Source organism: Prosthecobacter fusiformis (assembly GCF_004364345.1).
GTDB lineage: Bacteria > Verrucomicrobiota > Verrucomicrobiia > Verrucomicrobiales > Verrucomicrobiaceae > Prosthecobacter > Prosthecobacter fusiformis.
On sequence record NZ_SOCA01000003.1, the window covers coordinates 749731 to 790875 of the forward strand.

General features: G+C 53.8%; 39 protein-coding genes and 1 pseudogene (1 of these 40 only partly in view). 37 read left to right on the plus strand and 3 right to left on the minus strand.

What is annotated here, in order from left to right:
* The 17 genes from EI77_RS12360 to EI77_RS12440 form a co-directional block, all read left to right on the plus strand.
* Nucleotides 1-172, plus strand: the final stretch of a protein-coding gene (locus tag EI77_RS12360; protein WP_133795565.1) for an FkbM family methyltransferase. The gene continues 557 nt to the left of window position 1, outside the view; the window shows 172 of its 729 coding nt (coding positions 558-729); its start codon lies beyond the left edge, outside the window; the stop codon is at nt 170-172.
* Entirely contained in the window at nt 172-990 is an 819-nt protein-coding gene (locus EI77_RS12365) for a hypothetical protein (RefSeq protein WP_133795566.1), read from the plus strand. The genes EI77_RS12360 and EI77_RS12365 overlap by 1 nt, the downstream gene beginning before the upstream one ends.
* Nucleotides 991-1071: 81 nt before the next feature.
* Entirely contained in the window at nt 1072-1812 is a 741-nt protein-coding gene (locus tag EI77_RS12370) for a TylF/MycF/NovP-related O-methyltransferase (RefSeq protein ID WP_133795567.1), read from the plus strand.
* A gap of 265 nt (nt 1813-2077) precedes the next feature.
* Nucleotides 2078-3280 (plus strand): hypothetical protein, encoded by a 1203-nt coding sequence (locus EI77_RS12375; protein WP_133795568.1) that lies wholly within the window; start codon nt 2078-2080, stop codon nt 3278-3280.
* An 86-nt stretch (nt 3281-3366) separates the two neighbouring features.
* Entirely contained in the window at nt 3367-4152 is a 786-nt protein-coding gene (locus tag EI77_RS12380; protein WP_133795569.1) for a glycosyltransferase family 2 protein, read from the plus strand.
* A gap of 399 nt (nt 4153-4551) precedes the next feature.
* Nucleotides 4552-5121, plus strand: a complete 570-nt coding sequence (locus EI77_RS12385) for a D-sedoheptulose-7-phosphate isomerase (protein ID WP_133795570.1) — start codon at nt 4552-4554, stop codon at nt 5119-5121.
* A gap of 21 nt (nt 5122-5142) precedes the next feature.
* Complete coding sequence (locus EI77_RS12390; RefSeq protein WP_133795571.1) at nt 5143-6327, plus strand: glycosyltransferase family 4 protein; 1185 nt, start codon at nt 5143-5145, stop codon at nt 6325-6327.
* On the plus strand, nt 6314-7345 hold the full coding sequence (locus EI77_RS12395; protein WP_133795572.1) for a GHMP family kinase ATP-binding protein: 1032 nt from the start codon (nt 6314-6316) through the stop codon (nt 7343-7345). The genes EI77_RS12390 and EI77_RS12395 overlap by 14 nt, the downstream gene beginning before the upstream one ends.
* Nucleotides 7330-8529: an HAD-IIIA family hydrolase gene (locus tag EI77_RS12400; protein ID WP_208300343.1), complete on the plus strand. Its 1200-nt coding sequence runs from the start codon at nt 7330-7332 to the stop codon at nt 8527-8529. Before EI77_RS12395 ends, EI77_RS12400 begins: the two co-directional genes overlap by 16 nt.
* Before the next feature lie 216 nt (nt 8530-8745).
* Nucleotides 8746-9348: an FkbM family methyltransferase gene (locus tag EI77_RS12405; protein ID WP_166647215.1), complete on the plus strand. Its 603-nt coding sequence runs from the start codon at nt 8746-8748 to the stop codon at nt 9346-9348.
* Between the two features lie 89 nt (nt 9349-9437).
* On the plus strand, nt 9438-10697 hold the full coding sequence (locus tag EI77_RS12410; protein ID WP_133795574.1) for a glycosyltransferase family 4 protein: 1260 nt from the start codon (nt 9438-9440) through the stop codon (nt 10695-10697).
* A 51-nt stretch (nt 10698-10748) separates the two neighbouring features.
* Nucleotides 10749-12188 carry a hypothetical protein gene (locus EI77_RS12415; RefSeq protein WP_133795575.1) on the plus strand — a complete coding sequence of 480 codons (1440 nt, stop codon included), beginning with the start codon at nt 10749-10751 and terminating at the stop codon, nt 12186-12188.
* Nucleotides 12185-13381, plus strand: coding sequence for a glycosyltransferase (locus tag EI77_RS12420; protein WP_133795576.1), 1197 nt, complete (start codon nt 12185-12187; stop codon nt 13379-13381). The genes EI77_RS12415 and EI77_RS12420 overlap by 4 nt, the downstream gene beginning before the upstream one ends.
* Nucleotides 13382-13390: 9 nt before the next feature.
* Complete coding sequence (locus EI77_RS12425) at nt 13391-14512, plus strand: glycosyltransferase (RefSeq protein ID WP_133795577.1); 1122 nt, start codon at nt 13391-13393, stop codon at nt 14510-14512.
* Between the two features lie 19 nt (nt 14513-14531).
* Complete coding sequence (locus tag EI77_RS12430) at nt 14532-15086, plus strand: WcaF family extracellular polysaccharide biosynthesis acetyltransferase (protein ID WP_133795578.1); 555 nt, start codon at nt 14532-14534, stop codon at nt 15084-15086.
* A 1-nt stretch (nt 15087) separates the two neighbouring features.
* On the plus strand, nt 15088-15831 hold the full coding sequence (locus EI77_RS12435) for a WecB/TagA/CpsF family glycosyltransferase (RefSeq protein ID WP_133795579.1): 744 nt from the start codon (nt 15088-15090) through the stop codon (nt 15829-15831).
* A gap of 454 nt (nt 15832-16285) precedes the next feature.
* Nucleotides 16286-17497 carry an O-antigen ligase family protein gene (locus EI77_RS12440; RefSeq protein ID WP_133795580.1) on the plus strand — a complete coding sequence of 404 codons (1212 nt, stop codon included), beginning with the start codon at nt 16286-16288 and terminating at the stop codon, nt 17495-17497.
* A 3-nt stretch (nt 17498-17500) separates the two neighbouring features.
* On the opposite strand, the gene EI77_RS12445 is transcribed toward EI77_RS12440, so the two are convergent.
* Nucleotides 17501-17947, minus strand: a complete 447-nt coding sequence (locus EI77_RS12445; RefSeq protein ID WP_133795581.1) for a GAF domain-containing protein — start codon at nt 17945-17947, stop codon at nt 17501-17503.
* A 66-nt stretch (nt 17948-18013) separates the two neighbouring features.
* Between EI77_RS12445 and EI77_RS12450 the strand changes: the two genes are divergently transcribed.
* Nucleotides 18014-18616 carry a hypothetical protein gene (locus EI77_RS12450; protein WP_133795582.1) on the plus strand — a complete coding sequence of 201 codons (603 nt, stop codon included), beginning with the start codon at nt 18014-18016 and terminating at the stop codon, nt 18614-18616.
* 13 nt (nt 18617-18629) lie between these two features.
* On the opposite strand, the gene EI77_RS12455 is transcribed toward EI77_RS12450, so the two are convergent.
* Nucleotides 18630-20474 (minus strand): protein kinase domain-containing protein, encoded by a 1845-nt coding sequence (locus tag EI77_RS12455; RefSeq protein ID WP_166647217.1) that lies wholly within the window; start codon nt 20472-20474, stop codon nt 18630-18632.
* 313 nt (nt 20475-20787) lie between these two features.
* Between EI77_RS12455 and EI77_RS12460 the strand changes: the two genes are divergently transcribed.
* From EI77_RS12460 to EI77_RS12540, 17 genes are all read left to right on the plus strand, one after another.
* Nucleotides 20788-21528, plus strand: a complete 741-nt coding sequence (locus tag EI77_RS12460) for an RNA polymerase sigma factor (protein WP_133795584.1) — start codon at nt 20788-20790, stop codon at nt 21526-21528.
* 193 nt (nt 21529-21721) lie between these two features.
* Nucleotides 21722-22000: a hypothetical protein gene (locus tag EI77_RS12465; protein ID WP_133795585.1), complete on the plus strand. Its 279-nt coding sequence runs from the start codon at nt 21722-21724 to the stop codon at nt 21998-22000.
* Nucleotides 22001-22109: 109 nt separating this feature from the next.
* Nucleotides 22110-22460 carry a hypothetical protein gene (locus EI77_RS12470; protein ID WP_208300344.1) on the plus strand — a complete coding sequence of 117 codons (351 nt, stop codon included), beginning with the start codon at nt 22110-22112 and terminating at the stop codon, nt 22458-22460.
* A 17-nt stretch (nt 22461-22477) separates the two neighbouring features.
* Nucleotides 22478-25165 (plus strand): TraG/VirB4 family ATPase, encoded by a 2688-nt coding sequence (locus tag EI77_RS12475; protein WP_133795587.1) that lies wholly within the window; start codon nt 22478-22480, stop codon nt 25163-25165.
* Nucleotides 25162-25671, plus strand: a complete 510-nt coding sequence (locus tag EI77_RS12480) for a hypothetical protein (RefSeq protein ID WP_133795588.1) — start codon at nt 25162-25164, stop codon at nt 25669-25671. Before EI77_RS12475 ends, EI77_RS12480 begins: the two co-directional genes overlap by 4 nt.
* Nucleotides 25672-25714: 43 nt before the next feature.
* Nucleotides 25715-26617 carry a hypothetical protein gene (locus tag EI77_RS12485; RefSeq protein WP_133795589.1) on the plus strand — a complete coding sequence of 301 codons (903 nt, stop codon included), beginning with the start codon at nt 25715-25717 and terminating at the stop codon, nt 26615-26617.
* A gap of 77 nt (nt 26618-26694) precedes the next feature.
* Entirely contained in the window at nt 26695-27693 is a 999-nt protein-coding gene (locus EI77_RS12490) for a TrbL/VirB6 family protein (RefSeq protein WP_133795590.1), read from the plus strand.
* 19 nt (nt 27694-27712) lie between these two features.
* Entirely contained in the window at nt 27713-28336 is a 624-nt protein-coding gene (locus EI77_RS12495) for a hypothetical protein (protein ID WP_133795591.1), read from the plus strand.
* Between the two features lies 1 nt (nt 28337).
* Nucleotides 28338-28970, plus strand: a complete 633-nt coding sequence (locus tag EI77_RS12500) for a hypothetical protein (RefSeq protein ID WP_133795592.1) — start codon at nt 28338-28340, stop codon at nt 28968-28970.
* Nucleotides 28967-29908, plus strand: a complete 942-nt coding sequence (locus tag EI77_RS12505; protein ID WP_133795593.1) for a hypothetical protein — start codon at nt 28967-28969, stop codon at nt 29906-29908. The genes EI77_RS12500 and EI77_RS12505 overlap by 4 nt, the downstream gene beginning before the upstream one ends.
* 15 nt (nt 29909-29923) lie before the next feature.
* Nucleotides 29924-31141 (plus strand): TrbI/VirB10 family protein, encoded by a 1218-nt coding sequence (locus EI77_RS12510; protein ID WP_133795662.1) that lies wholly within the window; start codon nt 29924-29926, stop codon nt 31139-31141.
* Nucleotides 31138-31833 carry a coiled-coil domain-containing protein gene (locus EI77_RS12515; RefSeq protein WP_133795594.1) on the plus strand — a complete coding sequence of 232 codons (696 nt, stop codon included), beginning with the start codon at nt 31138-31140 and terminating at the stop codon, nt 31831-31833. The genes EI77_RS12510 and EI77_RS12515 overlap by 4 nt, the downstream gene beginning before the upstream one ends.
* 27 nt (nt 31834-31860) lie before the next feature.
* Nucleotides 31861-32757, plus strand: coding sequence for an AAA family ATPase (locus EI77_RS12520; RefSeq protein WP_133795595.1), 897 nt, complete (start codon nt 31861-31863; stop codon nt 32755-32757).
* Nucleotides 32732-33166, plus strand: a complete 435-nt coding sequence (locus EI77_RS12525) for a hypothetical protein (RefSeq protein ID WP_133795596.1) — start codon at nt 32732-32734, stop codon at nt 33164-33166. Before EI77_RS12520 ends, EI77_RS12525 begins: the two co-directional genes overlap by 26 nt.
* 24 nt (nt 33167-33190) lie before the next feature.
* Nucleotides 33191-33589 carry a hypothetical protein gene (locus EI77_RS12530; protein WP_133795597.1) on the plus strand — a complete coding sequence of 133 codons (399 nt, stop codon included), beginning with the start codon at nt 33191-33193 and terminating at the stop codon, nt 33587-33589.
* 31 nt (nt 33590-33620) lie between these two features.
* Nucleotides 33621-34091: a hypothetical protein gene (locus EI77_RS12535; protein ID WP_133795598.1), complete on the plus strand. Its 471-nt coding sequence runs from the start codon at nt 33621-33623 to the stop codon at nt 34089-34091.
* A gap of 14 nt (nt 34092-34105) precedes the next feature.
* A complete protein-coding gene (locus tag EI77_RS12540) occupies nt 34106-34441 on the plus strand; it encodes a hypothetical protein (RefSeq protein ID WP_133795599.1) in 336 nt (111 codons plus the stop codon).
* Nucleotides 34442-34461: 20 nt separating this feature from the next.
* Here EI77_RS12540 and EI77_RS12545 read toward each other — a convergent pair whose 3' ends face one another.
* On the minus strand, nt 34462-36384 hold the full coding sequence (locus tag EI77_RS12545; protein WP_133795600.1) for a serine/threonine-protein kinase: 1923 nt from the start codon (nt 36382-36384) through the stop codon (nt 34462-34464).
* 344 nt (nt 36385-36728) lie between these two features.
* On the opposite strand from EI77_RS12545, the gene EI77_RS12550 reads away from it, so the two are divergent.
* Nucleotides 36729-38222 carry a type IV secretory system conjugative DNA transfer family protein gene (locus EI77_RS12550; RefSeq protein WP_133795601.1) on the plus strand — a complete coding sequence of 498 codons (1494 nt, stop codon included), beginning with the start codon at nt 36729-36731 and terminating at the stop codon, nt 38220-38222.
* A gap of 56 nt (nt 38223-38278) precedes the next feature.
* Nucleotides 38279-41145 (plus strand): annotated as a pseudogene (locus tag EI77_RS23360) (hypothetical protein); the annotation flags it as partial.

Here is a 41145-nt window from a genome sequence, read left to right on the forward strand (position 1 = left end):
CGTTAAGCAGGGCCTTAAACTTCCAGCGCCCCCTGCAATAATACACTTTGAGACCATTCATCTTTCCAGATTTGACAAACTCAACAGTCGCCATGTCCTGACCGCAAAAGGTTATTCCTTGATTGAATCGGAAACAGACACTCTTGCCTACCAATTCAATCTTCTCACCTGATGATCAAATCTACTCCAATGAAGCTTGGTTTTGTTATCCCGCTCAAATCGAAGCGAGTGTCCCGAAACTGGAGGGCAGTGTGTGATTGTCTGGAGGCTACCCTTTGTAGCCTGAAGAACCAAAGTTCCGGGCAATGGTACGCTGTCGTGGTGGGTCATGAAAAACCTCCCCTTCAATGGGAGTCTTTGCCAGATAACATAGAATGGTGTAGTTCAGAGCATGAACTGCCTCCAATCCGCGAAGGCGGCAGTTTTACCAATCACACTGATTTCGATTATATTCTTGATATAAGGCGTAAAATATCTACGGGGATGCGTCATCTTCAGACGAAACAGATTTCGTACTGGTCCCTTCTTGATGCTGATGACCTCGTTCATCGTGATTTCGTTTTAACTCTTGATCAACTCCCTCATCAGGCGGGATGGCTGGTAAAATCGGGGTATTTGTGGTATCAAGACCTGCAACGATGGATGCCGACCGAACAATTAATCAACCTATGCGGATCAACAGCCATTATCAGTTCTTCCGTTTTTGAAGTTCCGTACTCCAACCAGGATACCGACCTGCACCAAATCCCATGGGGCAGGATCAGCCATAGTGGCATGGAAGATTTTCTCATTCCTTATTTGAAGGGTGCTGACCCTACTTTTCCGCTTGCAGGCATTGCCTACACACTTTCGCATGGAGACAACTGCAGCGATGAATTCCGTCATTCATACAAAGCCAGGATCAAATTGTGGATCAAAAAAAGATTGTTGACTCGGGCTCTGAATCCAGCTTTTGCCCGCGACTTCAGTATTAACTGTCAGTGTGACTAAATCAATAAAGCAAGGCTTCATGGTGGTTGATTAGCATTCGATCAGAATATCGCTCTTCAACCGTCAGCACCACAAATCTACATGATTAAAAAAATAATCGCATCCGCTCTCGATAGGCTTGGTTTGCAAGTGCGCAGAATTAGGCCCAGCTTGGCATTCGATGTTTCTTCCATTCCTGAGGGCGAACTTTATCGTCCACTTTTCTCACCCTGGCTCGCCAAGGGAGACTTCAGGCCTTATTATGATTTGGCTGCGCCCAAAACTCTCGTTTCTCCAGACCGGTGTTATGTTCTTTATACTCTCGTTCGTCAGGCTCTAAACATCAGCGGAGATGTATGGGAGTGCGGCGTGTACAAAGGGGGGACGGCCGCCATGATTGCCGCTCTTCTTAGTGACACAAAATCCTCCAAACGGCTTTATCTCTTCGATACCTTCGAGGGAATGCCAGAGACCGACCCCGAGAAGGACTTGCATAAAAAAGGTGATTTTTTGGATACTAGCCTTGAGGCAGTGACCCAGTATATCGGACATGACAATCTGTGCGTCGTACGCAAAGGTTTCATACCCGACACATTTATCGGGCTCGAATCGGAAAAAATAGCTCTAGCACATATTGATGTGGATATTTACAAGTCCATTTTGGATTGTCTGAATTTTATCTGGCCCAGGCTTTCAACCGGTGGTTTCATTGTATTCGACGACTATGGCTTTCCAAGTTGCCCTGGAGCCAGGGCTGCAGTTGACGATTTTTTCCGTTCGGAAATATGCATCCCTCTCTGCCTCTCTACTGGTCAAGCTTTGGTTTTCAAGTCCAAGGCCTGAGGGGGGACCTGAAGTTTTATTCACCACGTGGTCGGCTTTAAAAGCCGTTATAAGACTTACGAAAGAACATCAAATTGATTAGAGTAGATCGAATCAGATGATGGGACTATAATTTCAAATCGCTTAATTCTCGGATAGTGACCTGCCTTCATTCCCATCGACAGACTTCATTTTTGAGATTTTAACGTGCATAAAGCCGGATTTATGTCCACAACCCATCACACGCAAGTCTCGAAATAACCATTATTTCGGTAAATCCAATATCATGGAAAACTTATCAGTCTTTCTGAATCAACTTCAAGCTAAATTTCACCGCCGCTTGGAGCATGCTTCCTTATCTCATTATTGGTCGCTTTACGTTGTTCTAATCGCTGTTGCCGTCAGCTATTTGTCGGAGCTTCCACAATACACAGCCATTCAAGAATTTATTTCCACCCCCTATGGTCAAGCAAAAATCTGGTGGCTTGAGAACCCCTTACAAGCAGTTCCAGTGGATCATTTTTTCCCATTAGCGGAGCGACACCTTGGTTATAATGCCGGGTGTGCCTCACACTGCGATAAACTTACATTCAGAATTGCCTTACCAGTACTTCACAAAATCGCCCCTTTTGGAATCTGGACACTTGTAATTACAAGCCATATCGCCGCCGTAGCAATATTCTGGATGACATACAAGTTGTTATTCAGGTCATCGGCTGACTCCGTCTCTGCTTCTCTTGCCACATGGGCACTTGCTGGGACTTACGCGGGCGAATTGGGGTTTAAAGATTTTTATTATGGTGACGCTCTGGCTGTAGCACTACTCTTGGGAGCAATGATGACCAGGCGTAGATGGCTTATTATGCTACTTATCGTCGTCGCAGGATTTACAGATGAAAGAGCCGTCATTGCCGCTCCTTTGATTGCACTCTTCCATTACTGGCAATCAAAAAATCCTACCTTCGGCGCTGACCAACAACATCTTAAATTGAGTGATCTTTGGATAGCTTGGCCAACGATTTGCGGAATTCTGATCTATCTATTAATGAGAGTTTTTCTAACTAAAAGTTTTGGGGTATCAAGCGGTAGTTCTATGCTTGCGACAATTGACATCCTGCGTGCTCATCTTTACTCGAACTATCCAGTGAGAATATTAAAAGTGTTTGAATTTCTGTGGACAGCTCCAGTTTTATTCGTGTTGTTCGCCGTGAACAAACAAGGTTTATTTTCTGTAAATTCTTTAATTTTCCCTATGTCGTTTAGTTTTGCGGCAATGCCAGCACTACTTGTCTGGGATGTTGATCGTAGTTTGTATTATCTCTTACCGGGAATTTTGATTTCACTTTTTTTTTGGCAATTCTCCCTTGCTTCGTTACGCTCTTTTCTACAGTTGTGTTTGATTGGCACTTTAGTTTGGGTCTTTCCTGGTGGAACAATTTTAAGGTCCATAGATTTTTATGTATCAAGCTTTATTACATTCAATAAATAATATCCAGAAGACGGAATGAATGATGCTAATTATTTAATATTTTTGCGGTTGCTTTCAGTTACTTTCATAAAGCGGTATCGATAACCATGAATAAAAATCAACCAAACGCCGCTGCGCCTCACCTAAATTTATTTTCAGTGGTCATACCAGCACGTGATGAGGAAAAATCGTTACCAGCGACCATCGAACATCTGCATTTGGAATTTTCGCTGAACGACATTCCACATGAGATCGTGGTGGTGGACGATGGAAGCACTGACCTTACTTGGACGATATTGATGGCATTGAAAGAGAAAATTCCTGTACTTCGGCCGTATCAGAATACCGGCGAACATGGCTTTGGTCGGGCTGTCACTTTTGGACTGAATCATTGCTCTGGTGACGCGGTAGTCATCATGATGGCCGATGAGTCTGATGACGCTCGCGACGCAGTGTGCTACTGGAAACTCTTAAACGAAGGTTGGGACTGTGTTTTTGGCAGTCGATTTATTAAAGGTGGAGGTGTAATCGACTACCCGCCGATCAAGCTCTTTGTAAATCGACTTGCAAATTATTTTATTCGCACTCTTTTCAGAATACCTCTGAACGATACCACTAATGCATTCAAAGCCTACCGAAGGACGGTGGTTTTAGGCTGTGCACCTCTTATTGCTCCACATTTCAACCTCACCGTAGAGATTCCATTAAAAGCTATCGTTCGTGGATACACATGGACGATTGTACCAATCACTTGGCGTAACAGGCGGTTTGGCGAAGCTAAGCTGAAAATAAAAGAGATGGGCAGCCGCTACTTCTTTATTTGTGCGTATGTCTGGATGGAGAAATATTTCAGCCGAGGAGATTACGTGTCAAAAAAAATTCAATGTGATTAATGTTGCTTCAATTGCGCCTGGTTTTACATTATCCTAATGGTCCACGGAATATCGCTTCAGATTAATGGCACTGATTCTCACTCAATTAGTCCCAAGCTCAGGCCGACAGTCTATTTAATCATTCGTGAAACGCGCGGAACTACTGTCTGCAGATTCAATTATGTTTATTTGGGAGTGGAATTGATAGGTTTGACTACGAGGACAATGAAGCGTCTAAAATTATACATGATTGTTATTGGAAATTTCTGAACTTATCTGCTTGCGTACATAAATGTATTTATGGAGCGAATTAATGTCATTTATTAAATCCCTGCTTATGAAATTTATAAAGTCTATTCGAGAGCTTGGAACTACTTTATTTTGCTAGGCTCATCAGACGTTTGCCGAAAAATCAAAATCATGATGAAAAGTTTTCACACACGAATTGAGTCTTCTCAAAACGCCATTGAAAGCGTATTAATCAACGAAAATGTTATCAATGAAGCTGCACAAGCGATCTGCACTACGCTGAGGACTGGAGGAAGAATTTATGCATGCGGGAATGGTGGCAGCGCGGCAGAAGCGATGCATTTTGCCACCGAACTCTGCGGCCGATACCGGTCCAACCGTGTGCCGTATCCTGCCATCGCACTGACTGCTGATGGAACTGCACTGACCTGCATCGGAAACGATTTTGGATGGGATCTAATATTTGCCAGACAGGTGGAGGCAAATGCCAGTCAAAACGACCTACTGCTTGTGTTGACCACTTCCGGCAATTCCACTAACGTTATCGCAGCACTTCAGGCCGCGCGGTCCAAGGGCATAAAGACTGTTGGCCTGCTCGGGAGGAATGGAGATGATGCTCGAGCGCTGTGTGACTTACCGATCATCATTGCGGTTGATGACACCGGATCGATCCAAGAGGCACATCTTGTTGTGATCCACATCCTCTGCGAACCACTTGAAGAGAGCCCTGATTCCCAGTAGATTTGATTCCTGCTATTCATTGTGAAGAACCCTGAAAATTCAGATTCAGAGGCAATTGACGTTGTCATTTTTGCACCGACATCGCTAGGTGGATTGGCGGAGCATGTGCATTATCAGGCTCAGGAATTGCATAATCAGGGAGCTTCGGTTGTCGTTCTGACGAGCCCGGATTTCCTTCAAGGACGAGTGACTGGTTATTGTATAAAGCCTGTCTTTCCGTCTCTCCCTGTCGGCGGGGGTCTATTAAATAAAGCCCGGCGATTAAGGGCTCTAGTTCAACGATACAAAATCTTGAATGCATGGCTCCAACAACACCCTTGCCAGATACTACTGCTGGAAACTTACATGGAGTACTTCTCGCCCTTGTGGGCCCATTTTCTCTCTAAGATCCGCCGCCAGGGAATCTTCATTGGAGCGAACTTGCATGATCCTGTGCGTGATTACCGGATAGGCCCACAATGGATGCATGATTGGTCTGTGAAACTTGCGTACAGAGACTTGAAATTTGGGTTTTGTCATCAGCACCTACCTAAATCCGCAGGAGTTCCTCAACACATTGATATCCACACAGTCCCCGTAGGAGTCTATCAACAGAGCGTGGAACCGTTGGATCAACAAGATGCCAAACAAGGGCTTGGCCTGCCGACGGATAAGAGAATTCTTCTTTCCTTCGGGTTCCTTCGCAACAACAAAAACATTGATCTGGTGATTCGTGCGATGATCTCAAGTCCTGATGTATTCCTCATTGTTGCAGGACGTCAGCAGAGTGCTAATGACCGTCCAGTCAGTTCATACCTGGAGCTTGCTTCCACCTGCGGAGTCGCAGACCGGGTCCGTTTTGACACGGATTTCATAGCAGACGAAAGTGTCCCGCTCTACTTTTCTGCGTGTGACTTGGTCCTTATTACTTATAGCTCTTCGTTTCATTCTCAGAGTGGTGTTTTAAATATTGCAGCGGCGTATAGAAAACCAGTTTTAGGTTCTTCCGGCGCTAGTCCGTTGCGTGATGCGATTATTGAGTATAATCTGGGTATCTTCGTGGATCCTGATAATGAAGCTGCCATTGGAACTGCACTTCATGTCCCGACTGACCCGTCGACATGTGATTGGGACGGATACTCACGCTACGCGAGCTGGAAGCGAAACATATCCCCCCTGATGGAGATGATCGGCAAGCCACTAACAAATCCTTATGACCAAGTATAGAGCCCGTGCACCGCTTAGACTTGGTCTGGCGGGAGGAGGAACAGATGTCTCGCCCTATTGTGATCTGTATGGCGGCCAGGTTTTGAACGCGACGATAAACCACTATGCTCATTGCACCATCGAGCCCTTGAACACGGCGGCGATTGAATTTCATGCACTTGATATAGACCAGGTGGAATATCACACAGCATGTTCTCATTTAAAAGTTCCTGAAGGCTTAAGTCTGCACAGGGAGACCTACAATCTGATTGTAGAGCGTTTCAATGATGGGAAGCCCCTTCACCTGCGCATGTCCACCAGCGCTGATGCTCCTCCAGGCTCAGGTCTTGGATCCTCATCCACACTGGTGGTGGCAATGATCCAAGCGTACTCGGAGTGGCTCCGTCTGCCCCTGGGTGAATATGACATCGCCCGCACTGCTTTCGAGGTGGAACGCGTGCGTCTGAAGCAAACGGGAGGACGCCAGGATCAATATGCTGCAGCGTTCGGTGGTGTGAATTATATTGAATTCCGCCCAGAAGAGCATGTCGTTGTTAACCCGCTGAGAATTAAGAGCTGGATTATGAACGAGTTGGAAACATCGCTCGTTTTATATTATTCCTCTGTACCTCGTGAATCATCCCGTATCATCGAAGAACAGGTCAAGATGGTTGAACAAGGCGAAAGCGAGGCTATCAATGCAACCCACCGCCTCAAAGAGGATGCCATCAGAATGAAGGATGCTCTGCTCAGGGGCGACTTCGAAAAAATTGGCCAAATCCTCAATCGATCTTGGGAAGCGAAGAAAATGCTTGCCTCCAGCATTAGCAATTCGTCTCTTGATGAGACAATCGCTGAAGCACGCAGGGCTGGCGCAATCGCAGCGAAGGTTTCCGGGGCCGGAGGTGGGGGGTTCATGATGTTTCTCGTTGAGCCATCATTGAGACATCGTCTCGAGCGGGCACTCCTGGAAAGGCGAGGCAGGCTTCTTCCTTTTCGTTTCTGTGTAGACGGAGTAGAATCATGGACAGTAAAATAATAACCCATCCTGTACAAGCTGTTGTGCTAGCCGGTGGTCTGGGCACGCGGTTAGGAGACAAAACCCGGCTGCTTCCGAAGCCGATGATGGACATCGGAGGCAGACCGTTTCTGGATTATCTTGTCAGGAATTTACAACGCAAGGGCATCAGAGAAGTCATTCTCGCTACGGGCCATCTTTCTGAGCCAATCCAGCTTTTTTTTCAAGATGGTGCGGATCATGAGCTTACGATCCGGTATGCCGTTGAGACCACGCCGCAGGGAACTGGCGGAGCATTGCGAGGATGCCTTCCGATGCTTGACGAACGATTCTTTGTCCTCAATGGAGACACCTTGTTCGATGTCAATCTGGCGGCCATGATGAATACTTGCACTACAAACGTTATGGCTCTGAGACCTGTGAATGACACCAGTCGCTACGGGCGCGTTGTTTTAGATGGCGAAAGAGTAGTCGGTTTACATGAGAAGAGCACGACCGGCCGGGGTATGATCAACGGCGGGGTTTTATGTTTGCTCCGCGAGCACGTAGCAGGGATTCCAGAAGGCCGCTCTTCTTTGGAAACGGATTTGCTGCCGGATCTAGCGAGTCGTGGTTTGCTTGCCGGATTTGAATCGGATGCTTTTTTCATTGACATCGGAGTTCCGGACAGTCTAGCGGCTGGGGAATTATCCATACCCAGGTGGGAACGCAAGCCAATTGCATTCCTTGACCGTGATGGCGTTTTAAATGAGGATATTGGTCATTTATACAAAATCGAGGATTTCCGCTGGACCGAAGGAGCACGACAAGCCGTTAAATACCTCAATGAGAAGGGCTATTACGTTATTCTCATCACAAACCAGGCTGGTATCGCGAAAGGGAAGTATACCGAGGAAGATTTCCAAATTCTTACCCGATGGATGCGTGAAGAGTTGGCAAAGGATGGGGCGCACCTAGATGCCGTTTATCATTGTCCATTCCATCCCGATGCTGTTGTGCCAGTCTATCGACAAGTTAGCCAGGATAGAAAACCTGCGCCTGGCATGTTGCTGCGCGCGATGTCTGAAACTCCTCACGATCCTTCACGCTCATTTTTTATTGGGAACCAGCCAACTGACTGTCAAGCGGCGAGCTCAGCGGATATTACTTATTTCGATTTTCCGGGCGGAAATCTTCTGGAGTTTGTCCAAAACGTCACTGCATAGAAAATTTAACAACCATATATGTACAGCTCAACCAAAAAAAATTTTAAACGGTGCCAGATTGGTTGGAACTTTAGAGACCGCTTGGCATGTTTCTGCATTGCTGTATACTCAGGCCTGGGCACTCACCGAAGATTCCTCAGATTATTGCTTCCTAAGATAATTGGATGGTGGTCTCGCGATCAGTTCGTCACTCTTAAAGTCAGAATAAATGATCAGTTGACATTTTTTTCCCTGCGGGAAGGCGATCTTGCTGACTATTTGATTGCGGGAGAGTTAATACGAGGGGAGGAACACCTGCTTCCAGAGTCTCCCCCATCCAGAATCATCGACGCCGGAGCAAACATCGGTGCTTTTATGATCATTGCTGCCCGCTTGTATCCTGAAGTTCCCCTAATCTGTTACGAGCCTTCCGCTTCCAACTTTGTATTGCTTCAAAAAAATGCAAGAGACAATGAATTGAAGGTCGAATTGCGGTGCATGGGAGTGTGGTCGAAGTCTTGTGATCTGTATTTCCATGCGCAGGCATCCTACAATGGATACATGTCGGAGTCAAAAAGTGATTTCCCACCCATCCCATGTGAATTACCGGAAGGGGATCATGAAACCTGGCTCAAGATAGATGCAGAAGGTGCGGAATACGAAGTTTTACCGGCGATGTTTCGGCAAAATCGTTTTCCGTATCAAATTTCATTAGAGCTGCATCACAGAAACGAAAAGGGGAACGAACTTGTTACGCTGTCCCTCCAGAATGGTTATTCAGTTGAGGGGGATACTGCCTCTGATTCGGATTGCATAAACCTAACATTACGTAAAAGTTAGATTATTGTGAAATTTCTGTTTCTCCACTCAATTGCCGTACAGGTCCGTATTCGGACAGGCCCTTTCTTTGGAAAGTCAATGATGAGATTTTGCTCAATACCCTACCCGAAGAAGTCCCGGACTACCTGATGAAATCATGGACGGTTATTCATAAAAACTGTCGGGAGCATTATGCGACCCCGCGGATTCTCGCCGGTGCGAGTCTTCTGGACCGGATGATCACGGATGTTTGGGTGCCTCCAGGTTGGCAGAAATGGTCGCCAAGTTCACTGCGTTCACGCTGGCATGCTGAACTGAAACAGTCGGCAGTGACTTCCTTTAATGAAAGGGTACTGCCACGAAGGTTATGGGAGAGGTTTTTCAACGGGTCGTGGTGGCAGCGGATCGAAGCAGAAGATCTGCGGTTTCAGAAAATGGCCGCAAAGGCTATGCAGAAGCAGGTGAAGACCAGCCGGAGCGGAATTTGCTTTTCCTATTCGTATTCTGGCCTGGAGACTTTACGAGTTGCCAAAAAAGCGGGATGGAAGACAGTGCTTGGCCAAATTGATCCCGGATCGCTTGAATGGGAGATTGTCAGAGAAGGCTCACGTAAATATGCGAATCTGGAATCGCCTGGGGAACAGCCTTCTGAAAATTACTGGCGACGCTGGCGTGAGGAAACGGAATTGGCGGATATCATCATCGCCAATTCTGAGTGGTCAGAATCACTGCTTAGGCAACAAGGTATTGCCAAGGGCAAACTGCGGGTGTTACCGCTGTTGTATGAAAACGAAACAGCACTTTCGCAACCCAAGGTCTATCCGGCAAAATTTACCAAGGAACGACTTCTGCGCGTTTTGTTCCTGGGAAGGCTGTGCTTAAGGAAAGGGGTTCCGCAGTTGCTGGATGCCGTAAAGGGGCTTGGGGATGAACCGGTTGAGTTGCGATTGGTTGGGCCGGTGGCGATGGAGCTACCACCGTGGATAAAACAAGAAGGGTGGTCCCGGAAGATTCAGGTGCAGCCGCCCGTGAATGGGGATGGAGTCAACGCTGCGTATGACTGGGCCGATGTTTTCATTCTCCCAACTTTATCGGATGGGTTCGCCATTACCCAGCTTGAAGCACTGGCTAGGAGGGTGCCCGTGATTGTATCTGCCCGTTGCGCACGTGTTGTCCGACATCGCCAGAACGGCTGGGTGCTAGATGAGGTCACTCCCGAGGCGATTCAGAACTGCCTTCGGCATGTGCTTAGTGACCCGAAGGAGCTGGGGAGATGGAGCTCCAAAGCCGAAGTGCCTGAAGGCTGCCACATGGAAAAACTCCAGCAAAAATATCTAGCGCTTACTGATGAGCTTTCGAAAGGTCTGTGAGCGCACCAATGACGTCCAGTTGATCACTGCTAAACTGCCGCCCTGTCCCTCATGCCGTTACTTTTCTCCCTCTTGCTGATCCTGTCAGGTTCCTTTGGCGGCTACGAGATGGGCACGCTCTGCCTGGTGGCAGCGCAGGCGATTTTGCTTGCTGGATTTGTGGCAGAAAGGCATGTGACATCTGCTGGTGCTTTCATCTTTATGTCTTTCTTATTTTTTGGGATGCGGCCTTTGCATCTCTTGTTGGAAGGGGATATGGATCTGTTTGGCACGTTGTTTAACCTAACCATCAACCAGGAGATGTTGCTGCGGGGGCTTTGGTGGGCGAGTGCGGGGCTGTGGTGTTTCGCTCTCGGGGTGCATCTGCAGCGGATGGGCGGAGGATGGAAGATACGCCAACTTTCACGATTATCCAGGGATCGGATGCTGGCTGCCTCGCAGGATTTTTTTGTCTCCTCCAAAGCTTCCAACCTGGGCCTGCTAATGCAGGCCGCTGCACTGGCGGCGATGATGACTATGAGCGGAGGTGGGCGTGGTCTTTATGGCAGCGCGTTGGGAGCCTACGCCTATGACTTTCCCATGGTGCTCCAGGGAATTCAGATTTTTGGGATCGGCGTAGCCCTTGAACGGTGGCGCGGGCGAAAGAAAGGGGCTGCCAGATATCGGCTGGCGCTTTCTTTTCTGATGCTGCTGATGACGTCCTGGCTTGCGAGAGAAGTGACGATTTTCCGGGGGGCTTACATTACTCCTCTGATGGCAGCAGGCCTTTGCCTCATGTTCAGATACAGAGGAAGGGTAAGCTATTTCTGGCTGATTGTGCCGCTGGTCTTTTTACTGCCTCTTTTCCGAACTTTGGGTGAAACACGGATGTTGGAAAACAAAGGGGTCAAAAGTGAACTGGCGGACCAGGTAGCAGAGGTGCTGAACCCGGCCAGCTACTGGCGATTTTTCGACTCCGGTGGCGATATGAACATCTTTGACACCTTTGTGGCCGCGAACGAATGGGAGCCCACCAAAAAGCCTTATCTGATGTCCTGGATTTATGTGCCCCTGCACATTGTGCCAAGAAAACTTTGGGCTGGAAAGCCTGAGAAGGGACTGCTCCAAGACGTGGGATATACCCATGGTGCGCCCTACTCGCCCGGCATTGCCGGCTTTTTTATTGGGGATGGAGGCCGCGTATGGATGCTGGGATGCATGCTGGTGCTGGGAGGCATTCTCTCCTGGATGGATATGAAGATCCTGAAGATGAGACCAGGCTACTTCAAAATCTGCGCCTATGGTCTGGTGGCAGTGAACGCTCTTTACCTGACCAGGTTTTTCTTGTGGCAATACACGTATCAACTGCTGTATATGCTGCTACCCTGCTGGGGGCTGTCTAAATTGGTGAAATTCGCTCGACTTCGCGGACAAGGATACGGTGATCCTAGTGAGGTCGAAACCTCAAATGTGGACTTGGAAAGAATGAAAATCCCGGAGGCTGGGAAATGACAGTTCAACTGCGTCCGTGGATAATTGTGTGGGATCATTTTGGACCTTATCATTATGCCCGTGTGACTGCGTTGATGAAGAAGATGGCGGTCCCCATCATCCCTGTCCAAGTGGCACGCCACACTATGACCTACAACTGGGAGGGGAGCACCCTTCAAGAGGGCTGTGCCGAGGTGATTGCTCTGCAAGATGATTTGCCTGCTGAGAAGTTGGGGTTTCTGAAGGTCCTGAGGTGTGCTTCCAGGCTGTTTCGGGAGTTAAAGCCTGCGGTTGTTTTTTGTCCGAGCTACTGGCCTCCAAGATCTCTCGCAATTGTTTTTGTGGCGCGTCTGGCCGGGGCACGGACGGTGATGATGAACGAGAGTCATGCAGGCACGGAAAGAAGCGGTGCCATTGGACGGCATGTGAAGAGTGCCTTGTTGAAGCTGTTTAATGCAGCCCTCTTGGGAGGGGCTCCGCACCGACGTTACTTTGCGTCTTTGGGAATGGCTAAAGAGCGAATTTTTACTGGTTATGATGCGGTGGACAATGACTATTTCCAACAGGCAGCCAATGAAGCACGGGCTGATGCCACGAAGGTCAGGCGGGAATTGAGATTGCCAGAACGTTACATTCTCAACCTGGGCAGGATGGTCAGTAAAAAGAATTTGTCCTTGCTGATCAAGGCCTATTTCACCATGCGGAAGCGTGGCTGCGGGGTGGGGGCCAAACTGGTTTTGGTGGGTAGCGGTGAAGAGGAAACCGGATTGAAGAGATTGTGTGATGTATTGCAGCTAGCTTGGCAAGATCTGTCGGATTCAGGAGAGGGACTGCCTTCGGCTGATGTCCTCTTCTATGGTTTCCGGCAGATTGACCAGAATCCGGTTTTTTATGCCCTGGCGGATTGTTTTGTGCTGCCCAGCCTCTATGAAGAATGGGGGCTGGTGGTGAATGAGGCGATGGCCTGCGGATTACCGGTGCTAGTTTCGCAGACTGCGGGTTGCGCTGAAGATTTGGTCTTGGAAGGGCAGAATGGGTACACTTTTTCACCGGAGTCTGAAGAGGATCTGGCTCAAAGGCTTGGCGAGATCTGTGACAATGGAAAGTTGCGCAGGCGGATGGGGACTGAATCTCTGAATATCATCGAGAAGTGGGGCTGCGAGAACTTTGCAGAGAATGCGATTAGGGCGGCGGAGAAGGCTCTGTCCACGTGAGTTCCCCAAATGAGACACCTTCATTATGTTCAATCGCTGGAAACGCTACAGGGCGGGGGGCTGGGGCTGGCGGCACTGGAATTGCACCGGACTTTGATTCGTCAGGGGACAGCCTCTGAGCTGGTGGCGACGTGTGGTGGTGAAAGCCGGATGGAGTCTTGCGTGTGGGAGTATGCTAGGTGGGGGCCGGAGAAGGCTTATTTTTCGTGGGAGCTGGTGAAGGCGGCGAGGGAACGGCTGGGTCAGACGGACATCGTGCATGAGCATGGGTTTTATGTGGGGACCAATGCGATCCTGGGGAGGGCAGCACGGAAACGCGGACTGCCTTTGGTTGGGCATCCGCAGGGGTTTTTCGATCCTTGGATTTTGCGGCGTTCGCAGGTCAAGAAATATGTGGCCAACAGAATTTTTCAGGCTGGGAATTTTCGGGCGACGCGATTGTGGCGGGCATTGACGGGTAAGGAGGCAGACCAGATCCGGGCGCAGGGGTTTACTGCACCGATCGTTGTGCTGCCGAATGGGGTGCATTTGCCACCTGAGAAAGAGGTGGGTCTAGCCACGGGACTGATCCCTGCGAAAGAGCGGCCCTACCGACTGACTTTGCTGTCGAGGATTCATCCCAAGAAGGGGTTTGACCTGCTGATCCCGGCGCTGGCCAGGCAGGAGATGAAAGATTGGGAGGTGTACGTAGTTGGGCCGGATGAGAATGGCTATCTGGCAGAGGTGCAGGAAATGGTGCGGCGGCATGACCTGAAGGGAAAAGTGGTGTTTTTGCCGGCTGTCAGCGGTGGGGCCAAAGCGGAGCTGTTTCGGTCGTCGGATCTGTTTGCCCTGCCTTCATATTCCGAAGGGTTTCCCGTGGCGGTGGTAGAGGCGGCGAGCTATGGGCTGCCGGTGGTGATGACGGATGAATGCAACTTTCCCGAGCTGGCGGCAGCAGGCGGAGCATGGATATGTGAACCGGAGGTAGGCGCGCTGGCCGATACTTTGCGAGATGCGCTGAGGGCGGGACCTGAGGAACGGAGACAAAGGGGGGAGTTGGGCAGGCAATTGATTGGCCTGAAATATACCTGGGATCAGATTGCAAGGGAACTCGCCCGGGCGTGCGATGACCTGTTGTCGAAAGCTTGAACGGCAATACTTGTTGAGGATGAGCTACGTTCGACTCGATACTTTTGATGCCCGGCGCGGGCTGGTGCGTGGGCGATCAAAACAGGTCGAGGCCATCTGGTACTTGCTGAAATGTTTGTTATTCCTTTCGCCCTTGCCATGGCCTAATTTCATAAAAGTCAGGATTTTACGAATGTTTGGCGCTCGAGTGGGACAAGGGGTAGTTTTAAAGCCGCGTCTTAACATCCATTTTCCGTGGAAGCTTGAGCTGGGTGATCACGTCTGGTTAGGTGAGGAAGCGCAAATATTGAATTTTGAACCGGTGGTCATTGGATCTCATTCATGCATCTCCCAAAGGGCGTTTTTGTGTGCTGGCAATCATGACTTCCGAAGTCCTTCCTTTGATTATCGCAACGCACCCATCACGGTTGGGGAGGGGTGCTGGGTGGGAGCTAATTGCTTCGTTGGACCGGGGGTAACGTTGGGGAATGAATGTGTGACGACTGCGGGTTCTGTCATTACTCATGATCTTCCGGCGGGGATGATTTGCAGCGGTAATCCTTGCGAGGCCATCAAACCACGTTGGAAAAGTTGATATGGAGACGAATTCCATCCTCGGACTGTCGTTTTTTGTTGGCGGCATTGAAGGTGCTCTTCGAGAGACTTTGAAAGGCGCATTGGTCATTGCTCCATCCGGGCCTAATCTGGCGAATGAACTGCGGAATCTGCCGGCTTACCGGGCGGCGGTGCAGGAGGCGGATGTGACGCTGACGGACAGTGCGGTGATGGTGGCGGTGTATGCAGCGGTGACGGGGAAGCGGGTGCCGAGGCATTCGGGACTGAAGTTTGTGGAGGCAATTGTGGGTTGTGAGGAACTGAAAGCACCGGGGGCGATGTTCTGGATCATGCCGTCGCAGGAGGAATGTGATGCTATCGGGAGATGGTTGAGGACGCAGGGGTTTGAGGTGAATGCGGAGAATAGCTATGTGGCACCTTTTTATCCGAAGGGGGCGATTGAGGATGCGTTGTTGCTGGAGAGGTTGCGAGAATATCGTCCGAGGGTAGTGATGATCAATTTGGCGGGTGGTAAGCAGGAGGTGCTGGGAGCGTGGTTAAAGTCGCAACTGACGCCGTCTCCGGGTCTGGTTTGCACGGGGGCTGCAATCGCCTTTCTGGCGGGAACTCAGGCGTCAATCCCTACTTGGGCTGACCGCGCAGGGCTGGGGTGGCTGTTCCGATGCTTTGCGGATCCACTGAAGTTTGTGCCCCGATACTGGCAGGCACTGCCCTTGCTGCCGCTGGTTTGGAGGTATCGGGAGAAAATGCCGCCAGCGATTTGAAGAAGACTCGCATTAGCAGCACATTTAAAAAAGACACCCAAAAGGGTGTCTTTTTTGCTATTTGGGGGCTGAGAAAATGAGGGCAGAGGAAGTAGATCCCAAGATTTTAGGGCTATTGTTCTATTCTATTTATTGAATTTTGAGGCTAGCTTTCGGGCATTAATCCTGATGGGTTTGCTTGATTCATAGTGAAGGTTCTGGCATGGCAGGCCTGATGCACATGTCGGCTGTTGTGAAATCTCATGTAGTTCTAAGAAACCTTCCTTTAGGCGTGGTACGCGTTGGGGCATTGCTAGTGACTGTGGTTACGCCTTGGTTGTACGGGGGGACTCTGGATTGGACGATCGATCTGATATCGACAGTGATGCTTTGGTTGTCGGCTGCTGCGCTAGTTGCATGGGCGATAGCAGGGCGGTTGCCAAAGGTCGGGTGGATACTCCCGGTAACTTTGGTCTTGATGGCTTTAGGCTGGGCAGCTGTGTTAAATCCTCAGGCTAAATTTGACGAAAAACTCATGATCTTGTTTCCTCTGGAAAGGCCGACGTGGTCCGCCTGGCTGCCGGGTACAGTCGATCTAGAAATGGCGATGCGCTCGATGCGCAGGCTTACAGGATTAATCGGTCTGCTATGGATCATGCTGGATATGGCGCGGGAGTCGGGTTGGCGAAAAGCAATCATCTGGACGGTGACTTTGACCGGTTGCTCGGTAGCGGCTCATGGCATTGCGCAAAAGACCGCTGGAGACGTCTGGAATTACTGGGAGGGGCGGACTTTACCGATAACGGTATTTGCTGGCTTCTGGTACCACGCTAATGCCGCGGCTCTTCTGAATCTATGCTGGCCTTTTGTGGCGGCACTGACTCTAGAGAGCTTTGCACGCGGGCGGAATCAACTAAAGCGGGCGCTCCTGATGGCGGGGATATTGTTGATGATGGCCGCGGTCATCGTAAATGTTTCGAAGGCGGGGCATATGCTGTTTGCTGTGTTGATAGTTGTGTGGATTGGACTCGTGCTGCCTAGTTTCTTGCGCAGTGTGACCGGGGTAGATGAAATTAGGCGACCTTTGATGATTACTACATCGCTGATGATTCTGGCGGGCGGCGGTTTGGCTCTGGCTTTTGGAGCGGATAAGGCGCATGTGCGTTGGCAAGAAATGAGCATGAAACGGATGCAAACTGAGAGCCGTTATGCCAGCGCAAGGTTTTGCCTCGGTGAGTTGCCTCGGGCTGGACTGACTGGCTTTGGGCCAGGAACGTTCGAGGCCGTGTTTCTGGATGTGGGGACCACGCATCCGGAGAAGGTGCCGGATCAAAGGTGGCGATTTGCCCATCAGGATACTCTACAGACTCTACTGGAATGGGGCTGGCTGGGCGGCGGACTCTGGATCGCCATTGGGCTGGGGGCGTTGAGGGCGGCTTATCGGTCAATGCATCAATTGCGGCAGCCGTTCTTTTCCAGCCGGCATGTTTTCCAGGCCGCAGCTTTTACCAGTCTGACCGGTGTGGCCTTGCATGCTCAAATGGATTTCCCACTGCAAATCCTTGGCGTCCAGGTCATTGTGGTTGCGGTTGTAGCCCTGGGGATGACGGTACCTGACCAGCAAGAGAGGCGACGTTCTCGCACGGCCAGTTCAGAAGGCAAGATTCAGCAGCCTATCACAGCATGATGTTCAAACTGGCAGCAGCCGGTCGGCTACGGAGGCGGCGAGGTCGATGAGGCGTTGTTTTTCCTCTTCCGTGAAATCATAGGCTTCACGCTTGCCGATACCAAGGGTTCCGCATAGGCGGTTCCCCGCCAGCACGGGTACGGCCAGACTGCCTTGGACCTGAGTCTGCCGGGCACCTTCGCGGGCCACGCCACTGGTGTCCGTCTGGAGATTACACAGCTCCACAGGCTGACGCCGCTCCGCAGCAGCCCCGGCGATGCCTTTGCCCATGGGAATGGATTGGATCACGGGCATAAGCTGTGGAGGAATGCCGAGCTGGGCGACGAGTTTCAGATGCTTGTCCGCAGGATCATAGCGATGCAAGGTGCCAGTTACACAGCCAAAACTGGCGGTCAGAGTTTCCAGAAAAAAGCTCCAGTCTTGGGCGGTTGGGGAGTCAGGCAGGTTCATAGAAAGAATTGGAGATTGTCGAAAACAAGGGCAGCGGGTAGTCTGCCCCAACGTTCTTTGGAAACCATGAAAAATTGCGCTGTCATTTTTGGCATTTATTCCCTTTCACTGGTGGGCTTGGCTCATGGCAATCCGCCCCAGGCGGTTGTTGGGCGCACGATCTACCATGCGGATGATTCCCGCACGGAATCAGTCCGCGACCCGAATACTCGTGAACTGACGGAATCGACCTACAATACGGCTGGCCAGCTCACTGTAAAAAAAATCTTCCTGCTGAATGAAAAGGGCGAGCCCATGCAGGGCAATGTCTATGATGGCCGCGGAAACCTGGTGGCCCGCGTGCAGTCCATTTATGATGAATTTGGACGGCGAAAAGAGGATCGGCTCATGAATCTGCGCGGAGAGGTTTTTCAACAGGTCGTGCACGAATATGGAAAAGATGGCAAAGCACTGCCCCCAAAAGTGGTGAATCTGAATAGCCAGGCGGCCCCCATGATGAAACCCGCCGCCATCGACTACACCCAGCCTATCCCGGAAAACTCCTCACGTTTCGCTCCCCAGCAGATCCCTGCTGCATCTCAACCTGCACCCACGGCTCCGGTCAGTGAGCCGACGGGGCAGGAGGAAAAGCCAAAGGCCAATTTCTTTAAAAAACTGTTCAAGAAATAGCGGCACAGAATTCCTATTTGGAGGCTGCCCGGCGGCGATGACGGACGAGGGACCAGGCGGTACGCCGCTTCGTGTCCTTGCTCCAACGCCCCTCAAAGTCCGGCAGCATGAGAATAGCCTGGCTAGGCATGTCAGGTTCATTAGCGGAGGCGAATAGCTCGGCTGGTGCTGCATTTGGGCCACCTGGTGTAGGGGTCTTGGACCAGGACCACGTCTTTTTTGCCACATCATAAATCAGGCTGGCATCAGTAGGGAAAGCAGTCCAGTCCTGCCGCAGTCCCTGGATCCCGTTGCCTCGTGGGTCAGACCAGCGTAATCGTCCAGTCTGGGCCTCCAACTGGAACCCAAAAGAGAGATGGTCGAGCGACTCATGTTCACCCTCCAGACAGTAAATGAGCTTAAATTCTCCGGGTTGGATGATCATTGATTGCGCCTCGGCTCGGCTGGCTGCACTCAGGCGCCCTTCGAAGGCATAACGTCCCGTGATGTGACGCAGGTGCCAGCCTGTGGCGTCCACGGAGGTGGTTCCCGGATTGTGAATTTCGATCCAGTCTGGAGTGTTACCTTGTTCATCTTTCAAGGTCGTGCGGTTTTTTGCCTGGATCTCAGTGATGAGCAGTTGGGAAGGTCCTGCGCTAGGCATCCAGGCTTCAAAGTCGAAGGGGCTGCCATCATCCCAGCGGCCTCGGTCTCCCCCATCCTCCACCCAGCCACCCGTCCAGATAGGAGCACTGACGCCGAGTTGCTTCAGCTTCTCTGTGACCTGCTGCAGTTCCTCCTGGGAGTGAAAGCTGGCCATTTCCAAGCCTTGCGTCACCTTGATGCGGCGGCGCGCCTCCTCCCAGTTAAGCCTCAGGCGTACCAGGGAGAAATGCTCATTCAGCCTCACTACCGTCGGCCCGTATTCGCTGTCCACATACGAAGGTGTGACCGGTCTTGGCTTTTGTAGTAAATCCGTATTCAATGCGTCCAGCAGGTAAATGAAACCCGCTCCCACGATCACGGAAGTCATCATGGAAACGATGGGGCGTTTCACAATGGTGCGCTGTACCAGCGGCAGTTTCAGTCTCTCCGCCACATTCAGGATGGCCTTATGCATGTCACTGGCGCGTTGAAACCTGGCCGCAGGCCGCTCTCGTAAGGCTCGCGTGACCACCTTGTCCAGGATCGCAGGCGCTTCGGACTTTTTGGAGGGCGGCTCAAACACACCCACTGGCAGATGGCTGGTGAGCATTTCATAGAGCGTCACACCCAGGCTGAAAATATCTGCCCGGTGATCCAGGTCAGCATCTCCACGGCGCTGCTCCGGTGCTGCGTATCCAGGAGTTCCCATGACCAGACCCGTGCGGCTCCGGGTTGTGAGGGGCTGGGAGGCTACCGCCAGCTTAGCCAGGCCAAAGTCCGCTACGCGGACAGACCCTCTCACATCAATGAGAATATTCGTCGGCTTGATGTCCCGGTGGATCACCCCCTGATCATGGGCGAATTGCAGAGCCTCACATACCTGCGCGGTCACTTCCAGGATCTTTGACAGGGGCAGCCGCTCCGCTTTCATGATCTCCAGCAGGGAGGTGCCTTCCACATATTCCATCACGATGAAAAGGTGCCCGGATGCATTCCGCCCGAAATCATACACCGCGACGATGTGAGGGTGTTGCAGTCTAGCCAGCAGGCGGGCCTCTTGGTGAAAGCGCTCCACAAAGGCCACATCCTGCCCCATTTCTGGCGGCAGGATTTTGATGGCCACTCTTCGCTCCAGGGAGTTTTGGGTGGCGGAATACACCGCGCCCATGCCACCTCGATCAATGAATTCAAAACCATGGTAACCCGGGAACAAAGGCTCCAGTTCTTCCGCCATCGGGGGCTCCCAATCCGTTGCTTGCCCACCCAATACGCCATCCATGAGCCCCAACGGGCTTAGTCCGTTTAGTGTTGTCTTTCGGCGGTTGTTGGCTTGTCCCTTTCCCATGATTTTATGTAGGATCTAATTAGCAACTTTTCCCTGTGAGATGTGATGGCCACGGTATTAACCGTCAAAACGCCTCAAAGTTCATGTGGCGATGCCTATTAGCCACAGTACCAATACGTTGTGACGAATATTTTCTCTTCATGCTGAAGCAGAGCGGTTGCCAAAGACACGTAATGCTGGAAATTATGTTTCTTCTTCGGTCATGAATTCGCACACTCATCATGGAGCCTTTCCAGTTACCCGCTGGAGTGTGGTTAAGACACTTAGAGAAGGCGAGGACCACGGACGCGGTCGGCTCGCTCTCAATGAGCTGTGCCAGATTTACTGGCGTCCCATATACTCCTATGCTCGCTACCAGGGCCTGCCTCCGGCAGATGCAGAGGACCTGACCCAGAGCTTCTTCAGCTTCGCTCTGGAGAAGGAGCTTTTCTCCAGCGCCGATGCATCCCTGGGGAAAATGCGCAATTACCTTCTCACCGCATTCAGCCGCCATATTAAACACTGGCAGCGCCAAGCCAATGCCCTGAAGCGAGGCGGTGGCCGGGAGATCATCTCCATTGAAGCCTCCCAGGCTGAAAATGAGATCACCATCGACCCCGCAGACCATCGCACTCCAGAGTCCATCTATCAGCGTCTTTGTGCCATGCGGATCATTGAAGCCGCCATTGGCCAACTGGCTGAAGAGCAGGCCACCGCAGGCAAAGGGGAGCAATTCCGCCTTCTGCGTTGTCGCCTGGATCCTACCCAGATCGGCTCTGGCAATGATGCGGAGATAGCCGCTCAACTAGGCATCACTCATGATGCCGTGCGTCAGTCCATCTCACGCCTGCGGAAGCGTTTTCGTGAAATAATGCGGGACCTCGTCTCCGCCACCCTTTCAGATCCCACAGATGAATCCGTGCAGGAAGAGCTTGCCGCCCTGCGCAATGCACTGATGGGGTAAGTCATTTCGTGCCGGAAGACAGGACCGGCCGGAAAAATCGGAAAAAAAATCTGTCACACCCCGAAATAGAACGCATAACCACAGGCAGCAGAAGGCCAGATGCCCGCACGCTAACCTAAACAAATAAAACGAAGTCACTACTATGAGCCCCGTAGCAATCACAATGGCAGGAGTTAATATTCTGCGTTTCACCATGCCTCTCGCCCAGGCTGGCACAGAGGCCCAGTTGGCCGATAACATGAGCGGCGTTGTCAGCATCATGAACATGGTCGGCCTTGTTCTGGCCTTTGGTGGCCTGCTTTTCTCTGCCGTCATGTTCATGATGGGCCAGACGGAGCGCGTTCTTTATGGTCTGGTGGGTGCCGGCATCGGCGGTCTGTCATTCATCATTGTGAAAGTCATGTTTGCCTCCTCTGGTGGCTCTGACAGCATTGAAGACATCGAAATGGGCGGTGCCACCCCTCCCCCCTGATCCTCAGCCGGTTTAATGGCCATTCTTCCCGGCGGTCCCCTGAGGCCGCCGGGAAGCCTTATCTTCATCATCCAAGTATTCTCCCGTCATGGAGCAGCAAAGTGTCCGCATGCATGAAACCAATGAAGGCCGCGAGACCCAGCAGGGCATCGCCGGCTTCGAAGGTCTCAATGCGCTTTTCTTCATGTTCGCCCTTGGGCTGGCCATGCTCATTTTTCGCAAGTTTGCCAGTGAGACAAACCCCAACATGCTGCTGGCCGTTGTCTTCGCTTCCATTCCCCTCATCGTCGTTTCAGCCTATTGTTTTGGCCTGAAACAGGGTAAGCCCGCCTCATACGACATTGAGCTTGGTGAATGGCTCATCATCAAAGCCAGCAACGCCCCCTATTTTTCACCCAAGCAGGTCGAGCCCATCTCCCTCCCCTGGGTGGATGATCCGACCAAGGACAAAGACTCTTAATACCGATGGCGAAATTTGTGAATTCATACCTCGATGAGGACCTCATCATCTATCGCGGTCTCTCCCGCGGAGGTGCCATTGGTAAAGGGTATAACGTGGAGATGCCAGACACGGAAAATACGGATGCCTCCTGGCTCATGTCCCTTGAGGACAACCTCCGCGTCCTCCTCCGCCTCATCCGTCCAGAACTGCGCCTCCAGGTCTCCTGGAGTGTGGATAGCGACTATCGCAAAGAACTGGAGCGGTACAAACAAAATACCGAGGATCTGCCGCAGGACCGCTGGTCCACCCGCCAGCGTGAGGAACGCTACAACCGATACGACAAAAAAATCCGCGACCACTTGCTCCGTCGTGAACATTTGCAGTTTTACTTCACCTCTAAAATTCAGGGCAAGACCATGGGGGGTGGTCGCCAATATTATGAGGAACTCTTGCAGGCCGCCAAGCGTGAGCAGGCGGAGCTTGAAGAAGCTCTGCGCCAGCAGCTCGGTGGCCTGGGCGGACGCATCACGCCCATGGATAACATGGAGCACTTCGAAGCCTTTTATCGCTACTTCAATCCCAGCGCCTTCGAAAACGACTCCTTGAATCTGGAGGACATCTATGATCCCTCCAAGACCGTTTGTGAAATGTGCTTCAACAGTGAGGCTGCGCCTTACCGCATGGGCAGCTCCACCTTCAAGATGGACGGTTTTTACCAGGGCATCTGCGTCATGAAGACGCTGCCCAAGTTTACTTACATCGGCATGATGCGCCTGCTCACCCAGCTGGACATCCTGGATTATCAGATCATCGCCAACATTGAGGCTGGGGATGTGGAAAAAGACCGTGTCACGACGGAAGGAAAAGTCGCCAGGCTGGAGCGTGGTAAAATCACCCCCTCCCTGGAAGCCACGCTGATGAAGCTGAGGACGAGGATCCGACGTCTCACCACCAATGAGGTCGTGCCCTATCGCATGCACCTTATTGTACGTGTTTGGGACCGGAACCCGGACAACTGCGCCAGCAAGCTCTCCGCCATCAAGAATTCCATCCTCAAGCTCGGCGGTGCCCAGTCTTATGAGCCCACGCTCCCTACCAGCGTACGGAATTACTGGCAGCTCTGCATGCCCGGCTGGAGCTGGGCTAACTACAATGATTTCAAGCTCTACGTCGAAGACGTCAACCTAGCGGATTTGCTTCCCGTCTCCAGTACCCCCACAGGTGACTTGGCGGACGCGGAAGCCATCTATGACGGACCGCGCGGTGCCCTCGTGGGTGCCACCACCTTCGTCGGTGTCAAGGGGGCCATGCGTCCGGAGCACGGCATCATGTTTGGTGCCTCCGGGGCAGGGAAGTCAGTCTTCACCATTGACCTCCTGACTCAAACCGCACCGTACTACGACTACACGGCCATTGTGGAAGAAGGCCTGTCCTACAACCTCTTCACGCGTCTGTATGGCTGCCGCCCCATCATCGTGCAGCCCAATGGGAACCTCACCTTCAATTACTTCGATACCCGCGGCCTACCACTAACCTCTGACCAGCTCGGCGGTGCCACGGCCATCGCCCATCTCATGGCTGGCCCGCCGCCGGACATTGACAAGGACCGCATTCGTCAGGCCCTCCTCTCCAAGCAGATCGAGCGCATTTACGTGGACCAGTTTGAGACCTGGGCCAGCCGCAATGCCGAAGGTCGCTACGAAGCCGCCCGCCGCGTCAACATTGCCGAAGAATGGCGTCGCCGGAGAATGCCTCAGGGAACAGTTTTGGCCGATGCCTGGCTGGACTTCAGCGCTGAAATGCTGGAAGGCAATGCTGAGGCCAATGAGCTCAATCGCCTGCAAATTGATCCCGGTGTCGTCGAAGACTACTTGAACAATCCAGGTAACCAGTGGGAGCTCATGAGCCTGGGTTATACCCTCATGAAGGCGGATGACATGCCCACCCACAGCCAGTTTGTGGAACTGCTGAATCTGGAGAGTCGCCAGCGTCGCGCGCATGAGGACCTCGGCTTGCTGCGCATGCTGTTGGAACCCTGGAGCCGCACGGGCCGTTACGGTGCTATTCTGGATGGAGTTAACAACGTGGACCTCAGTGGTAAAGTCGTCCACTTTGAGCTTTCCTACATTCCGGAATCTGCCAAGGAACTGCGCACCGTTGCCGCTTTCCTCATCACCAATGACCTTCGCAAGGAGATCATGAGCCGCCCGCGCTCCACCCGCAAGCGCGTCATCCTTGAAGAGCTCTCCGCCTTCCTGGCCATGCCAGATGGGGACCGCATCACCCGCGAGTATTACGAACGTATGCGTAAATACTCCTGCTGGGTCTTCTCCATCATCCAGCAGTTTGGCCGTATCAAGGACCACCCTGTTCGCTCCTCCGTCGTCGGAAATTCGCGCATCATGTTCATGCTAAAGCAGCCTGACCAGCGTGATGTGGAAAGCATGAGCGAAGGCTTCCGCATCCCTTCCATCACCAAAAAGCAGGTTACCAGCTTCCCTGACCCCTCCGAGATGAAGACCGACCCTTACGGCTCCTTCGTCTATTATCACGAAGCCACCGGCAGGCCACGCATCGCCATTGGCAGGCATCAGGCCTCCAAGGAAATGATCCTCGCCTCAGCCACCTCGGGTGAAGCCTTCGAGCGCCAGAATGAAGAGCTCAAAGAATTCGGCGGAGACGCCTACAAGATGATCCTCAGCCAAGCCAAGTCCAAAGCATGAAACGACACTTCATCCTCCTCAGCGGTTTCACCCTCGCGCTGGCCTCCTGCACAAGCAGTGACGGTACTATGAACAAAGGCCTGCTCGGTGCCGCATCCGGCGGACTCATCGGCGCGTTGATCGGGGACAACCTGCTCAACAATGACGATAATAACTCCTCCAGCAGCAGTTCAGGTGGCTCAGGCAGTTCCAGCAGTTCTGGCGATGACGGCAGCTTTTTGGATGACAACTCCGGCCTCATCACTGGTGCTGTAGCAGGCTATGCTGCCGGGGCTATCAGTGACGGCTTTGCTAAAAATGAAGTGCGCCAGAAGTATTTGGACGGCTACAACAAAGGCCGCAGTGATGCCATCAAAGAGCTTTACTGGGTCAAGCGGGATGCGGAGCGCCCCAGCGGTGAAGACTCCATCCAGCGCCGTTATTATGAAGTGCCCGTGCCTGAGCATGTGACTACCGACGGCGTGCTCGTGGAGCCACGTAAGGTCGTCATCGAAGTCGTCGAATAAGTTTTTCTCCCGGCCAAGTCAATCCGCCACAAAGCCACACGTCATGAAAACACCTGCCCTTATTTTAGCTGGTGTCCTGATATCCTCAGGAGCCTTCGCCCAAGGTGCCAGCACCGTCATCGTCTCCAGCGCCCCCAGCCTGGAAATGAGCCAGTCAGAACTGTCTGCGAAGCTGACCCAGATCCTCAATGAAGCCCAGCTTCAGAATGAAAAACTCCAGACCAGTCTGGACCGCATTGGTGACCCGGCTGCTGCTAATCTGGCCTCAGTCCAGATGATCAAACAGGATATCATTGATTCCGCCTCGGCCCTGAAGACTGAAGCTGAACAGCGCGAAGCTATGAGTGCCCTGACTGGTGCAGAAGTCTTCACTGAGGATGCATTTGGCCTCAAGGCCCCCATTGGGGACACCATCACCCGCAAAGACGGCGTCGTGGTGGACCGTGATCCCGAACTCTACCGGATGGAATCCGCCATGATGTCCCAAATTCGGGAATTCAAGAGCGTGCGTGAAAACGCTTTGCAAAGAAAGGTCGAACTCACCGCCGAAATGTCCGAAGTCATCCAGGACTTGGAAGATGCCCAGGACCTGGCAAGCATCCAAAAACTCAATGCCATGCTCACCGTGCTGCGCGGCCAGATCGATGAATGCAACCAGACCATCCTCATCGCCCAGGCAGATGCTGACATGATGCAGAAAGAACTCGTCGGCCAGGCCCAGATCTTTGCCAAGGGTAAGCAGGAGGAAGCTCAAAACGTCAACCAAACAGGAGATCCCGACGCACCTCCTGCCACCCCCGGGAATAACGCCCCCACCCCCTTTGGTGGGGTAGCTCCAGGAGGCACCGCACGGCCGCTCATTCCCAATCTGACTTGGGGCCGCCGGGATACCCCGGAGAACACAGAAGCTCAAGATCCAGAGGCACCCGCTGGCGAAGCCAACTGAGGTTCTTTCTACCCGGTTTCTTTTTCGCAACTCAATTTAAGCCCACCCTCTAACCCAGACTCATTATGGACTTCGACATGTCGTTTTTTTATGACAATCTGGCGGACGTGTGCGCACGCTGCAGTGATCTCCTGCAGTTTTTGATGTTCATCCTCATTTTTGCCGGGCTGCTACTCCAGAGTTACAAAGGCATCGTCGGCGGAGACCTTTCCGGGATTGTCAGGCACATTCTCGTTTCAGGCCTTCTCGTCACTATCATGCCATTTTACGGCCCCTGGATGCTGGCCACCCAGTCCACCCTTGGCAATGACCTTCTTGTGGGTCTCGGTGTGGATCCCATCTCCATGTTGAACGGAGTGGGAGACGCCTTTTCTGAGGCTCCTTTTGATACCGGCAGTGCACCTGAAATTGTTCTTGGCATCTTCAATCCAATGACCTGGATCGAGTACTACATCAAGGTCGTCATCGCCTGGGCGATGGCCCTGGTCTCCATGGTCATGTATGTCTTCTTCTGGATTGGTTTCCAGATCCAGATCGTCGCCCTTTACCTGGGCAGTGCGGCAGGTCCGCTTTTTTTAGGCATGCTTGTTTTTGAGCAAACACGGGATACGGCCGTTAAATATCATATTGGCATGATCGGCATCTGCTTCTGGCCGCTGGGATGGGGGCTGGGCATGCTATTTGGCCAGGCCATCATTGATTCCGGCCCGGACTTGTTTGACGCTCTTCTTGGCCCGGTGTCAGGCGTTGGGCAAATCGCCACTTTGCTCACGATGTTTACCAGCACTCTGCCCATCATTTTGGGCATTCTCTGGATGCTCATCACCCTTTTCGTCGCTCCCAAGGTGGTCAGCAAGGCTGTCACCACAGGTGCCCAGATTGGCATGGGCATGATCTCGGGCGGGATGAGCATGGCTGGTGCCGGTGTGCAGGCTGCTTCGGGTGCAGCGATGGCCGCCGGCGGGGCCGCCCTCACCGCCACGGGTGCGGGGGCTGCGGTGGGTGTGGGCATGATGGCTGGCGGGGCAGGGGCCATGGGCGGAGCCGCAAGCACGGCCAGCAAAGCGGGGAGCTAAGAACGATTACTGAATATTCATGAAAGGCGTCACTGACATGTTCATAGCCAAGGACAAGCTGGCCATTTTTTGGTTCCTTGTCTCCTGCGGCTGCATCATCGCCACCGGTTGGTATCTGCATGGTCTGGCCATCGAAGGCCGGGGGCGTATGCTTTATGTTCCTATCGAGCGACATGACGTTTATCTGGACCGGGACCGCAAACCTGAGGATCTCAATGAGGTCGTGGATTTTCATACCCGCCTCACGATGGAGACCGTCCTCAACTGCGGCCCTCGCGGCCCCGTCAATGCAGAGCGTATCGGCCGTCTTTTTGTGGACAACGGGCTGGATCAAGTGCTGCTGGATATCCAAGACAATCGTTACGACTTCCGCTCCCGTCAGATTCACCAGATGGTGGAGTTGGGGCAGGTGAATGTCGTCCATAGCCCGGACGGCAGCGCCGTCACCAGCACTCAGGGGCAACTCATCCGCGTGAGTGTGGATCCCACTCTCAAGGAAACTGTTGTCCAGTCTTTCACGGTGGATGCCACTCTGAGATGGCGCCGAAATGCCAATCTGCGGGACAACAAACGCTTCATGTTTGTGTGCTACGACATCAGCTACAGCCTCAAGCAAACCTCCAGTTCAGAAAGTCAAAACTGACATGGCCTCCGCCGCTCCCAAGAAAAAAAGTGCCATCGATACGCTCATCGCGCGTGACCAGACCGCCGTGTTCTGGTTTTTCGTCACCTGCATCGTCGCCGCTGGCTGCGCCTGGTATCTCGTCATCATGGCGGAGGAGCTCAAAGCTCGCCCACCCTTTGTCGTCATGGACAGTGGCGGTTCCTATTACGTCGCTCCGGGCTTGAATTACAATCGCATGGTACCCATGCACCTCAACCTCACCGATATGGCCGTCGAAGCCATTTTTGACCGAGGCCCTGAGGGCATCGTTCATGCCAGTCGGCTGCCGCTTCTTTGCAACAAAATTGGTTATAACGTCCTCCGCGCCAAGCTGGCCACCGAGGCACGTTATTTTCAAACACAAAAGGCTTACCAGACAGTCACCATCGAGTCACGCAGGGTCATGGGAACAGGCAGCACCGTCGCCCTCACCGAGGCGACCGGTATCCTCAATCGCCGCAGCGTTTTCAATAATAAGCAACAGACGGAAACCTATCGTTTTACCGTCCAGTTCTTCTGGCGCCTCAACCCGGACATCCGCCGCAACAAAGCCTTCCCGTCTGTGATCGAAGGATTGCAGAAGTACGAATTGGAGAAAATCAGCGATTCATGAGACCTCCCCATCTGTTTTTTAGCCTCGTCGCATACATCCTCGTGATGGCCTCACCCCTGAATGCCCAGGTGCAGGAAGGACGGGAGCTCGTCATGTTGGACGCCAAAAAACTGGTCCATGACATCGCCGTCAATGCCACTGTCGCCACCACCATCACCTTCCCGGAAAGGATCACCCTTCTCACCGGTTTCGGCCTTGTGACCGACCCCAATGCCGCCGTGCAGATGGCCGTTTCCAAAGTAGCCCTCATCCATTACGAAAATGTAGCGGATGACACATTGGTTGTCCGCCTGGTCAAGACCGGAGACCCCTGCCACGTCACCATCCGCACCTCCCGCCACATCCATCTGCTTCGCTTTGTCCCTTCCTTGGAGGCCAACCTAGCCGTCATCGTCCCTCCACCTTTGGAAAAGGATGCCGCCATGCCGACCACCCCGGCCGCCGTGGTCAAAAACCGCATTCGCTACGACTCCCAGGAGCTCGTTGGCATGCTCAGCAAAGTCAAAAGCCGCAAAGCGTTGCAAACTCTCAACCCGGGTCTCTTCACTGGCTGGCAGGAACGCAATGGTCTCGACATGGCCACCACCAATCGTCAGGTCACCACCACCATCTACGAAATCCATCGGAATCCTGACAAGGACCTCATGGCTTTCCGCTGCTGGCTGACCAATGCGGGGACAGAGACTTATGAATTCGAACCCACGGCCGTCAAAGTCCGCGTTGGCGAGCGCAGTTATGACGCTCAGTTAGTGGACTGTAGCGGCACCGTCTCTCCTGGTCAGCAGGTGCCTCTAGACCTCATCCTCCAGGGAGGTCCAGGGGGAGGTCGTGAAGGGCTTTCCATCAATCAGGATTTTCGTATCGAACTGCCTGAGCCAGGACGCACTCAAATCTCCTCGGCTCTGTTTGGGGATGCCACCGTTGACGGCAGCAAGTAACCCGACTCACACCCCATGACCAAGTACCTTCAAAAAACCGGTGTGCAGATGGGATTATTGGCCGTCGTGCTGGCCATCGCAGGCGTCGCCTTTTACATGACCAAAAGGCAGCCGCCTCCGGTTAATGCCGCCCCTGTATCCGCAGGCCCTCAGGCACAGATGGCCCTGGAGGATAAAACCGTCTCCCTGACAGGAAAGCGTACCGCCAGCGTGGGCACGGGACAGCAGGTGGAAAAATTCGTCGTTCCGCCAAAGAAACCCCAGGCCCCATCGCTCATTTCCACCGGGTCATCCTCCACGAAGAAACAGCAGAAAGCCCCGCCGTTCCCCAAGCTGGTACACATCTCGAATTCTAAAGTCGCACCGTATGTGCCCAAAGACCCTGAGCTTTTCGCTCCTCGCGGTCTCCTCATCAAAGCCGCCCTCGTCATCACGGTTGACTCTTCAGACTTGTCCACCCCAGTCCTCGCCCTTGTTACCGAAGACGTTTATTGGAATGGTCGCCTCATCGTCCCCGCTGGCACCCAGGTGCAAGCCCAGGCAGGCCAGGGCCGCAGCCGCGACCGCATCGAGGTCAAAGGCGGATTCACATTCGTCTGGGCCGATGGCAGGGAATACAACATCAGCGGTGTCGCTCTGGATCATGAGCGCCTGCCCGATGGCACCTTTGGTATAACCGATGGTTCTGCTGGAATCCGGGGGCAAATCGTCAAAAACGACCAGTATGCCGAACTCAAGATCCTCGTGGCCGAGGCGCTGCAAGGCATCATGAATAACAAGCAGGACCAGTTCCAGTCCATCTATGGCTTGGTGCCAGAAAACAGCAGCCGCAATTCCGCCCTCGGGGGTGGTTCCCAGGCTGCCTCGGCATACTCCGGCCTGCTCACCAAAAAGCTCGAAAAGGACCTCGATTTCGTCCGTGTCAGCGCAGGCACCCAGTTCTACATTTATACCCTGGATGTTTTTGAGCCAAACCTCGCCAGCATCGCCGGCCTCAAGCAGGGAAACAAACCCACCTCAAGCTGGCAGCTCGCCGAAGAAGCCTACGCCCGTGCCCAAACAGAAACAGCCGTCTTAACCGAGACGACCGGAAAAGTGACCGAAGCCAATCGCAAGGCCGAAGAGCAGGCCCGCACGGCCGAGCGCGCCGCCCGCATCAGCAGTCTCATCAACCGCACATCTGAAGATGATGATTCTGCGGAATCCACCCCTTCCTCCAGCACCACGCCATGACACTCCTCACAAGACTCGCCCTCGCCACTGCCGGTGCCTTGCTCGCCTCCTGTGCTTCCAAAAAAGTCAGCCTTTCGGACGACCCTTTGGCCTTCCCGATTGCAGAGGAAGAGCCCGCTTATATCCCCACCTATTCGAAGAGCGCCCTCGCTGGCTGGCCCAAAGGCCGTGCCATGGACCCCTATGACAAATCCCGCGTGCGCCTGGATGAAGAAGTCCATGCCTACCACGTCGGTCGCCTGCCCAGCAGAGACCGCCAGGAAATGCATGAAGCCCATACCGTGTACCGGGTGGAGCAACATGCCCGCTGGGATACTCGCCTGCCCGCCACCCCCATGGAATCCCGTGGCGTTGTACTCGGCATCGTCGAACCCTCCCGCAATGAGGTTCCCAAAAATGCCCTCATCGAGCAGGAGCGCCAAAGTCTCATGGCCAAGACCCAGTCGCTTCAGATCACCATGACCAAGCTCAACAGCCTCCAGCGCGACCTGGAGAAAAAACGCTCCGAGTTTGACGATGCCGAGAAGGAATCCAAAGAGATCCAGCTTTACCTGGCCAAGACCATCCAGGAGCGCGACCAGGTCAGCGAGCAGTTGAAAAAGGCCAATGAGCGAATCGTGGAACTCGAGGACAATGAGCGCCTGCGCGTGCGCGGCTCCTCGTCCCAAGGCATCAACAGTGGCAAGAAATAGCAGTCGAGCGATCCCCACCGCACACGCATGGTTGACCTAGAACACATCCGCGGCCTACCGCCCTTTTTGCAGGAGCGTATCATCGGGCAGGATCACGTCATCCCCAAGGTCGTCCCCATCATTCAAAACGGTGAACTCGGGCTCAGCGATCCCGGCCGCCCCAAAGGCACCTTCCTCCTCCTCGGCCCCACCGGCGTGGGCAAAACGGAAATCACCCTGCTGCTCTGCGAATACATCTTCAAGGACGTCGGCAAGCATTGCATCCGCCTGGACATGTCCGAATACCAGAACCAGGAATCCCTGGGCCTGCTCCTCGGCCAGGGCGAAACCAGCCGCGGCAATATGGGCCGCTTTTATGACCGGGCTGAAGGACGCGGCATCATCCTCTTTGACGAAATTGAAAAAGCCCATCCTCGAGTCCTGGACATCTTCCTCCAGGTCCTCGATGCAGGCCGCATCACCGTAGCCAACGGGGAGACGCTGAATCTCTGCAACTTCTACATCGTCGCCACTTCCAACATTGGTGCGGATGCCCTCATGGAGCTCAAAAACAGCCCCATGTCCACCATCGAGCGTTTCATCGAAGACCTCGCCGCTGCTGAACTCCGCCCCGAAGTGCTGGCTCGTTTCAACGTCCGCTGCGTTTTCCAAAAACTTGGTTATGCCGCCCAAAAGCAGATCGCAGGCATCATGCTCAACAAAGAGCTCAAAAACCTGCGCAACAAAGGTTATGACCTCGTCGCGGGCCAGGGCGTCATTGACCTCCTCGTCGCCCAGGGGGTGGAGCCCCGCCTCGGCGTGCGCCGAATGAGAACCACCGCCGAAAGCAACTGCCGCCACGCCGTGCGGGAGGCCCTCATGGCAGGTAAACCCACCTCAGGAACCCTCATTGCAGAAAATGGGCATCTGGTCATCCATCCGTGATTTTTACCAAAGATGGAAGCCTGAGATTGATCTCTATGGCGTCGGATTCCTTCTCTTTGGTAGCGCCCTTGTGCTGGATAAATACAAGGCGGCTTGGGTAGTGCTCGGTTGTGTTTTGGTGATGGATGCCATGCGCCGCTGGGGGGAACCATACCGCCAGATTGGCAAGGCGGAAATGGAGCGCCGCCGCCGGGTGAACAAAGCCTATTGGGATGACCGTTTTGGACAATGGTTCAGCCGCTTTCACCCCGAGCCTCCCCCCGCCGAACCACCACAACCCGCCCCCACCACTCACGTTATTCCCAACCCGATGCGAGATGGCGAGGAGCCACCTGAAAGCCCCGCGCCAATCCAAATAGCGGAAAAACCTCCCGCCATCATCCCCCCACCTGTCACACATGACACCTGACCGGTTATTCATCCCTTGAGCATCATGCCGCCGCCCTCATTATCCTCTCTTTCCCTCCGGCTTATAGCCTGCCTGTATGCCTTGCTCATTCTCCCGGCTTGCTCCACCCCGCCGTCTTTCCTGGGGGATTCAGACATCATACCCGTCGGTAGCCGCATTGAGTTCTGGGTGGACCACGATGACCACGGCTGGGTCGCCTCCAATATCCACATCGCCTACCTCCCCCGTGTCATGACCGGTGCCGAAGCCCGCCGCTGGGCAGAAGGCGTCGGCCAGCGGGATGCAGGCATCCGGTGGACACGTTATTACCTCCTCGTCACCCATCCGGAGCCAGAGAAAAAAGAGTTCCGTACCGCCGTTTACTCCCTGCGCTCTCATCCGTATGAGATGACAGGCCGCGCCCCTGTTCTGACTGTCCCGTAAGCTCTTTTAAATTCAGCTTCCTCATCTTCCTATGTCTGACAATCTCGCCTCCACCGCTGCCGAAGAACTCAAAAAATGGCTCGAGGTCCTCGAAAAATACCTCAATAAAATGGAGTCCGACAAGGCGTCCCTCAAGGCCGCCGAAAAACAGGATGCCATGCTCAAAGAGATCAAGGCCATCAAAGAAAACCTCGCCAAATCACCCGAAGGCCCTGAGAAAGACGCTGTTACAAACAAGCTGAAAGCCGTCGAAGAAAAGCTGGATGCTCCTGGTAATTCCATCAAGGCAGAGCAAAAAGCCTTGGATGGCAAAGCCGTGGACGGCCCCGGAGCCAAGGTTGACGGATTGTCAGCCAAGCCCAAGACCGGTCAGGACGCTGGCTTTTCAAAGGGTGAAAACGGTAAATGGAACAAGAACGGCACCGAGGTCAAAGACCTGGCTAAACAAGCTCAATCGAATTCCATGCAGAACGCCGTTAAAAGTCTGGGTAAGAAAGGATAGCTTCGTCTCCCGTCATGCCTCCTCCTCCACGTTCCAAAGCCAGTTCCCTTCGTGACCTCGATGGCGATGGGGACGTTGATTTGGCGGATGATCCCATCAATGACCTCGATAACGATGGACGTATCGATGCGGATGACCGCGAGATCCACGACCTGGATAATGACAACGACATCGACGCTGCCGACCGCCTGCTCAAAGAAGAGCAGGCCAAAGGGCTAGATGAAGAGCCTGCGAAAAAAGAAGAGCGGACGCAAAGCGTCGGCGAGGCTCTCGGCCTCAGTAAAAACGATGGCAAATGGCAGCGTTCACAGTCCCAGGCTGTACCATCTCCTGGCAACAGCGTGAAGTGATCTGCTGCGCATCAGCCACCCTACTTACCAAAGGGGTTAAGACGTTTGAACGTATCCCCTGTCTTTTGTAAAAATCCCCCCTCCTCCTTGGCTGGTGTCCTTTTACGGGATGAGCCTGTGCCAGTGCCGCCGCTGGAAGCCGGAGCCCAGTCGTTCTTATCTGGCTCGGCAGAAAGGTTCAGTGCGGCCAGTGTTGGCAGGTCCAGCATCCCGTTGGCCTTCAGGCCGCTGCGCACTTGGAAGAGCACAATCGCATTGTGTGTTCCCTTGCCTTCCGCACCGTCCAGCGTGGAAGTGTAAAGCCCCTTCTCCTTGAGGGCCGACTGGGTCCGATACAGCAGGTATCGTTTGCCCTTTGCCGAATAATTTGCGTGAGGAATCACCGGAAAAACCTGCTCCAGTGTCCAAAAGCCAGTCTCTGGCTGTGGCACATCTGGCTGCGTCAAGATCAACCCCGTCGGCGGCACTTCGAAGCCTTCTGGCAAAGGGGGTAACTCTTCGGGGGGCACTGGATTCATGGCAGCCAGTGCATCAGGTGTCGCTCCCGCAGGATCAGGTACCAGCGGTAGCCCTCCCAGACCTGCTTCGGCGATAGCCGGAGCAGTCGTTGCGGCACCTACAGCGGCGGGCGCAGCAGGTGCAGTCTGGAGCTCCGTTTCCGTCACCGGCGCGATTTCGATCGGACTTTCCGGCACAGTTTTTTTAGCATCCGCATCTGCCAGCATGGCAGTCACGGGTTCACTTTTTGGAGCGCTTTCTGCCACGGCCGGTGCATTGGCAGTCGTCCCCGCCTGCTTGGGTGGCATTTCATCCTGCGGCGGCGCGCTCATCAAGAACCACGCCGAAGCACCTGCACCCACCACCACAGCCGCTGCGGCGGCGATCAAAGGCGCACGATTGCCAGCTTTTTCGGAGACCGTCCTTGCAGTCGGGACCGCGTAAGTTCCCGTGCGGATAGACACGGTGGCCGGTTTCAGCCCCAGCATTTCTGCCAGCACTCCGGCACAGCTTGGGCGCATGGATGGCTCCTTGTGGAGGCAGGCGGCGATAGCCTCCTCCCAGAGTTTCGGCACGGCTTCCTTGGAGGTGATTTCCAGCTCCTGACGCCGCTCATAAACCGACGGCGGGATCTTCGAATTGATCTGCGTAGGCAGGTCGCCACGGTAAAAGGGCGGCTTGCCAGACAGCAGTTCATAAATCGTCGCCCCCAGGGAGTAAACGTCATCCGTTGGCTGAGGGCGTTCCCCCATCGCCTGCTGCGGGCTCATGTAGGGCAGCGTTCCGCTCGTCCCCAGGTTAGCCACGGAAAGGCGGCTCATCGTATCGGACAGACTCCGGGCAATGCCGAAATCCGCGATCTTCGCCACGGACTCCCTCGTTGTCAGCATGATGTTAGCCGGCTTCAAATCACGGTGGATCAGCTTGCGCTGAAAATGGGCGTAATCCAGCGCATCACACACCCCGAGCAGCCATTGTGAAATCTCTTCCACGCTGAATACCCCGGCTTCAGTGCCCATGCGCAGCTCAGAAAGCGTCTTTCCATCCACAAATTCCATGGAAATGGCCGCCGCATCCTCATCATCCACAAAGTCATAGATCCGCACAATGTGGGGGTGGGAAAGCTCCAGTCCCCGCCGGGTCTCCGTCTTCAACTCCTTCACAGCCGCCGGGTCTAGCCCGATCAGGCTCGGTAGAAATTTCAGCGCCACGGGCCGCTCCAGTTTCATGTCATCCGCCAGCCACACCACCCCCATGCCGCCCCGGCCCAGCACACGCTCCAGCTTATACCGGTTAAAGACCATCATCCCGCTTCCTGGGGTCTTGATCTTGATCGTCTGATCATAGTCCACCTCACCACCGCTTGGATTGAGCGTCTGCGACGTAATAGGAGAAGATTGTGGAATGGCCATTTTGCCTGGGCCTGATGGAGTGGGGATGTCCATGACGACTGATATGACAGTTGGTGAGTTTAGTTCCCCCAGTGAGCCTGTCACCGGATTATTTGTCAGAACCTATACGTTTCTCAGCGGCGGAAGCTCTGTCCCGTTTTTGGCACAGAGTAGCCTTTGTCAGATCCTTGCCCATGGATTCCCAGGCACTTTTTCCGGCTGGCCAATCGTTCAAAAGGGCAGGGGCATCATAACCGGAGGGAGGCGATTCTACAGGCATAAGAGGGAACTTCGTGGTAAATATCCCAGTCAGCAGGTTTTGTGACAGCCTGGATTTTTACTGTCACAGTTCAATGCGGCGTGACTAATCACCCAGGCACACACAGATTTAGCTCCTCATGTTTTCCTTCCTGAAATTCCTCACTGCAGCAGGCATTGCCACCTTCGGCATCTGGTATGTGTTTCAATATGACAACATCACGGAGGTCACCGGCGGCGTTGCTTTCGTCTGCGTCATTGCAGCCTTCTGCCTCCTGAAGTGGCAGCCCGACTTCAGTCCCAAGGATTTCATCGTTCAGTATAAAAATCTCAAATGGCTGCCGGGGGAATTCACCCGTCACTGGCTCATCACCGGGGATACTGGCGTCGGTAAGACCACCTCCGGTTTCAATCCCCTCCTTCACCAGATCAGCATGAAGCGGCCTAACTGGGGCGGCCTCATCCTCGGGGCTAAAGGGGATGAGCACTTTTTCGCCATGGAGCACGCCGCTGGCCATGGTCGCCCGGAGGCCATCTGCGTCCTCGCCGTGCGTCCGGACCGCATGGACCGCACCTGGAAACCCAAGGAACGTTACAACCTCGTTTCAGATCCCCGCCTCCCCTACACCACTCACGCCAAAAACCTCGTCGATACCGGGGCCTCCCTCACCGAGGGCGAGCAGTCCTCCTTCTTCAAACCCGCCGCCCAGCAGGCCCTCACCAGCGCATTTGAGATGCTGGAAACTCTGGGCAAGCCTGTCAATGTCCTCCGTGCTTACGAGATCCTCACGGACAGCTCCACCATGGAGTCCACCTTTGAGGAACTGCTCAATACTGACAGCACCCCTGAGCGTGTGAAGCTGGCCAAATACTTTGACCAGACTTTCCTCAGCGCCAAAGCAGCCGAACAAAAAGAAGGCCTCGTCGGCACCCTCAAGGTCATGCTCGGCTTCTTCACCCACCCGGACATCGCCGAAGTCTTCTGCTCCGATGAGCCCAACACCATCGACATCACCGATGTCGATAAAGGCCGCATCTTCTGCACCGCGCTCCCGCAGACTTTTCAGACGGAGCGCCGCTACATCAATACCTACATCAAGCTGCTCTTCTACACCCACGCCATGATGCGCTTTGATAAGCCGAAGTCCGAGCGCAAGAATGAAAACCTCCTCATCGCCCTCATGGATGAGTTCCAGGCCCTGGCCACCGCCAGTGAAGATGGTATCTCGGACCACAACGTCATTGACCGTCTTCGTGCTGCAAACTGCTGCCTCATCCTCGGTATGCAAAGCGATGCCTCCCTCTTCCCCGTATTGGGCAAAGAAACCGCCCAGGTGCTGACGCTGAACTGCCGCTCACGCATCGCCTTCCGCCAGCCGGATCCAGAAGGTGCCCTCGCTGTGGCCGAATTCATCGCCAAGGTCGAGAAAAAGAAAGTCTCCAAATCTTCCGGGTTTATGGGGAAAGACGCCAGCACCACCGTCAACAAAGAGTGGGACTACGAAGTCCAGCCGGGTGAGCTTATGAAAATGCCAGATGCCACCGCCTGGATCGTCCACCCCTCCAAGAAAAAGGTCAAAATGCGCATCCCTGCCATGGATGGTGCTGGCAAAATTCCCGACTGGTGGAAGTAAGTTTTCTCTCACCGGCCTCCCCCCCTCGGCTAAAACTCACCGCATTCAATTGAGCTATGAAACCTTCTCTTTATCCCATTCTTCGCGCTCCGGAAGGTGATGGCCAGGGAGGTGGCGGCCGTTATTCTTATGACACGCCAGAAGTGCTCGCGGGAGGTTTCACTCTCTCCGCCAATGAGGATAAAAGCAATGCGCAGGCCAGTGAGACCTTCACCATGCGGGCCGAGAAGGACCGAATGATCGGGGCCAAGGGCGAAACACTCGCCTTTGCCAAACCCCAGTTTGATCCCAGCGGCTTCAAGGCCCTGCAGGCCCAGGAAAATATCATCGAAAGCAAGCTCAACGCCATCACTGCCGGTTCCGCTCCCTATCAAGAATGGAACGCGCTCAAAACGGATATTGAAGGACTGCCCGAGACCATTGCCCGAGCCGAAAGAGAACTGGCCAAAACCAAGGCCACTCTGGCTCAAATGGAACTAACCGGCACAGCCGAGCAGAAGCAGAACTGGCGCAACAATGCTGTCGGGGATCAACAAACGCTCGATAACCTCCTGGCCAAGCAGCAACGTCTTCCACAACTCGAAAGCCAGCTCGCGGAACTTGCCAAACATCCCGACGTCTCCAACCACGCCGCTCTCATGGTGGAGCGTGCCGAAGTGCAGGCAAAGATGGAACCCATCCGGTCCATCGCCGCCGCCTCTTACCCGTTATTCCAGCAAAACGATGCCTTTCAGGCCCAGCCCGATTTGGGCGGAGACCGGGCGCTGCTCGCGCGTTCCGTCGCCACCTACAAGCTGGATCAGCTCCTGGGCACCAATGTCATCGCTGAAGAAAAAATGGCTCAGACCCCGGATGGCCGCCTCATGGGCGTCAGTGTCCAGGTGGACGGAGCGCAAATCACCGGAAAATTTGGCGGTAAAGACTGCTTTCTAGAGGCAGACTATTCAGATCCCCGCATTCAAAAAGGTCTGTCGGACCTGGAGGCCGTGGACTACATCACCGGCCAGGTGGACCGCCATCATGGCAATGTTTTTATCGAGCCCTCCTCGGGTAAAGTGACCGGCATCGATAACGACCTCGCCTTTCCCGGCCGTGATCGTGAGCAAGTCCTCAAAACCCCTCCTGAGCTCTGTCAGAAAGCCGTGGCAGGGATGCCCCGACAGCTTTCGGCGGACACGGCCCAAAAGATCCTTTCCATCCATCCGGACAAGCTCGCCGCCGAGCTTTCTTCCATCTCCAATCCCCCCCCTCAGGGCGGGGGCAAGCTCTCCGAAGCCGAGATCAACGGTGCCGTACAACGGCTGCAAAATCTCCAGACTGCCATCCTGGCACCGGAGCAGCATGGCATCCAGATCGTCAAGGAGTTCAATGCCCAGACTTACCAGGACGCCATCGGTGTCCAGAAGCAGCTCATCATGGACCGGACTGGGGCGGAACTGGACAAAACGTCCGCCAATTTTAAAGACATTGATCAGGTCGGCTTGGTCAAGGAGATGGACAAGACTTCGTATCTGGCGGCAGCCGTGATGGATGGCCGCAAGTATGAGCTGGCCAAGGGACAGGTGATTGGCGGCATCGAATGTGGCATGCGTGATCCTGCCACCGCCAATGTCAAGGCACGGGTGGACCCTGTCTTTGCCGAGTTTAAAAAACAGGAGATGGCTGCCAAACAGACCCTGGCCAGCTCTCACCAGCTCATCGAAAACCCGACCGTCAGGCGGGAAGTGGACCAGCTCCAAAAGGATCTCGCCAGCCTGCAAAACAAAATGCAGGAGAGCCAGAAGCAGCTCCATAAACTGGACAATCCTGGAATTGCTGAACGCCTCAAATCAGCCATGGGACGTGGCCAGGATACAGACCTGCTGAAACAGCAGATCCAGGGTGAGCAAGTACAGATCCTGCAACAGATGAAGGATGCTCAGCAGCAGCTTGATCGCGCCCTCGACAAGGCCGTGGCCCCCCTCCGAACCGACCTCTTGATGGCCGCTCAGGAAAAGGTCGGCGAGCAGCAAAAATTCCAGGAACAGCGTCAGCAGGCCATGGCCGCGAAGGCTGAGCAGATCAAGGCCGTGGCCGCTGAATACGGCATCTCACCGCAGCAGCTTCAAATGCCCAATGTCGGCAGCCCGGACAATACCAAGGAGATGCGCGATGTGGCCAGTAACAATGCCATCAATGCTGACAGTTTTCGTGAACGTGGTGAGCGCATGTTGGAAAAAGATTCCCCTGCCGAGGCCAAGCTCGCTTTTGTCAAAGCGGACCGGGACCAAGCCCTTGGGGAGGCTCAGCATCTGGCGGCTGAGCTCCTGGACAATGATGATCTTAACCTCAGCCCGGAATCGGCAGCCGCTCTCAAAGAAAAGTTCGCCGCCGCCTCTTCACTCAGCGTGAAGCATGATCAGGAGGAAGTGCTGCAAAATCAGCAACGCCAGGTGCTTTATGAGGCGGAGGTTACACGTGAAGTCGGTCCCGTCCTTGCCGCCAAAGGTTTCTCCCCACAGGAAGTGGAAACCTTTTCCAAGGCCGCTGTGAAGCTCGGCATGGAGGCTGAATCCGCCGCTCTGCAAAACAACGAGCGCACCGCCAAGCTCTTCGCCGGCCAGCTAAAAGACGGGGTGGAAAAATCCACCTTCAACTACAGCGAAGTGAATCCCTCTGCCAGCAAGCTGCATGATGCCTTATACAAGGCATATAACACCAATGCCCGTGTCCATCTGGATGGAGAGGTGGAGATCAAGCGCGGCCATGCATCCTTCCAGGAAAAGACCGCCAATGCAGCCTTGAAGCAGGCAGCATTGGAAACAGGTGTCACGCTGGATCCCGTTGCCCCCAAGGTGGAGGCTCCCAAGGTGGATGCTCCCAAGGTGGATGCCCCCAAGGTGGATGCCGCAAAGGTGGATGCCCCAAAGGTGGATGCCCCAAA

What these genes read in the sequence shown, in the direction of transcription:
- EI77_RS12365 (WP_133795566.1), top strand. Translation starts at nt 172, where the DNA reads ATGATCAAATCTACTCCAATGAAGCTTGGTTTTGTTATCCCGCTCAAA.
- EI77_RS12370 (WP_133795567.1), top strand. Translation starts at nt 1,072, where the DNA reads ATGATTAAAAAAATAATCGCATCCGCTCTCGATAGGCTTGGTTTGCAA.
- EI77_RS12375 (WP_133795568.1), top strand. Translation starts at nt 2,078, where the DNA reads ATGGAAAACTTATCAGTCTTTCTGAATCAACTTCAAGCTAAATTTCAC.
- EI77_RS12380 (WP_133795569.1), top strand. Translation starts at nt 3,367, where the DNA reads ATGAATAAAAATCAACCAAACGCCGCTGCGCCTCACCTAAATTTATTT.
- EI77_RS12385 (WP_133795570.1), top strand. Translation starts at nt 4,552, where the DNA reads ATGATGAAAAGTTTTCACACACGAATTGAGTCTTCTCAAAACGCCATT.
- EI77_RS12395 (WP_133795572.1), top strand. Translation starts at nt 6,314, where the DNA reads ATGACCAAGTATAGAGCCCGTGCACCGCTTAGACTTGGTCTGGCGGGA.
- EI77_RS12400 (WP_208300343.1), top strand. Translation starts at nt 7,330, where the DNA reads ATGGACAGTAAAATAATAACCCATCCTGTACAAGCTGTTGTGCTAGCC.
- EI77_RS12415 (WP_133795575.1), top strand. Translation starts at nt 10,749, where the DNA reads ATGCCGTTACTTTTCTCCCTCTTGCTGATCCTGTCAGGTTCCTTTGGC.
- EI77_RS12420 (WP_133795576.1), top strand. Translation starts at nt 12,185, where the DNA reads ATGACAGTTCAACTGCGTCCGTGGATAATTGTGTGGGATCATTTTGGA.
- EI77_RS12425 (WP_133795577.1), top strand. Translation starts at nt 13,391, where the DNA reads ATGAGACACCTTCATTATGTTCAATCGCTGGAAACGCTACAGGGCGGG.
- EI77_RS12430 (WP_133795578.1), top strand. Translation starts at nt 14,532, where the DNA reads ATGAGCTACGTTCGACTCGATACTTTTGATGCCCGGCGCGGGCTGGTG.
- EI77_RS12435 (WP_133795579.1), top strand. Translation starts at nt 15,088, where the DNA reads ATGGAGACGAATTCCATCCTCGGACTGTCGTTTTTTGTTGGCGGCATT.
- EI77_RS12445 (WP_133795581.1), bottom strand. Translation starts at nt 17,947, where the DNA reads ATGAACCTGCCTGACTCCCCAACCGCCCAAGACTGGAGCTTTTTTCTG.
- EI77_RS12450 (WP_133795582.1), top strand. Translation starts at nt 18,014, where the DNA reads ATGAAAAATTGCGCTGTCATTTTTGGCATTTATTCCCTTTCACTGGTG.
- EI77_RS12455 (WP_166647217.1), bottom strand. Translation starts at nt 20,474, where the DNA reads ATGGCGGAAGAACTGGAGCCTTTGTTCCCGGGTTACCATGGTTTTGAA.
- EI77_RS12460 (WP_133795584.1), top strand. Translation starts at nt 20,788, where the DNA reads ATGAATTCGCACACTCATCATGGAGCCTTTCCAGTTACCCGCTGGAGT.
- EI77_RS12465 (WP_133795585.1), top strand. Translation starts at nt 21,722, where the DNA reads ATGCCTCTCGCCCAGGCTGGCACAGAGGCCCAGTTGGCCGATAACATG.
- EI77_RS12470 (WP_208300344.1), top strand. Translation starts at nt 22,110, where the DNA reads ATGCATGAAACCAATGAAGGCCGCGAGACCCAGCAGGGCATCGCCGGC.
- EI77_RS12480 (WP_133795588.1), top strand. Translation starts at nt 25,162, where the DNA reads ATGAAACGACACTTCATCCTCCTCAGCGGTTTCACCCTCGCGCTGGCC.
- EI77_RS12485 (WP_133795589.1), top strand. Translation starts at nt 25,715, where the DNA reads ATGAAAACACCTGCCCTTATTTTAGCTGGTGTCCTGATATCCTCAGGA.
- EI77_RS12490 (WP_133795590.1), top strand. Translation starts at nt 26,695, where the DNA reads ATGTCGTTTTTTTATGACAATCTGGCGGACGTGTGCGCACGCTGCAGT.
- EI77_RS12495 (WP_133795591.1), top strand. Translation starts at nt 27,713, where the DNA reads ATGAAAGGCGTCACTGACATGTTCATAGCCAAGGACAAGCTGGCCATT.
- EI77_RS12500 (WP_133795592.1), top strand. Translation starts at nt 28,338, where the DNA reads ATGGCCTCCGCCGCTCCCAAGAAAAAAAGTGCCATCGATACGCTCATC.
- EI77_RS12505 (WP_133795593.1), top strand. Translation starts at nt 28,967, where the DNA reads ATGAGACCTCCCCATCTGTTTTTTAGCCTCGTCGCATACATCCTCGTG.
- EI77_RS12510 (WP_133795662.1), top strand. Translation starts at nt 29,924, where the DNA reads ATGACCAAGTACCTTCAAAAAACCGGTGTGCAGATGGGATTATTGGCC.
- EI77_RS12515 (WP_133795594.1), top strand. Translation starts at nt 31,138, where the DNA reads ATGACACTCCTCACAAGACTCGCCCTCGCCACTGCCGGTGCCTTGCTC.
- EI77_RS12520 (WP_133795595.1), top strand. Translation starts at nt 31,861, where the DNA reads ATGGTTGACCTAGAACACATCCGCGGCCTACCGCCCTTTTTGCAGGAG.
- EI77_RS12525 (WP_133795596.1), top strand. Translation starts at nt 32,732, where the DNA reads ATGGGCATCTGGTCATCCATCCGTGATTTTTACCAAAGATGGAAGCCT.
- EI77_RS12530 (WP_133795597.1), top strand. Translation starts at nt 33,191, where the DNA reads ATGCCGCCGCCCTCATTATCCTCTCTTTCCCTCCGGCTTATAGCCTGC.
- EI77_RS12535 (WP_133795598.1), top strand. Translation starts at nt 33,621, where the DNA reads ATGTCTGACAATCTCGCCTCCACCGCTGCCGAAGAACTCAAAAAATGG.
- EI77_RS12540 (WP_133795599.1), top strand. Translation starts at nt 34,106, where the DNA reads ATGCCTCCTCCTCCACGTTCCAAAGCCAGTTCCCTTCGTGACCTCGAT.
- EI77_RS12545 (WP_133795600.1), bottom strand. Translation starts at nt 36,384, where the DNA reads ATGGACATCCCCACTCCATCAGGCCCAGGCAAAATGGCCATTCCACAA.
- EI77_RS12550 (WP_133795601.1), top strand. Translation starts at nt 36,729, where the DNA reads ATGTTTTCCTTCCTGAAATTCCTCACTGCAGCAGGCATTGCCACCTTC.